At 36.4% G+C, this 50,591-nt stretch carries 45 protein-coding genes; 22 read left to right on the top strand and 23 right to left on the bottom strand.

What is annotated here, in order from left to right; genetic code table 11:
* From RCH56_RS02320 to RCH56_RS02310, 3 genes are all read right to left on the bottom strand, one after another.
* Positions 1-1,359, bottom strand: a 1,359-nt coding sequence (locus RCH56_RS02320) for a sodium:alanine symporter family protein (protein ID WP_306483387.1), incomplete at its 3' end; no start/stop codon positions are given.
* A gap of 118 nt (positions 1,360-1,477) precedes the next feature.
* Entirely contained in the window at positions 1,478-2,569 is a 1,092-nt protein-coding gene (locus RCH56_RS02315) for a glycosyltransferase family 1 protein (RefSeq protein ID WP_306483386.1), read from the bottom strand.
* Positions 2,570-2,579: 10 nt separating this feature from the next.
* Positions 2,580-3,740, bottom strand: coding sequence for a hypothetical protein (locus RCH56_RS02310; RefSeq protein ID WP_306483385.1), 1,161 nt, complete (start codon positions 3,738-3,740; stop codon positions 2,580-2,582).
* A 103-nt stretch (positions 3,741-3,843) separates the two neighbouring features.
* Between RCH56_RS02310 and RCH56_RS02305 the strand changes: the two genes are divergently transcribed.
* The 13 genes from RCH56_RS02305 to RCH56_RS02245 all read left to right on the top strand — a co-directional run bounded on the left by RCH56_RS02305 (position 3,844) and on the right by RCH56_RS02245 (position 16,800).
* On the top strand, positions 3,844-4,167 hold the full coding sequence (locus RCH56_RS02305) for an ATPase V (protein ID WP_306483384.1): 324 nt from the start codon (positions 3,844-3,846) through the stop codon (positions 4,165-4,167).
* Positions 4,154-6,094 (top strand): V-type ATP synthase subunit I, encoded by a 1,941-nt coding sequence (locus tag RCH56_RS02300; RefSeq protein ID WP_306483383.1) that lies wholly within the window; start codon positions 4,154-4,156, stop codon positions 6,092-6,094. The genes RCH56_RS02305 and RCH56_RS02300 overlap by 14 nt, the downstream gene beginning before the upstream one ends.
* Complete coding sequence (locus RCH56_RS02295; protein ID WP_015778606.1) at positions 6,087-6,557, top strand: V-type ATP synthase subunit K; 471 nt, start codon at positions 6,087-6,089, stop codon at positions 6,555-6,557. Before RCH56_RS02300 ends, RCH56_RS02295 begins: the two co-directional genes overlap by 8 nt.
* A gap of 15 nt (positions 6,558-6,572) precedes the next feature.
* On the top strand, positions 6,573-7,124 hold the full coding sequence (locus tag RCH56_RS02290; RefSeq protein ID WP_306483382.1) for a V-type ATP synthase subunit E: 552 nt from the start codon (positions 6,573-6,575) through the stop codon (positions 7,122-7,124).
* A gap of 9 nt (positions 7,125-7,133) precedes the next feature.
* Positions 7,134-8,198: a V-type ATP synthase subunit C gene (locus RCH56_RS02285; RefSeq protein WP_306483381.1), complete on the top strand. Its 1,065-nt coding sequence runs from the start codon at positions 7,134-7,136 to the stop codon at positions 8,196-8,198.
* Positions 8,191-8,502: a V-type ATP synthase subunit F gene (locus RCH56_RS02280; RefSeq protein WP_306483380.1), complete on the top strand. Its 312-nt coding sequence runs from the start codon at positions 8,191-8,193 to the stop codon at positions 8,500-8,502. Before RCH56_RS02285 ends, RCH56_RS02280 begins: the two co-directional genes overlap by 8 nt.
* Positions 8,503-8,513: 11 nt before the next feature.
* A complete protein-coding gene (locus RCH56_RS02275; protein WP_306483379.1) occupies positions 8,514-10,271 on the top strand; it encodes a V-type ATP synthase subunit A in 1,758 nt (585 codons plus the stop codon).
* Positions 10,271-11,638, top strand: coding sequence for a V-type ATP synthase subunit B (locus tag RCH56_RS02270; RefSeq protein ID WP_306483378.1), 1,368 nt, complete (start codon positions 10,271-10,273; stop codon positions 11,636-11,638). Before RCH56_RS02275 ends, RCH56_RS02270 begins: the two co-directional genes overlap by 1 nt.
* A 9-nt stretch (positions 11,639-11,647) precedes the next feature.
* Positions 11,648-12,286 carry a V-type ATP synthase subunit D gene (locus RCH56_RS02265; protein WP_306483377.1) on the top strand — a complete coding sequence of 213 codons (639 nt, stop codon included), beginning with the start codon at positions 11,648-11,650 and terminating at the stop codon, positions 12,284-12,286.
* A 160-nt stretch (positions 12,287-12,446) separates the two neighbouring features.
* Positions 12,447-14,033, top strand: coding sequence for a Na+/H+ antiporter NhaC family protein (locus tag RCH56_RS02260; RefSeq protein WP_306483376.1), 1,587 nt, complete (start codon positions 12,447-12,449; stop codon positions 14,031-14,033).
* 82 nt (positions 14,034-14,115) lie between these two features.
* Positions 14,116-15,447 (top strand): hemolysin family protein, encoded by a 1,332-nt coding sequence (locus tag RCH56_RS02255; protein ID WP_306483375.1) that lies wholly within the window; start codon positions 14,116-14,118, stop codon positions 15,445-15,447.
* 263 nt (positions 15,448-15,710) lie between these two features.
* Complete coding sequence (locus RCH56_RS02250; RefSeq protein ID WP_306483374.1) at positions 15,711-16,136, top strand: MarR family winged helix-turn-helix transcriptional regulator; 426 nt, start codon at positions 15,711-15,713, stop codon at positions 16,134-16,136.
* A 121-nt stretch (positions 16,137-16,257) separates the two neighbouring features.
* Positions 16,258-16,800, top strand: coding sequence for an NADPH-dependent FMN reductase (locus RCH56_RS02245; protein ID WP_306483373.1), 543 nt, complete (start codon positions 16,258-16,260; stop codon positions 16,798-16,800).
* Between the two features lie 227 nt (positions 16,801-17,027).
* Here RCH56_RS02245 and RCH56_RS02240 read toward each other — a convergent pair whose 3' ends face one another.
* The 16 genes from RCH56_RS02240 to yajC form a co-directional block, all read right to left on the bottom strand.
* Positions 17,028-18,692: an FAD-dependent oxidoreductase gene (locus RCH56_RS02240; protein ID WP_306483372.1), complete on the bottom strand. Its 1,665-nt coding sequence runs from the start codon at positions 18,690-18,692 to the stop codon at positions 17,028-17,030.
* A 187-nt stretch (positions 18,693-18,879) separates the two neighbouring features.
* The gene (locus tag RCH56_RS02235) at positions 18,880-19,353 is read right to left on the bottom strand and encodes a PTS sugar transporter subunit IIB (RefSeq protein WP_306483371.1); all 474 of its coding nucleotides are present in this window, start codon (positions 19,351-19,353) and stop codon (positions 18,880-18,882) included.
* A gap of 193 nt (positions 19,354-19,546) precedes the next feature.
* On the bottom strand, positions 19,547-25,456 hold the full coding sequence (locus RCH56_RS02230; RefSeq protein WP_306483370.1) for an endo-alpha-N-acetylgalactosaminidase family protein: 5,910 nt from the start codon (positions 25,454-25,456) through the stop codon (positions 19,547-19,549).
* Positions 25,457-25,696: 240 nt separating this feature from the next.
* A complete protein-coding gene (locus RCH56_RS02225; RefSeq protein WP_306483369.1) occupies positions 25,697-26,614 on the bottom strand; it encodes a sugar phosphate nucleotidyltransferase in 918 nt (305 codons plus the stop codon).
* The gene (gene galE / locus RCH56_RS02220; protein WP_306483368.1) at positions 26,611-27,642 is read right to left on the bottom strand and encodes a UDP-glucose 4-epimerase GalE; all 1,032 of its coding nucleotides are present in this window, start codon (positions 27,640-27,642) and stop codon (positions 26,611-26,613) included. Before galE ends, RCH56_RS02225 begins: the two co-directional genes overlap by 4 nt.
* A gap of 11 nt (positions 27,643-27,653) precedes the next feature.
* Positions 27,654-28,754 (bottom strand): ABC transporter ATP-binding protein, encoded by a 1,101-nt coding sequence (locus tag RCH56_RS02215; protein ID WP_306483367.1) that lies wholly within the window; start codon positions 28,752-28,754, stop codon positions 27,654-27,656.
* 9 nt (positions 28,755-28,763) lie between these two features.
* The gene (locus RCH56_RS02210; RefSeq protein ID WP_015778586.1) at positions 28,764-28,943 is read right to left on the bottom strand and encodes a hypothetical protein; all 180 of its coding nucleotides are present in this window, start codon (positions 28,941-28,943) and stop codon (positions 28,764-28,766) included.
* Positions 28,944-28,945: 2 nt separating this feature from the next.
* Positions 28,946-31,105, bottom strand: coding sequence for a 1,3-beta-galactosyl-N-acetylhexosamine phosphorylase (gene gnpA / locus RCH56_RS02205; RefSeq protein ID WP_306483366.1), 2,160 nt, complete (start codon positions 31,103-31,105; stop codon positions 28,946-28,948).
* Entirely contained in the window at positions 31,102-31,956 is an 855-nt protein-coding gene (locus RCH56_RS02200; protein ID WP_306483365.1) for a carbohydrate ABC transporter permease, read from the bottom strand. Before RCH56_RS02200 ends, gnpA begins: the two co-directional genes overlap by 4 nt.
* A 9-nt stretch (positions 31,957-31,965) precedes the next feature.
* The gene (locus tag RCH56_RS02195) at positions 31,966-32,856 is read right to left on the bottom strand and encodes a carbohydrate ABC transporter permease (RefSeq protein ID WP_306483364.1); all 891 of its coding nucleotides are present in this window, start codon (positions 32,854-32,856) and stop codon (positions 31,966-31,968) included.
* A gap of 50 nt (positions 32,857-32,906) precedes the next feature.
* On the bottom strand, positions 32,907-34,334 hold the full coding sequence (locus RCH56_RS02190) for a carbohydrate ABC transporter substrate-binding protein (protein ID WP_306483363.1): 1,428 nt from the start codon (positions 34,332-34,334) through the stop codon (positions 32,907-32,909).
* Between the two features lie 388 nt (positions 34,335-34,722).
* The gene (locus RCH56_RS02185) at positions 34,723-35,154 is read right to left on the bottom strand and encodes a PTS sugar transporter subunit IIA (protein ID WP_306483362.1); all 432 of its coding nucleotides are present in this window, start codon (positions 35,152-35,154) and stop codon (positions 34,723-34,725) included.
* The gene (locus RCH56_RS02180) at positions 35,154-36,161 is read right to left on the bottom strand and encodes a PTS system mannose/fructose/sorbose family transporter subunit IID (RefSeq protein WP_306483361.1); all 1,008 of its coding nucleotides are present in this window, start codon (positions 36,159-36,161) and stop codon (positions 35,154-35,156) included. The genes RCH56_RS02185 and RCH56_RS02180 overlap by 1 nt, the downstream gene beginning before the upstream one ends.
* Positions 36,151-36,957, bottom strand: coding sequence for a PTS sugar transporter subunit IIC (locus tag RCH56_RS02175; protein WP_306483360.1), 807 nt, complete (start codon positions 36,955-36,957; stop codon positions 36,151-36,153). Before RCH56_RS02175 ends, RCH56_RS02180 begins: the two co-directional genes overlap by 11 nt.
* 49 nt (positions 36,958-37,006) lie before the next feature.
* Positions 37,007-37,483, bottom strand: coding sequence for a PTS N-acetylgalactosamine transporter subunit IIB (gene agaV / locus RCH56_RS02170; RefSeq protein WP_306483359.1), 477 nt, complete (start codon positions 37,481-37,483; stop codon positions 37,007-37,009).
* 14 nt (positions 37,484-37,497) lie between these two features.
* Complete coding sequence (yajC, locus tag RCH56_RS02165) at positions 37,498-37,773, bottom strand: preprotein translocase subunit YajC (protein WP_306483358.1); 276 nt, start codon at positions 37,771-37,773, stop codon at positions 37,498-37,500.
* Between the two features lie 488 nt (positions 37,774-38,261).
* Here yajC and thrS point away from each other — a divergent pair, with 488 nt between their 5' ends.
* The 3 genes from thrS to RCH56_RS02150 all read left to right on the top strand — a co-directional run bounded on the left by thrS (position 38,262) and on the right by RCH56_RS02150 (position 42,805).
* Positions 38,262-40,184, top strand: coding sequence for a threonine--tRNA ligase (gene thrS / locus RCH56_RS02160; protein ID WP_306483357.1), 1,923 nt, complete (start codon positions 38,262-38,264; stop codon positions 40,182-40,184).
* A gap of 1 nt (position 40,185) precedes the next feature.
* The gene (locus tag RCH56_RS02155) at positions 40,186-41,361 is read left to right on the top strand and encodes an ATP-grasp domain-containing protein (protein WP_306483356.1); all 1,176 of its coding nucleotides are present in this window, start codon (positions 40,186-40,188) and stop codon (positions 41,359-41,361) included.
* 82 nt (positions 41,362-41,443) lie between these two features.
* Positions 41,444-42,805, top strand: a complete 1,362-nt coding sequence (locus RCH56_RS02150) for an MATE family efflux transporter (protein WP_306483355.1) — start codon at positions 41,444-41,446, stop codon at positions 42,803-42,805.
* A 35-nt stretch (positions 42,806-42,840) separates the two neighbouring features.
* On the opposite strand, the gene RCH56_RS02145 is transcribed toward RCH56_RS02150, so the two are convergent.
* Positions 42,841-43,695 (bottom strand): hypothetical protein, encoded by an 855-nt coding sequence (locus RCH56_RS02145; protein WP_306483354.1) that lies wholly within the window; start codon positions 43,693-43,695, stop codon positions 42,841-42,843.
* Positions 43,696-43,763: 68 nt separating this feature from the next.
* Here RCH56_RS02145 and RCH56_RS02140 point away from each other — a divergent pair, with 68 nt between their 5' ends.
* Both RCH56_RS02140 and RCH56_RS02135 read left to right on the top strand, forming a co-directional pair.
* Positions 43,764-44,378, top strand: coding sequence for a hypothetical protein (locus RCH56_RS02140; protein ID WP_306483353.1), 615 nt, complete (start codon positions 43,764-43,766; stop codon positions 44,376-44,378).
* Between the two features lie 8 nt (positions 44,379-44,386).
* Positions 44,387-45,292 (top strand): CPBP family intramembrane glutamic endopeptidase, encoded by a 906-nt coding sequence (locus tag RCH56_RS02135; protein ID WP_306483352.1) that lies wholly within the window; start codon positions 44,387-44,389, stop codon positions 45,290-45,292.
* A gap of 48 nt (positions 45,293-45,340) precedes the next feature.
* On the opposite strand, the gene RCH56_RS02130 is transcribed toward RCH56_RS02135, so the two are convergent.
* Positions 45,341-46,621, bottom strand: a complete 1,281-nt coding sequence (locus RCH56_RS02130; protein WP_306483351.1) for a glucose-6-phosphate isomerase — start codon at positions 46,619-46,621, stop codon at positions 45,341-45,343.
* A gap of 317 nt (positions 46,622-46,938) precedes the next feature.
* Here RCH56_RS02130 and rbr point away from each other — a divergent pair, with 317 nt between their 5' ends.
* The 4 genes from rbr (at position 46,939) to RCH56_RS02110 (ending at position 49,382) form a co-directional block, all read left to right on the top strand.
* Positions 46,939-47,529, top strand: a complete 591-nt coding sequence (rbr, locus tag RCH56_RS02125; protein ID WP_306483350.1) for a rubrerythrin — start codon at positions 46,939-46,941, stop codon at positions 47,527-47,529.
* A 118-nt stretch (positions 47,530-47,647) separates the two neighbouring features.
* Entirely contained in the window at positions 47,648-48,370 is a 723-nt protein-coding gene (gene nagB / locus RCH56_RS02120; protein WP_306483349.1) for a glucosamine-6-phosphate deaminase, read from the top strand.
* A 75-nt stretch (positions 48,371-48,445) separates the two neighbouring features.
* On the top strand, positions 48,446-48,691 hold the full coding sequence (locus tag RCH56_RS02115) for a helix-turn-helix transcriptional regulator (RefSeq protein ID WP_306483348.1): 246 nt from the start codon (positions 48,446-48,448) through the stop codon (positions 48,689-48,691).
* Positions 48,684-49,382 carry a DUF3169 family protein gene (locus RCH56_RS02110; RefSeq protein WP_306483347.1) on the top strand — a complete coding sequence of 233 codons (699 nt, stop codon included), beginning with the start codon at positions 48,684-48,686 and terminating at the stop codon, positions 49,380-49,382. The genes RCH56_RS02115 and RCH56_RS02110 overlap by 8 nt, the downstream gene beginning before the upstream one ends.
* A gap of 100 nt (positions 49,383-49,482) precedes the next feature.
* Here the strand turns inward: RCH56_RS02110 and RCH56_RS02105 are convergent, their stop codons facing one another.
* Together RCH56_RS02105 and RCH56_RS02100 are read right to left on the bottom strand one after the other, a co-directional pair.
* Positions 49,483-49,956, bottom strand: coding sequence for a DUF5301 domain-containing protein (locus tag RCH56_RS02105; RefSeq protein WP_306483346.1), 474 nt, complete (start codon positions 49,954-49,956; stop codon positions 49,483-49,485).
* Between the two features lie 142 nt (positions 49,957-50,098).
* Entirely contained in the window at positions 50,099-50,527 is a 429-nt protein-coding gene (locus RCH56_RS02100) for a hypothetical protein (RefSeq protein ID WP_306483345.1), read from the bottom strand.
* Positions 50,528-50,591 lie beyond the last annotated feature (64 nt).

The following is a 50,591-nucleotide window of genomic DNA, read 5'->3' as shown; positions in this document are numbered from 1 at the left end:
GTATTCTTCGCTAGATTTTCTAATTCTTTCTGGATCTTTGAAGAAATCTTTGCTTAATTTTACAAGAACTGGGCTTAGGGCTATGAGAGCTATGAGGTTAGGTAGGGCCATGAGACCATTTAGGATATTTGCTATAGTCCAGGTAAGGCCTAAGTCCATATTTGCTCCCAGAAAGACAAAAATCACATAGACTATCCTATAAGGGATAAAGGCTTTTTTGCCAAATAGAAATCCTATACTTACCTCTCCGTAGTAGGCCCAACCAAGGATAGTAGATAGGGCAAAAAGGGTTAGGCCAATTGTTACAATCATAGGACCTAAGCTTGATCCACTAGCAAAAGCCTGGGAGACTAGGGCACTTGCATCGACATTTGCTCTTGTGTTAACCCCGGTAGTAAGAATTACCAAGGCTGTCATGGTACAAATTATGATGGTATCGACAAAGACTTCCGCTATTCCCCAAAGACCTTGGCGGATAGGGTGGTCGGTCTTGGCAGAAGCGTGAGCTATAGGAGATGATCCAAGGCCTGCTTCATTGGTGAAAACTCCACGAGCGATACCGGCACTTACGACAGACCTAATAGAAAGACCTGCAAATCCTCCTCCAAGAGAATTGGGGCTTATGGCTCCTTGAAATATTTCCTTAAAGGCAGGAAGGATATTAGAATAATTAACGACTAAGACGCTGATACATCCTCCTATATAAAGAATAGACATGAGGGGAACTAGTTTCTCTGTAACCTTGGATATGGAATTAATACCTCCGACGATTACAATTGCCGCAATTATGCTTAGGATTATCCCAGTTATTAGGGGATTGATATTTAAGTTTTCCTTAAGAACTCCAGCTATAGCATTGGACTGGGTAGAGTTTCCTATACCGAAAACAGCAAGGCCAGAAAAGATTGCAAAGGCCTTGGCGAGTTTCTCATTGCCCATACCGTTTTTAATATAATACATGGGTCCGCCCACAAAGCCCTTACCCTTCTTTTCTCTATACAAAACCGCAAGGCTTACCTCGGCAAACTTAGTTGCCATACCGAAAATTGCCGCAAGCCACATCCAAAATATAGCTCCAGGTCCACCCAAGAGAATGGCGATGGAAACACCTACTATATTTCCTGTCCCAACTGTTCCTGCAAGGGCTGTGGCTAGGGCCTGGAAGGGTGATATGTCGCCACTTTTGTGGTCGTGGTCCTTTTCGAAAATATTTCCCAAGGTATGCCTTAGGGCAAAGGGTAATTTCCTAAATTGAATGCCGCCTGTCTTAATACTTATGTATATGCCAGTTCCTAGGATGCCCAAGATTAGGGGCAGTCCCCAGAGGAACTTATCAAAAGCTTTTAATAATTCTATCATAAATCCTCCAAAATTTTATTTTATTATTTTATCCCTAAATTAAAAAAAATACAATAGAATGTAAAAAAATAACATAGAAAAATCCCTAGAAATTTTTACATCTCTAGGGATTATTAACTTATTTTATTAGATTGAGGTAAAATTCTGATAATTTTTCTGCAGTTTCTCTTATATCAAATCCTGCTTTTTTTATCATCTCGCTTGTATCTTCTCTTTGGTAGGGAAGTGCCTTTTGGATTTCTTCAATCCATGGCCTTGTGCCCCCATCAATTGGGATAAATTCGACTAAATCTGTTATCTTAGAGTTTTTGTCTATGGTGTCTGATAATAGACACTTAAGCCCTGCGGCCTGGGCCTCTATGGTAGATACGGCAAGTCCCTCGTATAAAGAAGGAAGGATAAAGATGTCTATAGCTTGGAGGAGCTCATTTACATAGCCGATAGAACCCAAAAAGATTACCTTATCTTCTATTCCTAAGGCCTTCACCTTTTTTTCTATCTCTTCTTTAAGATCTCCGACTCCTGCAAGAACTAGGAGATAATCGTCATCTTCCTTTATTAAGTCGGCAAATATATCGATTAGGAAGGAGTGGTTTTTCTGCTTGTTAAATCTTGCTATATGGCCTAAGACTTTTTTATCGGAAAATCCGAGTTTTTCTCTGATTTTAGCTCTTATGTCTGGATTGTAGGTGAAATTTTCAACTTCGATGCCATTATCTATAACTGTAAAGTCTTTATCTCTACCGAACATCCAATATCCTGCATCGACTGAGCAGGCGAAGCGGTAGTCGGCCTTAGCATCTACGTTTTTATTTAGGACATCCATGACCTTTCCCTTAAAGCCAGGAATGTTTTGGGTGTTGTGGCTGTGGGCTATGGCAATTCTTCCATTTTTCTTTGACTCATCCATTACAAGGGCTACTATAGATTCTTTGTGGCAGTGGATGATCTTGTATTCTGGGTGATCTTTTAGCAGTTTATCCCAGGTCTTCTTGTAGGCGAAGTGGTTGGTGCCTTTGTAGTTTGGAATCCTGTAGACCTTCCCTCCGAGCTTTCTTACTTCTTCCTCATAGGCCCCTTCTTCTTCGTGGTGGACTACGAAGTCAAATTGGATCTTGCTTCTGTCTATATTTCTATAGATATTCATTACTAAAGTCTCGGCTCCTCCACGATTTAAGGTGCCAAAGACATGGAGTATTCTTTCTGTCATGATCTTCCTTTCAATTTTTCTTATCTATGCTTGATATAATGGATTTTGTCATAATACTCGTCTGGTCATTGTCATTTAGAGGTCCTAGGATAAAAAACGTTACAAATTCATCCTTAGTCTCTATTACGACCTTATCTCCCTTAAGGGAAAATGATGGAAGATAAAGCCTCGCCCCGTTTCTTATGTAAGAGAGTTTGTTTATATCGCCCTTCTCGCTTACTCCACTTGTTACGATATTTATTGGATAGATTATATCGCCTGAGTTAAGAGAGGATACTTCTTCTGGACTTCTACCATCTTTCTCGTCTACTTTTATTATAAGCTCTGAAACTACTTCTCCATCGACCTTTGATATATAGGCCTTGATTCCTTTCTTATCTTGGTTTAGGAGAAAGTTTTCTGGGATTTTGAATTTTATATTTCCCATTTCTACCTCTTTTGTGGAAAAGATATTTATCTTGTCTGTATAGTCGGTAAAGTCTTTGTCAATTTCCATAGGATCGTCGCTTTCCTTATACATGGCGATCAAGATATCGCTCATTATGTCTTTGGATTTCAAGCTTAGGTCTTTATCTTCTATTATTGTGAAGTGGATTATGGATGAAGGAGTCTTTACAAAAAAATGCGTAAGTCTTTGCTCACCCTTTTCGCTTACAAAGTAGGCTGAGTCGACATTAGTCATCTTATTTCTGAGAGAATGGCTAATAATACTCTCCCCACTATCAATAGTCTTTTCAGATAATTGACAAGTTTTTAAGATATCCTTTTGGCCCGAAATCTTGGTATTTGTCACTTCTTTAAAGCTTAAGAATATATTATAGGATGATCTATAAGGGAAATCTATAATATATTTATCATCACTCTTACTCTTAAAGACCTTGCATCTTTCAGGGATTCTTATGTGCATGTTGGCAAAGATAATTTCCTTGTTATAGTCGAGATTTGTTAGTTCATTTTTCTCGTAGGCCGAATTTGGATCTGTTTTAATATTTGCATAAAAGGAAGGCGCTGTAGATTTTAAGTAGAGGGTCTTATCTTCCTCAAATCCTGTCATTTTGTCGAAGGGATAGGCCAAGTTTGTTTCATTTTCCATAGTATTATTATCTTTAAAACCGCTATCGCAAGCGATTAAAAACATTGAAATTGTAAGTATTAGTAGTTTCTTAATCATTCTTATCCTCAAAAACTTGTTTAAAAATCTTATTTATCGGTTAATTATATCATATATAGGTATTTTATGATATAATTTTAATAAGGCAAATAGGGGGTGAAAGATGGCTGACGATATTTTATTGAAAGTCAAAGAGGCCGAAGATAAGGCTGATCAGACTATCGATAATGCAAAAGTTAAAGCTCGTGAGATCATCGACCAAGCCAAAATTAAGGCAGATGATGAGTACAAACAAACAATCACGAGAGCGAAAGAAAAGGCAAAAATGATTCTTGAGGATGCAGAAAAAGCTGCAAATAAAGACAAAGAGCCTACTATCGAGGAAGCTGAAGCTTACTCGGAAAAGCTTAAGAATCAAAGTAAAGATACTATAGATGGTATTGTTAAATCTTTAAGTGAAAGGATTATAGAAAATGGCAATAGTTAAAATGAATAAGTTTAACTTGCTAGCTTTTAAATCCGAAAGGGATGACTTACTAAATATCCTTCAAGCTTTTAACTATGTTCACTTTAACGATTTGGAAGAAGATGAGGAAAGAACCTATCTTTCAGAAGTTAGAAACACAGACCAACTTCAAAAAATCGATTCTAGTATAAACAAGGCCGATTATGTAATTAATCTTTTAGAAAATTACATGAAAGATAGAGACATCAAACCAGATACAAGTTTTACTGAACTTAGCTTAGAAGATGTAAAGAAAAAGGGTGCGAATTTCGACTTTGACCTTATATATGGCAAGATAAAAGACCTAGTAGGCCAAAGAGAGACGGCCCTAGGAGAAAGAAATGAGCTTACAAATAAAATAGAAGCTCTTAAGCCATGGAAGGATATAGATGTAGACATCCAAGAATTCTACGATTCTAAGAGAGTCTTTGTAGAGACAGGGACAATTTCTGATCAATTCTATGATTCGCTTGAAAAAGCCATAGTAGAAAGAAATCTAGAAAAGTCTCTAGTATACAAAGTCTCTGAACTTGATAAGACAAACTATATAGTTGCCCTATCAAGTATAGAAGAAAAGGAAGATCTAGTAGAACTTCTAAGAGAGTTCGGCTATAGCAGAGTTAAAATTAATTCAACTAGCAAGATAGGAGAAGAAATCTATGACCTATCTGGCAAACTCGAAGATAAAGAACAATTAATTAAAAATCTCGAAAATGAAATTCTAGATTTCAAAAAATACTTAAAGGACCTATATATTTACAAGGCCTATGTCCTAAACCTAAGAAGAAAGGAAGAATCAAGTGAATTTTTCCTAGAGACAGGGCTTATGAACGTTATTGAAGGCTATGTTCCAGTAGATGCTACTGAGAGATTTAAGAAAGATATTAAAAATGTTTTAGGTGATGCCTACATACTTGATATCGAAGAAGCTGATAAGGAAGATAGCTTGGTTCCAATAATACTTGAGAATAATAAATTGGTCGATCCATATGAGGAGGTCGTAAAGACCTACTCACTTCCAAAATACAACGAAGTAGATCCAAGTGGACTTGTAGCAATATTTTATACAATATTTACAGGTTTTATGATAGGAGACTTAGGCTATGGGGCCCTTGCAACAATAGCAATATTACTTGCCCTTAAGCTAAAGAAGTTCCCACCATCTACTGAGAAGAATTTGAGACTATTCTTAAGGATATCTCTTTCTGCATGTGTATTTGGAGTTATATTTGGATCAGTATTTGGTGGAATAATAGATGTACCATTTGGTTTAATAGATCCAGCAACAGACATCAACGAGCTTATAGTGATGAGCTTGGTAATAGGAGCTGTTTCATTGTTCGTCGCTTTAGCTGTAAAAGCTTATATGTATATCAGAGACGGAAAGCCAATGGATGCTATGTACGATGTAGGATTTATGTATATGGCTGTAGGTGGAGCGGTAGCTTTAGCCTTGACTAAAAACCCTATAGCAAAATGGGTTATGATTATTGGTATTTTAGGAATATTCCTCTTTTCTGGTAGAGAAGCTAAATCTATCGGAGGAAGGATTGGATCAGGTTTCTATGAAGTCTATGGACTTACAAGTTGGATAGGGGATTTCGTATCCTTCTTAAGACTTATGGCCCTAGTATTATCAGGAAGCTTCGTGGCCTATTCTGTAAACTTAATTGTAGACTTGGTCGCAGGCAATGGTTCAATCGGAGGAATCATAGCTGGAATTATAATCTTTGTTATATTCCAACTATTTAACATGTTCCTATCTTATCTATCAGCCTATGTACACGGTCTAAGACTTATATATGTAGAGATGTTTAATAAATTTTATGAAGGTGGCGGAGTTAAATTCCGTGAGATGATTGAAGATACAAAATTTGTCAAAATATTAAGAGGAGGAGACAATGAGTAATTTTTTAGTTGAAAATGGTGGTTTAGTATTTGCAGTTCTAGCAGCAGCAATCGCTACATTCCTATCAGGAATGGGTTCTGCAAAAGGTACAGGTATGACAGGTGAAGCGACAGCAGCACTTACAGTAGAAGAGCCAGAAAAGTTTGGTAAGGCACTTATCTTACAACTTCTACCAGGTACTCAAGGTCTTTACGGATTCGTAATTGGTTTCTTTATCTTCCAACAAATTACAGGTGGAGATATAGATACAGCAAGAGGTCTTTACCTACTAATGGCAGCACTTCCTGTAGGAATAGTAGGATATCACTCAGCAATAGCTCAAGGTAGAGTAGCTGTAGCAGGTGTAAACATCTTAGCTAAAAAAGAAGATGAATTCATCAAGGGTGTAATCTATTCTGTAATGGTTGAGCTATATGCTATCCTTGGATTCGTTATATCACTACTACTTGTACTAAACGCTTAATATTAGGATAAGATTATGGATAATCTTGAATTAATATTACAAAGCATAAGAGAAAAAGCAGAAAAAGAAGAAAATCAAATACTAGAAAAAAGTCAAGAAGAAGCTAAGACTATCCTAGAAGATATGGAAACTAAGGCTAAAAAAGAAGCTGATAAAATCTTAGCTGATGCTAAAAAGGAAGCTGATCTTACCATCTCAAATGAGAAAGTTTCTGCCAAAAGAGAAGCAAGGGATATCATTATCTCCGGCAAGAACTCAGCCATAGAAAGTGTTTTAGATAAGCTTTTAGTAAGTTTAAAATCTATGGACGAAGCATCTTATAAGAATTACGTCCTAAATACTTTGAAAAATTCAAATATAGAAACAGGCGAGATCCTCTTAGAAGATAGGTTTAAGAATCTTTTTAGCCTTGCTGATTTAGGAAATCTTAAAATCTCAGATGAGACAGTTGATGAAGGCTTCATCGTTAGAGATGGCAAGATAGAATATGACAATAGATTTTCTTCATTGATCAAATACAAAAGCGACGATATTAAAAAACAAATATCAGATATTCTATTTAAGTGAGGTGATTAGATGAATAAAGATGACTATATAAGCGCATCTATTTCAACGAGAATGTATGAAAAAAACCTCCTTACAAGGACTGACCTTGAAAGACTCAACGATTATGACTCTCTAAGAGATGTTTTAAATCAACTAAATGAAACAATCTACAGGGGACCTATCAACGATCTCGACAGGCCAGAAGAATATGAGAAAATTCTAAAAGATGAATTAAAAAGAGTCTACAAAGTAATTGAGGATATAGCTCCTGACAAGGAGATAATAGATTATATGAAGGAGAAATATATCTTCCACAATCTCAAAGTTTTGGTTAAGGAATTAATCCAAGATGCGGACTACTCTTCTCTTTACCTAGAGATGGGAGATGTTGACCTAGCATATATCAAGAAAAACCTCATCAAAGAAGATAGGAAAAGCGACTTTTTTGATAAAGTAGCAAGTCTTTCATCCGACAAGGAAGACAATATAGGCAAAGATCCTAGAGACCTATACCTAGACTATGCCCAAAAGGCCCTATCTTACTACGAAGATACGAAAAATCCTCAAGATATAGATATTAGCCTAGATAAGTCTTATTATGAGAAACTCTTACTAGATGCGAAAGCTCTAGACTTAGAGACTCTGACAGACTTCACTAGAGAAACAATTGATTTGATAAATCTTAAGAGCCTTCTTAGAGTTAAAAGTCAGGGCGAAGATATGGAAACTCTTGAAAAAATACTAATAGAAGGTGGCTTTATTGAGCCTATTAAGTTTAAGGAATATTTCTCTTACGAGATTAACCAACTTATAGGAAGTCTTTCTAATGCCAAAATTGGTAGCTACGTAAAAGACAGCCTAAATGATGATCTTAATCTCGATGATAATATCCTAGCTCTAGAAAAGGCCATAGATTCTCATATGACTGATTATACGAGAGATTCTAAGATGATAACTTTTGGTCCAGAGGTCCTAATGAATTATGTAATATCTAAGGAAACTGAGATTAAAAACTTGAGGATTCTACTCGTATCCAAACTCAATAAGTTGGATAAAGAATTTACTTTAGAAAAGTTGAGGAAATCTTATGTATAAGGTAGCAGTAATAGGAGATAAGGACTCAATCCTTGCATTCAAGGCATTGGGTGTTGAAGTATATACAGCAATAGATGGAGAAGATGCAAAAAAGACAATCAAAGATTTGGCTAAGAAAGAATTCGGAGTGATATTTATCACAGAAGATTTAGCCAAAGAGATTCCATCTACAATTGACAAATATAGAGAAGAAATGACTCCAGCCATTATCCTAATCCCATCAAACAAGGGATCAATGGGTATAGGACTTGCTGATATCAACAAGTCTGTTGAGAAGGCTGTAGGAGCAAACATTCTAGATTAAAGGAGCTTAATTTGAATAAAGGTAAAATTACAAAGGTATCTGGACCATTGATAGAAGCTAGCGGCTTATCTGACGCTAGTATCTACGATGTGGTTGAGGTATCAAAAGATAAGCTCATCGGCGAAATAATTGAGATGAGAGGTGATGTTGCCAGTATCCAAGTCTACGAGGAAACAACAGGGATAGGCCCTGGAGACGAAGTAGTCTCTACTGGACATCCTCTTTCAGTAGAACTTGGACCAGGAATGCTTGAGAGGATGTACGATGGGATCCAAAGACCTCTTGAGAAACTTCAAGATTTGGCAGGAGAATTCCTAAAAAGAGGTGTAACAAGCTCAGCCCTTGATAGGGAAAAGACTTGGGAATTTAACCCAATAGCAAGTGTTTCTGACAAGGTTGAAGCAGGTGATATCCTAGGAGAAGTTGAAGAGACTAGTGTTATCACCCACAAGATCATGGTTCCAATAGGCATAGCTGGAACAATCAAAGACATTAAAGCTGGCGAGTTTACAGTCGATGAAACAATAGCAATAATTGAAACAGAAGATGGCGATAAAGAAGTAACAATGCTTCAAAAATGGCCAGTTAGACAGGCTCGTCCTTCAAAAAGGAAAATTGACCCAGACGAACCACTTATTACAGGTCAAAGGGTAATAGATACCTTCTTCCCTGTTGCTAAGGGCGGTACTGCAGCAATTCCTGGACCATTCGGTTCTGGTAAGACTGTAGTCCAACACCAGATAGCAAAGTTTGCCGATGCTGACATAGTAATCTATGTAGGTTGTGGTGAACGTGGAAACGAGATGACTGACGTACTTAACGAATTCCCTGAGCTTATAGATCCAAAGACAGGCGAATCAATCATGAAACGTACAGTTCTTATAGCAAACACTTCAAACATGCCAGTAGCAGCCCGTGAGGCAAGTATCTACACAGGAGTTACCCTTGCAGAATACTTTAGAGATATGGGCTATAACGTAGCTATGATGGCAGATTCCACATCTAGATGGGCAGAAGCCCTCCGTGAGATGAGTGGTCGTCTTGAAGAGATGCCAGGAGATGAGGGATTCCCTGCTTATCTTGCAAGTAGAATCGCAGACTTTTATGAAAGAGCAGGAAAGGTTGAAGTTTTAGGATCAAGGAATGATATAGGTTCCCTATCTGTAATAGGAGCAGTAAGCCCTCCAGGAGGAGACTTATCAGAGCCTGTTACCCAAGCTACCCTTCGTATAGTTAAGGTCTTCTGGGGACTAGATTACGACCTATCCTACCAAAGACACTTCCCAGCTATAAACTGGCTATCATCTTATTCTTTATATCAAGACAAGATGGATAAATATATAGACGGCGAAGTCGACGAAGAATTCTCCAAGAACAGGAAGAGATCTATGAGTCTACTCCAACAAGAATCAGGACTTCAAGAAGTTGTAAGGCTGGTAGGACGTGACGCCCTATCTGATGACGATAAGTTAAAACTTGACGTAACCAAGTCAATCAGAGAGGACTATCTCCAACAAAACGCCTTCCACGATGTAGATACTTATTGTTCGCTAAGAAAACAAGATAAGATGCTTGCTACTATTCTTTACAATTACGATAAGTCACTAGAAGCCTTATCTAATGGAGTGGACCTAGAAGAAATTGAGAAACTTCCAGTTCGTGAGAAGATAACAAGACTAAAACTAATCTCAGAAGATGACTTAGGAAATATCGAAGAGATTAGAAGTGAAATTGATAAGCAAATTGAAGAGCTTATAAGGGAGGCATAATGTTAAAAGAATATAAAACAGTTTCTGAAGTAGTTGGCCCTCTTATGCTCGTTCAAGGAGTAGAGGGTGTAAGCTTTGATGAGCTTGTAGATATAGAAATGCAAACAGGTGAGCGTCGTCGTGGTCGTGTAATAGAGATTGCCGAAGATCGCGCCATGGTCCAACTTTTCGAAGGATCTACAGGGATCAACCTTAAATCAACTTCAGTAAGATTTCTAGGAAGACCTCTTGAGCTTGGCGTATCAGAAGATATGATAGGCCGTGCCTTCAATGGTCTAGGAGAGCCAATCGACGAAGGCCCTGCTATAATTCCTGAAGAAAAACGTGACGTAAATGGTACAGCTATAAACCCTGTATCAAGAGACTATCCATCAGAGTTTATCCAAACAGGAATCTCAACCATAGACGGACTAAATACCCTAGTTCGTGGACAAAAGCTTCCAATATTTTCTGGAAACGGACTTCCACACAACCAAGTAGCAGCCCAAATTGCAAGACAAGCGAGAGTTTTGTCAGATGATGAAGGCTTTGCGGTTGTATTTGCAGCTATCGGTATTACATTTGAAGAAGCACAATTTTTCATGAATGACTTTAGAAAAACTGGAGCCCTAGATAGGTCCGTCCTATTTATGAACCTTGCAGATGACCCAGCTATAGAGCGTCTATCAACACCAAAGATGGCTCTTACAGCAGCAGAATATCTTGCCTTTGAAAAGGACATGCAAGTTCTTGTAATTATGACAGATATGACTAACTACGCAGAAGCCCTTCGTGAGGTTTCAGCTGCTCGTAAGGAAGTACCAGGACGTCGTGGATATCCAGGTTATCTTTATACAGACCTTTCAACAATCTATGAAAGAGCTGGAAAGCTTCGTGGAAAGCCAGGAACAATTACACAAATTCCAATTCTTTCCATGCCAGAAGATGATATCACCCACCCAATCCCAGACCTTACAGGATATATTACAGAAGGCCAAATTATCCTTAACAGAGAGCTTTATAACCAAGGAATTGAGCCACCTGTATCAATCCTACCATCCCTATCAAGACTTAAGGATAAGGGTATAGGAAAGGGCAAAACTAGGGAAGACCATGCTGATACAATGAACCAAATCTATGCAGCCTACGCATCAGGAGTTGACGCAAGAGAGCTTCAAAAGATTTTGGGTGATTCTGCCCTATCAGATGCAGACCTTGCCTTTGCTAAGTTTGCCAAAGAATTCGAAGAAAGATACATCAACCAAGGTTACTACACTAACAGAACCATAGAAGATACCCTAAACCTAGGTTGGGAGCTTCTAAAAATTATACCAAAATCAGAGCTTAAGAGAATTGACGATAAGTTAATTGAAAAATATTTAGATTAGGAGTTAAGTATGGCAAGATTAAAAGTAACGCCAACGAGGATGAATCTAAATACCTTAAAAGAGCGACTTGCTACGAGTAAGCGTGGCTATAAGCTATTAAAGGATAAGCAAGATGAGCTTATGAGACAATTCTTGGAGCTTATTAGGAAAAATAAAAAACTAAGAGAAGAAGTAGAGAAGGAATTAGAGGATTCCTTTTCAGACTTCCTTATAGCAAGTGCTTTTATGAGCCCGGAATTTATGGAGGAAGCAGTAAGCTTTCCTACTCAAAAACTTGGCGTTGATATAAGTATCAAAAATGTCATGAGTGTAAGAATTCCTAAGATGGAATTTAAGGTCGAAGAAAATGAGAACGCCAGCATGTTCCCATATGGCTGTGCAGAAACATCCGCCGGCCTTGATAAGGCCCTAAAGGGACTTAATGAAGTTATGAATAGGCTCTTAGAGCTTGCGGAGCTTGAAAAGACAACACAGCTTATGGCAGATGAGATTGAAAGCACAAGAAGAAGGGTAAATGCCCTAGAATACAGGACTATCCCAGATCTTGAAGAGACAATCAAATATATAAGAAGCAAGCTAGAAGAAAACGAAAGAGCTACTATATCTAGACTAATGAAGGTAAAAGATATTATAGCTGAACAAAAATAAGCGTAGAGGAGAAGGCCAGTAGGTCTTCTTTTTTTACCTTAAATTACAAAAAAGCTTTAATATATAGCAAAAATCAGTATAGTATAAATTGCGCGGAAAATATCTTTTTGACAAAAAGTCAGCTAGATATTTCTTCTATATTAGAAAATTGAGGGGTTTTATGGAAAATAAAAAATCAAAACCGGCCTTAGTCTTTGCTCTATTGGCTATAGGTCTTAGTATATACATTTCAAAAACAGGAGTGGATACCTATTCCAGTATATGGTCCTTATTTCCACCAGTCGTAGCTATTTTTATAGCTCTTTTTACTAAGGAAGTTTTCTCTTCCCTATTTTTAGGAATAACAATAGGAGCAATCCTTGCTTCCAAGGGCTCTATTGCGAGATTTTTAAACAATATCGTAAGCGAAGGCTTTATCGAGTCTATATCACAAACATCAGGGATCTATATTTTCCTAGTAGTTTTGGGAATAATGGTAGTTCTAATAAATTATTCTGGAGGATCTCGTGCCTTTGGTAAATGGGCTCACTCCAAGATTAAGGATAGAAAACAATCACAGATCGCGACATTTTTTCTTTGCATCATGCTTTTTATAGATGATTACTTTAATTGTCTAACAAGTGGATCTGTGATGAAGCCAATTATAGATTCTCACAAGGTATCAAGGGCTAAGCTTGCCTACATAATCGATGCAACAGCAGCTCCAGTTTGCATGATAGCACCTATCTCTTCATGGGCTGCGGCAGTTTCTGGCTATGCAGAATCAGGATCTTATTCAGGAATAGAGCTTTTCGTAAAGGCAATTCCCTTTAACTTCTACTCTCTTTTAACCCTATTCTTTGTAGTTTGTATAATTGGCTTTAACAATGACTATGGTCCAATGAAAGATTACGAAGATAAAGCTCAAACAACTGGAGATATCAGCATAAGAAAGGAAGAGCTAATCGATCATAGCAAGGTAAACAGAGAAGGGGCTGTGATAGACCTAGTCTTTCCAATACTTGTCCTTATAGTATCTTGTGTCCTAAGTTTGATTAATGTGGGAGGATTTTTCGATAGTGGAAGTCCAAACTATCACGATTTTGTAAATGCCTTTGCCAATACAGATTCATCAATCGCCCTTGCCATGGGATCAATTGTGGCTTTAATCATAAGCATAATATTTTTCGTGGTAAGGAAGGTAATGTCATTTGAAAAGTCAATGGAATCTATATCAGAAGGATTTTCATCAATGGTATCTGCCATTCTAATTTTAACTATGGCGACAAGCCTAAAGAATATATCAAACGACCTATTAGGATCTACCAATTTCGTTGGAGGTCTTATGGAAAATGCAGCAATCGGATTAAGCTCATTTTTGCCTGTAGTTATTTTTGTGGTTGCAATATTTTTAGCCTTTGCTACAGGAACAAGTTGGGGGACTTTCGGTATATTAATACCAATAGTTGTGTCCATGTTTGACCCACATGATCCTATATTTTTAATAGCTATATCTGCAACCCTTTCAGGATCAGTTTGTGGAGACCACTTATCTCCAATATCAGATACGACTATAATGTCATCTACTGGAGCAGGATGTGTTCACCTAGACCATGTCAAAAGCCAACTACCTTATGGCCTAACTGTGGCTTTAGTATCTTCGCTTGCCTACATTATAGCTGGCTTTACCCATTCTTTTGTTCTTCCTTTAGCCTTTGGGATTATAGTAATCCTAGGCCTTATGCTTGTCCTAAAAAAGAGGGCTTAGGAAGGATTTTTTCTTTTGACAAGGAAAGCTTTTATGTATATAGTCTATATTAGATAATATAAGAAAGAACGGAGAAAAATAAATGGAAACTGGACCCTACCATGGTTTGATTACAACACTTAGTATAATATTATTGCTTTTTATAAATGGAGTATTTACAGCAATTCACACAGGACTTATCAGCTTAAATACATCAAAACTAGAGGAAGATTCCCTAGATGGAGATGAGAAGGCTAGTTCAATCCTTAAGATTTTATCAAATCAGGATAGACTCAACCAATCCTTCGAGATAGCCAATATTATATTTTCTCTTTTGACCATAGCTTACTTTGCAAAAAGGCTAAGAGAGGTCAGTTCAGATGGCTATTTTTGGGGAGGAATCTTATCAGAAAGATGGGTGACTATAGTTGCTATAATAGTATATACGATTCTTAAGCTGATATTTGTAGACAAAATCCCCCAAAGAATTGGCGTAAGATTCCCAATGGAGATTACTAAAAGAGCGATAGGTCTTACTAAGCTCATCATGATCATTACAAGACCTATTGTGGCCTTTACTACAGCTGTGACCAATCTTTTTATGAATATATTTGGTATAGAAGCTAAGAATATTCAAAAGCAAGTTACAGGTGAGCAGATTAAATCAATTGTCCAGATAGGTGAAGATCAGGGAATCCTAAGACCTATGGAGTCTAAGATGATCCACTCCATAATGGCCTTTGATGACTTACTTGCAGAAGAGATAATGACTGCAAGGACCGATGTCTTTATGATTGATATCAACGATAAGGACAAGGAGTATCTCGAAGAGTTTGTCAAGATAAAGCATGCGAGGATTCCAGTCTATGATGAGGAAGTAGATAATATCTTAGGAATTGTCTATACCAAAGACTTCCTCCTTCAAGCGACAAAAGTAGGGATTAGAAATGTAGAAATCAAACAAATCCTAAGACCTGCCTACTTTGCTCCTGACAAGATAGAAACCGACAAGCTCTTTTCTGATATGCAGAAGAAACATATCCATATGGCGATTTTGATAGACGAGTACGGTGGATTTTCTGGAGTTGTGACTATGGAAGATTTGATAGAGGAAATTGTAGGGGATATAGATGATTCTTACGATTATGATATTCCAGAAATTAAGGAAAATGGTAGGGATGTCTTTGTAGTCAAGGCTTCTGTCGGTATCAAGGATCTAAATGAGAAGATAAATATAGATATAGATGAAGATAACGAAAATTACGATTCCTTGGGCGGATTTATTTTAGATAGATTGGGCTATATACCAGAAGAGGATTCCAAGCTTTCCTTTGATTATAATGGCTACGAGATCAAAATCCTCTATATAGAAGATAACAGAATCAAGGCTGTTAGGATTAGAAAATTAAAAAATAAAGAAGATAAGGAAGACTAGACGATTCTCCTTGTTTTAGGCTCTATGCGGGCTTAAGGCAGGGAGATTTTTTATTGGATTAAATATTTGTATATAAATATTCTAACCTTTATTTTGGGTACATACTTAATAATATCTTATGTTAGCAAGGGATATAATCATCATATAATTGAGCTAGGCCCTAAGTTCAATAGAATTATGAGTCTTTTAGATAAAAGCTTTAAAATTTTGGGCATAATATTTCTAGATAAATATATCTACTTAGATATATTTGAGGAGTAAAAATGGAAAAAGAAAAGCTAAAAATTATCATAGGCCTTCATAAAAATGTCAAGGAGCTCGATAGGAGGACCCTAGATATAGCAAGGAGCTATGGGCTTTCCTTCAGTCAGTTTATGGTTCTAGAAGCCTTGGATTCTAAAGGAAACCTATCTATAGGAGAGGTTAGGGAGGCAATTCTATCAAGTGTCGGGACTATTTCACTTGTAGTTAAAAATCTTGAGAAGATGGGATATGTAAAAAGAAAGACAGATGAAAATGACAAGAGAGTCTCTATCCTATCCCTTACTGGCGAGGGGAGGGCTGTGATAGAGAAGATCATTCCAGAAAATGAGACCATGATATATGATTATATGAAGGACTTAAGTGAAGAGGAAACGTCAACTCTTCTTAGCCTTCTAAAGAAATTAGGAGCAAATATTGATAATTAATAGGATTTTGCCATTAACTAAGCTTATTTAGGATGGTAGGAGACCGTAAAAGATATCAGAAGGCTAGAAGACTTGAGAAGGAAGATTTTAGAGATAATTTAGAATTAATTAAGGAGACAAGATGAAAATAGGACTATTAGTAGGTTCCCTAAGACAGGGATCATTCAACAGAAAAATTGCAGAACTTTCAAAAAAAGTTATAGATGAAGGAAATGAAGCGGAGATTATAGATATATCTTACCTTCCTTTCTATAACCAAGATTATGACGGGGCAAATCCAATAGAGGAATATACAAGGATAAGAGGTGCGCTTAGAAAATATGACGGATACATCTTTTTTACTCCAGAATACAACCGCTCCCTTGCACCAAGTCTTAAGAATGTTATAGATATAGGAAGCCGTGATCCAAGGGGTAACCTATGGGATGGGAAGGTTGCGGCGGTATTTTCTGCCTCCATGGGATCTACTGGAGGAGCTATGGGAAATCATGCCCTAAGGCAGAGCTTCGTCTATGTAAATTTAATTACCATGAATCAACCGGAAGTCTATATACCAGCTATTCACACTCTCTTTGACGAAGAGGGCAAGCTAGTAGATAGCACTAGGACTTTTGTAGAAGATGCTACAAGAGACTTTGTAGATTTCGCAAGAAAACATTCATAAAAAGAAGCCTTAGTGGAGGATGAAGAAATTTCAAATCCATTAAGGCTTTTTTATTGGGAAAATTATTATTTACGGAATTAATAATTGTTCCCCTTATAAGGAACTTAAGATAAATTCTGTAATTCTATGAGTTGATTTGTTTTACTTTTCTAAAAATTTTAAAATAAATTTCAAGTTAAGTTTTAATGGGTTAGATTTCCATAATTATTGTCATTTTCCAAATATTATTACTCAATCATTGAAGAGTTCATCATCTTATCATACTTTTCAAAATAGACGAAAGATCCATCGAGAAGATAGATATTATGAAAACCGTAATGAGCTAGCATTTTGACAGCATTTGAAGACTTTCCTCCATTTGCATCGTAGAAGATAATCTTCTCATCCTTTGGTAGAAAATCATGGTCATTTCTTAAATCCTTGCCGGCAAGAGAGATGGCGCTTTTGATATGGCCCTTTTCGTAAGAGGCCTTATCTCTTAGGTCGTAGATCCTATAATTCTTATACGATTCGATTAATTCATGAATTTTGACATCCTTAAGCCTTCCTTCGAAGATGTTAATAGCCTGGTTTGCTAGGACATTTGTAGCATCTTCTACGGTAGAATATAGGGGCTGGTAGGCAAGCTCTAAGTCGTAGAGATCAAATATACTTGCTTCTTGCTTAATCATACTAGCGATTACATCAATTCTCTTATCTACTACTCCGAAACCTAGGCCCTGGGCTCCGTAGATTCTCCCGTCTTTATCATCGAAGAGTAGCTTAAGATAAATTGGCTTAGAATTTGGCATAATTCCAACAGAGTCCTTGTGAGCGATAAGACAAGTCTTATAAGCTAGACCCAAATCGGATAAACTTTTCTCATTAAGACCAGTCATTGCGATATTTAAGTCGAAACTTCTTAGGGCGAAGGTCCCAATAAATTCTGGAGGAGTCGCCCTTTTTCCTAAGAGATACTTCGCTAAATATTTTGCCTGTCTATGGGCAGGCCAAGCGAGATTAAGCTTGGTCTTTTTCTTTGTTAGGAAGTTTCTTGGATTAATAACATCCCCTATAGCAAAAATAGCCTCATCGCTTGTCCTAAAATTATCATCTACTTTGATAGATCCATCATCCTCAAGGTCAAGGCTAGCTTTCTCTGCAAGATCACTAAGGGGTCTTGCTCCTAGAGCAAGTATTACTAGATCTGCCTTCTTTTTTGAATTATCATCGAATCTTACATAATCTTTCTCGATTTCTACAAGCGACTTGCCCTCGATAATATTTATATCATTATCCCTAATATTTTCTTTGATAAAGCCCTTAAGGTCCATATCTATGATAGATAAAAGGGAGGTGTTTTTTCTTATGAGCATGGAGATATTAAGCTTCTCTAGCTTGTGGAGGGATTCTGCAGCCTCTATTGCTACGAAGCCACCTCCAGCAATGAAGACTTCTTTAACTTCATTTTCTTCCAAGTATTTTCTGATATTTTCTACATCTACTACGTTTTTTACTGAGAAGACATGCTCATGTTCGTAACCTGTGATAGATGATGGTCGATTTTCCTTAGTCCCAGGGGCAAGGATTAGATAATCGTAAGTCTCTTTAAAACTCTTGCCACTTAACTTATCCAAAACATTGACGTATTTTTCCTCCCTATTTATAGAGATTACTTCATGAAATCTTTCTGCCTTAATATTATAAGATCTGGCAAAAGACTCAGGAGTCCTATTTATAAGGGATGAAGAATTTTCTATATCATAGGAAAGATAGTAGGGGATTTCACAATTACCAAAGGATAAATCCCTATCTTTCTCAAACATTACAATCTCCACATCTTCGTTTAGCCTTCGTAGACTTGCAGCAAAGGTAGCTCCGCCGGCAACAGCTCCAACTATAACAACTTTCATAAAATCCTCTCTTTCTATACTTAGTAAGCTTTTACCCAAAAGAGGAAATAAATACCGATTTATAATAAAAATCATCAAATATTTGTAAAAATATTCAAGCAAAAAGCATGTTAGGAAGATGAATGATTAATGGAAGTTATAAATCTATAACTTAAATAATCGTAAATCTTCCAACATGCTTTAATCTCTAGAATAAGACGCTTTCGTCAAGAGCCTTATCTGAGTGTAGGGTTCTGATATCTATACTAATATTTTTATCGTGAAGTTTCTTAAAATACTCTCTGTCTTTATCTCCAACATAGATATTTTCATTTATCTTATCCTTATTAGGAAGCTCTCTCATGTTACCAAGATTTACTGTACCTATATTAAGACCAGCATCAACAAGCTTATAAGCATCTTCTGGACTTTCAACAAGGATAAGAGCCTTAGAGTCTTCGCGTGTTTCTTCGATTTCTTTTATAGTTCTATCGATTGTCCAAAACACAGTCTCAGCGAAAAGAGGTGTTGCTATGTTCATTAGCTTTTGTGCCTGTCTATCCTCAGAAGTTTCATCATTACAAACAACTATAAGATCACAATCTTCAGATTTAACCCATTCTCTGCCGACTTGGCCGTGGAGCAATCTGTCGTCAATTCTAGTAAATACTATCTCTGCCATTATTTCTCCTTATAAATTCTGTTTTTAATTGTTTCTCTATTTTATAGACTATATTATAATTTGAAAATATCTTTTGTCAAATATTATAGGGCTTATTTGAGACTATAGCAAGGATTTTCGAAGCATTATATTTAGGGAGGAGCCCCTAGAGCAGTAAGCTATTAGGGGCATGAAATTTATATTAGAATTCTTATTATTTATAGTCGTCCTTTTTTCTTGTAGTAAATAGGCCTGCTATGGAAGCTACAAGACCTAGAACTACAGATGAGATAGATTCTAAACCTGTTTTAACATTATCTTCAGATTTTTGTGGAATATTGTAATCCTTCTTATTAGCTTCATTTACTTGGTTGATTTTCTCTATGGATATACCCTTATTTATCTGTTCTATTTCTTCTTTGTTAGAAGAATCTGTAATTTTATCATTTTCCTTCTTAGAATTATCAAGCTTATCTTTTTCCTTATCAGGATTTGTTGGTTCAGCTTCTTCTTTTATCTTTGGATCTTTTAGATTATCCAAGGCATTCTTTTTAATTTCGTCAAGTATTGATTCTAAGGAATCATAGTCTATTTCCTTCGGATCTTTTTCCTTATCAGTTTCTTTACCGATTTGATGATCCTTATCATCAGGAAGAGCTGGAGTGTTTTCATCCTCAGGCTTTATCTCTGGACTTTCTCCACTTGCTTTCAACAATTCATCTACAAGACTATTTAGTCCTTCCAGAGTGTTGGCCCTTTTTACCTTATCTATAAACAATGGGGAAGTGATGTTGTTTTTGGCAAGTTTTTCTATAGCATCTTTCTTAGCTTCTTCTAGTTTTTTCTCATATTCTTTCTTGTAAGCATCATTTAGTCTAGAAAGTCTTTCATAAATCTCAGCTTCGCTTTTCTCGTTGATTAAATCATTTGCTTCTAGATAGTCCATATGATCTAATAGTCTTCTAATATATGGATCTTCTCCCTTATAAGCTTCTAGATCTTTCTTAAGTTTTTGATAGTCGGTAGTTTTATTGTATCCTTGAGCTTTTTTATATAAGTTAAATCTTAACTCAGCAGCAGAGACGAAAATATCATTTTCACCTTTAGAGCCACCATGAGAATTATTGACTGTTAGGATAAATTTCTTCATATTTATAGGCTTATCGAAGTCAACTTTTTGCCAAGCTGGTGAGTTTGGCCAGTCTTTGATTTCAAAAGTATGAACTTCTCCTTTATCATCGATAATCTCAAGTTTGGCATTTCTTATCCTACCATTAGAGCCAGATTGTCTAGGAAGTTGGTCTAGACTTATTACTTCTGTAGGATTTTTAAAGTTAACCTCTAGTTTTTCTCCCATTATAGATCTATTCCAAGGGGAGTGGTATATAGAAGATACATTGTTATCAAAAGCAGAAAGAATTGAACTTGCCCCATCCTGGCTTGGAACATCGAATGAGTCAATGTCATCAGCATCAATAGATTTTTTGATATTTTCTAGGTCGTTTTGGGCTTTCTCATAATCCTTGATTAGCTTATTGGCTTCCTCGACTGTTAGTTCTTTACCATCTGCTAATTCTATTTCTTTTAGGGCGTCTTGGTAGTCGTTTACACTTTCTTTTGTATAGTCCTTGTAGTTTTTATTTTCTGATAGATTGGACTTAAAAGAATCTAGGATGAGATTAGCTGTTAATTCAGAAGGGGATATGGTTAGATTATCTAAGATAAAGTCTTGATATCCTCTGAAGTTTGCCGTATTTCCACCGGTTCCTTTGGTATCTGCACCCTTGTTTGTTGAGAGGATTCCTATCCATCTGTTCTTGCCACCTTCTACCAAAAATTTTGCTCTTTTGGCCTTTGAGCTGTTTTCCCAAGTATTGCCTAGGCTATATATCTTGTAGTCGCTAGCTGCTTGGTATTCTCCTTCTCCAATGACAAAGGCGTATGTTCCGTCACTACCTGCTTCGTAGTCGAATTCTACTAGGTAGGTTTTGCCTTCCTCAAAATTATAGTTTTGAGGAATTGTTTGATAGAGAAGTCTATTTCTTCCAACTAGACCGTTTGTTTTAAGTGACCATTTTCCATCTATTACATCGGATATTACTTTTCCATTCCAATCCCTTTGGGTGTAAGGATCGTTCTTTTCTGAAAGGTGAGTTCTATTATCTTCTACTCCTTCAACATCTCCTATTACAAATGGGAAGATACCTTGGGCTGAGTTTTCGAAGTCTTGTTTAAAAACTTTAGAATCATCAGTATCATGACCTTCATCAAACATATTGGAATTGTTTTCTACTAGTCTTAGTCCATCGAAGTAGCTTGCACCTTCACCTTCTTCTCTTGAGATTGTTACTGTTACATTAGATACATCATCTCCAGTTGTAAAGAAGACATACATGTTTTGGAAGTAACTTGTATCATCAACTGTGGCATTATTTGTGAGTGTATTGTGTTCATAGGCCTTGATATAGTTTTGAGCAAGGGATCTGTTGGTAGAGTTTGATACAACTTTTGATCCTGTATCGACACTAATTTGAGCCTTAGCATCAGATCTATTGTCAACACCTACATAAAGAGCATAGCTTGTATTTGGCTTAAGGTTGGTAAGTTTCTGGCTTAAGTTTACTTTTTCCTTATTGTTTTCTATTCTAAGCATTGGGTTATCTGCCTGGCTTCTTGAAATGTCGACAGAGTCATCACTATTTCCTTCTATCTGCCAAGAATCTAGATTACCGCTATTAAAGCCGGTGTCTTTGATATGCATTCCGCTAGACCAATTCATATCCTTAACTTGCTCACCAGATTGGTCCATCTTATTTTTGTAAAGAACATAAGGGGTATCTGTTTCTAAATCTAGGGTGATCTTTCCATCTACTATAGATATTTCCTTTTCTTCAACTCTTCCCAGATCTGTTAGCTTGTATACATAAGCTTTTCCTGTCCAATCATCTGGCATATCAAATGTCTTTGCTCCACCAGCTGGATTATAGAAATACATCTTTTCTTCTTCAGCAGCAAGTTTATCGCCCTTGCTATCGTTATACCAAGGAATGAGATAAGATCCATCTTCATTAAAGATTTTCCTACCATCAAGGGTCATGGTTCTTTGTCTGTAGCCTTCGGAGTTAAAGTCGTTTGATACACGGTTTATTTCTAGCTCATGGTCATCGTTTTTAAGTCTTATAAACATTTCAGGAGTCCACTCGTAAGTAGAACCATCATTTGACATAAGTACTGGCTTGCCGTTTTTCCATTCGACAACCTCAAAGTGTTGGATGAACTTGCTTGGAAGGTTGGTTTTATACAAGGTTTGGATAAAGTTTCTGTAGTTACTTCTTCCTTGCCATCCTTCAAAGTCTTTCATATCATATCCGCCCAAGAGAGGATTTATAGCTGCTCCTCCATAGGATGGGTAGTTACCAACCCAAGAATCTTTTTGGTGGTTTCTGATAAATCTTGTTATATTTGAGTTGATACCCTTTAGAGAATAGCCACCATAGGTAAGATCTGCTGCCCAGTGTTGGAAAGTTGAGTCGTACTCACCAGCATAGCCCCATTCGAAGGCTGCTCTCCATCCATGCTCATTTAATTCCGTAGCTAGGGTGTGGGTAGCCCAGGCTTGGTTATCGCCTGATTGTCCGTTGCCCCATACATCAACATAAATAAAGTCAAGAGCATTTGTGCCTAAAGCTTTTTTAAGGTCGGTCCATCTATCATATCTATCATCTGCGAGATCGTAGCTTGCATCTATATTTATACCTTGGTCTATCCAGTTCCAACCATAAGCATAGGAACCGTCTTTATTTTTCCTTAGTCTTTCTGGATTGAAGTATTTACTTTCAGGATATGTTTCGGATGCATTGACGTGGATTCCTATCCTTGCTCCAAAGTCTTTTCCTTCTTCTAAGAGATACTTCATATCGCTTGCTCCACCGATTCTTTTACCTATATCGGCGTAGTTTAAGTGACCTGAATCGTGACCTTCTGATCCATATCCTTTTAGAAGGATCATTTGTCCGAGACCGTCAGAGTGAAGGTAGACCTTCTTTAGATTATCTAGGGTCATTAGGAAAGGATTTTGTGCTTGGGATCCAAAGTTCATCGCAATTCTTTGAGCAACTAGATCTTTGGTATATTCAGAACCCATAGGATTGTTCATGATTTTTCTATAGGCTATGGCTCCATCTTGCCAATCTATCTTTTTGTCATCATTCAAATCATCTGTAAGGATAACCTTGGAGTGAGGTAGTTCTTTCCAGGTTCTCTCATTATAAATCCAATACTGGCCAGTTTCTTTGCCATTTTCATCACGCATGTTATGGGCTCTTTGATAATAATAAGGACTTGAGGCAAGACCTAGGTAGTTAGTCCTTCCGAAGGTATCTTTGTTTGTCTTAATCCTTGTAAAGGCTTTGCCTCCATTGAGACTTTCGTCGTATTGAGAGTTTGACCAAAGACCTGCTGCAAGATATCTATCAGATACAAAGCCATACATATAGCCTTCATTTTTGTCATTATAATTTTCTAGAGGATTAGTAACATCGATGTGGACATCGCCAGATACCCTCACGTTTGTATTCATTTTGGCTCCGTCAAACTTGGCCTCTTCATGATCTGATGATACAGATACAAGGTTGTTTGAACCGAAATCTATTTTTTCAAGTAGGAGCCTTTTGTCTTTTATTTTCTCTCCACCCTTGATGTCATTGTTATTTTTGATTCTTTCAACCTTAAAGTCTAAGATGTTATCTTCAACGGAAATTACAGCATCAATTTCCGCATCGATTTTATTTTCTTCATCCTTGACCTTCATCTTGTAGCGAGCGGCTGATTCAGATATCATTTCGAATTCTACGTCTGGTTTGACTTTTATGTCATTGATACGGAGAGAGTCTATGAAGTCTTCATTTCCTGGTAGAGTTCTTCCCTTGTAGGTGTATTCCTTAATTCTTGGGAATTTTGAGTCGATTTTGACATCCATATCAGCTGATTTGATATTGGTGTAGGAAGCCTTACTATCGTCAAAATCTTCTCCTTGATCGACTTTACTTTCTTCCTTAGGAATGTTATTTTGATCTTGAGTTTTTACTAAGATAGAAGTTTTTTCATCACCCCATTGACCGAGCTTTAGCTCAAGTCCTGAGTTTTCTTTTAACTTATCCCACACATCTCCTGGAAGAACATATGTATCAAAAGCCTTGTCGTCATTTACAGTAGCATTTAGTTGGCCGTCTTTAGTTATACTAATATTAAGATTTTGTTCTTCATTGATTTTAGGAATAGCCTTCCTAGGGCCTTGATACCGGCTGCCATTTCCATCAATCTTGTATTCCCAGAACCAACCTGCCTGGTCATAGCCTACAAAAATAGCTGAATTGTTATCCTTAGCCCTGTTTAAGAATACTCCAAACCTACTTTCTTTAGGATTTGATATATCCTTAAAGTTGATATTGAAGTTTGTTCCTTCTTTTGAAGATTTCAACCCCTCTTTGGAGTAGTTGGCTGTATTTAAGCCGTTATCATTATTTTTGTTAGATTCTAATTTATTGTATCTAACCCCTTCATCTATGACTTCTTCTACTTCTTCGCCGTTTTTTGAAGTTTTATCCCATTCGATAACTTCTTCTTTCTGGCTGTTTCCAACAGAGCTTTCTTCTATCTCTTGAGAATTATCAGGAGATAGCTCTAGAGAATCGTTTTCTAATTTTTTAGGATCTTTTAATTTTTCTTCCTCTAGATCATTTAGCTCATCTTTTTCTTCGATATCTTCATCAATATCTACTTTTGTATCTTCTTCCTTCTGATCATCTCTTGTGTCTTCTTTATTTTCTAACTCTTCTACTTCTTCTTTTTGAGAATCATCATCTATTAAAGCTTCTTTAGTATCTTTATCATTAGAATCATTTTGATTGTTTGGGGTTTCTTCATCAAAAGGTTCATTTTTTTCAATACTTTCTTGATATTCTGATGGAGGAGTTTCCTCCTTGCTATCGATGTTTGGACTATTAGCATAGGCTAGTCCATAGTTCATTGTAGAAAAAATACTCATTCCGATAACTGCTGCTATTAATTTTGTCGGAATCTTTTTATTTCTTTTTTCTTCTACTTTACTATTTTCCTTTACCATCTGATCCTCCTTAATTTAATCTGATATGGTAACTACCACTTATCTATATGTTAACATTTTCCTAGATGAATTGCAATATATTTTTAAGTTATTTTTGGAAAAATAAGTGAGATTTGAGAAGTTTTTGCTAAAAAATAATAAAAAAGAGATTTATAAAAAAATAAATAATAAAAGTTATAGGTATTATATGTAGTAACCATTAGAAAAGCACTACTCTGTTTGGCAAAGTAGTGCTTAATTTTATTTCCATATATCTTCTGGATAAAGATTTTCTTCAAACATTTTCTTAAATGATTTCTTGGCAGGGGAGAGGTCTTCTTTGTAGGTTATGCCTATCCATTTTTCATCTGTTGGAAGTATTGTTATATCTGCCTTTTCTTCTTCAATTAGCTCTCCTATCATATCAGGGAGTACGTATTCTGCACTGTCTAGTTTATCTTTATTTTCTTCTAAATATTTTATGAAATGTTCTTCGCAAAGTTCTATGAAAGCTGGGTAGGAAGCCCACAAGTTCATTGATACTAGGGATTCTAGATTGAGTAGGTCAGAGTCTAGTCCTTCTTTGCTTGAAAGAGTTCCGTCTTCTTCTAGTTTTATTTCGTGTGTTTCTATTATGTCTGTTAATTTGTTATTACTATCTCCTACAGAGACTCCTCTTGTTACAGTTCCGTTGTCTGATAGGGTGTTTTTTAGCTTGTAGCCTGCCATGGCGATTTGAAGCTTACCATCTTCCTTCTCGTCATGATTTACCAAAAAGTAGTGAAGATCTTTGAAAACTTCCTTTCCATAGTAATCGTCAGCATTTATTATTAGGAAAGGTTCATTTACTAAATCCTTGGTAGCAAGGACTGCATCGACTGTGCCCCAAGGTTTTTTCCTATCCTTAGGACTTTCAAATCCATTAGGTAGGGTCATATCTTGGTAAGCGTATTCTACATCGATTATTTTTTCTATTCTATTTCCGATTATTTCTTTGAAATCTTTTTCTATTTCTTCTCTTATTATAAAGACAACCTTGTTAAAGCCTGCCTTCATTGCATCGTAGATTGAATAGTCTATGATTGTATAGCCATTATCATCCATTTTTGCTAGTTGCTTTATTCCTGCTCCGTATCTTGAGCCTATTCCTGCTGCAAGAACTACGAGTGTTGTATTCATTTTCCATCTCCTTGTTCATATCCGTTTGGGTTTTGTGATTGCCATCTCCATGAGTCTTCGCACATTTCTTCTATTCCGTTTTCTGCGACCCAGCCTAGGACTTCTCTGGCCTTTTTTGCATCTGCAAAGCATTTGGCTATGTCGCCTTCACGTCTAGGTGCTATTTCGTAAGGGACATCTTTCCCGCTAGCCTTCTCGAAGGCCTTTACCACATCGAGGACTGAGTATCCCCTTCCAGTAGCAAGATTTATTATCTCGACCCCGTTAAGCTCATCAATCTTATCTACCGCTAGGACGTGGCCTTTGGCAAGGTCTACCACGTGGATATAGTCTCTTACTCCAGTTCCGTCATGGGTATCGTAGTCATCACCGAAAATTGATAAGTGATCTAGCTTTCCTATAGCCACTTGTGAAATATAAGGAAGGAGGTTGTTTGGGATTCCCTTTGGGTCTTCGCCAATTTTTCCAGACTTGTGGGCTCCGATTGGGTTAAAGTATCTTAAAAGAACTACCTTCCATTCAGGATCTGCTGTGTGAAGGTCTGTCATAATTTGCTCCATCATAGACTTAGACCAGCCGTAAGGGTTGGTACATTCACCCTTTGGGAAGTCTTCTGTGATAGGCACACTTTCAGGATCTCCGTATACAGTTGCTGATGAAGAAAATATTATGTTTTTGCAGTTTACATCTCTCATAACTTCAAGGAGTGTTAGGGTTCCGGTGATGTTGTTGTGATAGTATTCTAGTGGTTTTTTGACTGATTCTCCCACAGCTTTAAGGGCTGCGCAGTGGATTACTACGTTTATTTTATCTTTTACAAAAACTTCCTTTAGGCTTTTCTTATCTAGAATATCAGCTTCGTAGAAATTGGGACTTTTGCCTGTAATTTCTGCGACTCTTTTTACTGCAAGTTTAGAAGAGTTGGATAAGTTATCGTATAGGCTTACCTTGTAGCCCTTATCTAAAAGTTCTACAGCAATGTGAGAGCCAATATATCCAGCCCCTCCCGTTATTAGTACGTTTTTCATGAAATCTCCTCTCATAGAAGAATGTTTTCTTGGGAGTCCTTGTCGAAAAAGTGCATTTTTTCTTCGTCTAGGTATAGTTTAATTTTTTGATTTTTGCTCAAATTATCATCCATGCTTAAAACAGCGTTAATATTCTCGCCAGCTACGTCTAGATAGGCGTATTGTTGGGCACCAAGTAGCTCGATAAATGTAACTAGGCCAACTATAGAAGATTCGGTCTTTCTGAAATCGCTGTATATATGCTCAGGTCTTATTCCTAAAACTAAGTCCTTGTTCAAGTATCCTCTTGATTTTATTTGATCTCCCTTATTCTTTAAAATATGGAATTTGATTTTATCATTTACCATATAGTAATTATTATCTTCTACTATTACTTTACCATTAATTAGATTCATTTGTGGAGATCCTATGAAAGTTGCCACAAACAAGTTTTCAGGTTTGGAGTAAACATTGACTGGACTGTCAACTTGCTTGATTATCCCATCTTCCATAATTACAATTCTATCGGCCATAGTCATAGCCTCTGTCTGATCGTGAGTTACGTAGATGAAGGTCGTGTCTAATTGTTCGTGAAGTTTTGAGATTTCTGCTCTTGTTTGGACTCTCAATTTGGCATCCAAGTTACTTAAGGGCTCATCCATTAGGAAAACTTGTGGGTCTCTTACTATGGCACGACCTAGGGCAACTCTTTGTCTTTGACCACCAGATAAGGCCTGAGGCTTTCTATCTAGGTAGTTTTCAAGACCTAGGACTTCTGCTGCAGCCTTTACCTTCTTATCGATTTCAACTTTTGGAACTTTTGCAATCCTTAAGGCATAGCTCATATTTTCTTTGACTGTCATTTGAGGGTAGAGGGCATAGTTTTGAAATACCATGGCTATATCTCTATCCTTTGGTTCAACATTGTTTACTAGTTTATCTCCGATATAAAGCTCGCCTTTGGATATTTCTTCAAGTCCTGCTACCATTCTTAAAGTTGTGGACTTACCGCAGCCTGATGGGCCTACGAAGACCACAAACTCCTCATCTTTTATCTCTAAGTTAAAATCTTTTACTGCGGTAAATTTGTTATCATATATTTTATAAATATGGTCGAATTTTAATCCTGCCATACAAGCCTCCTAAGCGTGTCTTCTGTTGTATAGGTATAAAACTAAAAGCAAAATGGCAAGGGATAGGAATTGAATAAGAAGTGGTCCATATCCTGCTTTTCTATGTCCTAGAAATTGTAAAACAACACCTACTACAAACAATATTAAAAGTATTAGATTGTCTATTTTTCTCTTTTTATAATAATCCATAATTATTCCTCAAACCAAATCAAGTCGCCGGCTTCGATTTCTACTTCATGACTATTTCCTTTGCCGTCATAAACTATAGATTTGACATCATCGGTTGAGTTGTTTATGACACAATATTTGTTAAGGTCAGGATAGGCCGCTACTTCTAGTCTTAAGTCTTTGGCGAAATATTTTTTTAAGTCATCTTCTTTGTGGGCTACATAGTGGATAGCTCTTTTTAGAAGTCTAGTATTTTCTAGGCTGTAGGCAAGTCCCATAGCATAGAAGCTCCTGCCTTTTCCGTAATCATTTGCAGCCATTTGAACTTCATTGTTAGCATATTTTAGTATTTGAGTTTTTTCTGATATGGCATAGACATTAGGTCTTTCTTCGCCATAGACATAGTCTTTTAGGTCCTTGGTTATGAAGTGATCTTCTATTTCGTTGGTGAAGTATCTATCATATCCTTGAGAAAATCCTTTTTCTACATCAACTCCCATAACATCTGCGAGTTGGAAGAACCTTCCCTGGTGTTGGTAGGCTGTTGGATCTCCAATTCCTATAAAGCCTCCGCCTTCGTAGACGAACTTTCTAAGATTTGTAAGAACTTCAGGATCTAGGAAGCTATCTCCACCAGAAAATGCTGTGTAGGAATCTCCTGCATTGATAATTACATCTATATCCTCATCAATTCCAGCCTTAACATCATCGAAGTTTATGAAAGTAACATCCATATCCATTCCAGAAAGAGCTTCAATCATACCGCTGTAGGAGTAGCCTAGCTTGAACCATTTGCCGTGGGCTACTACATAGGCTCCCCAAGTTCTAATTTTTCCCCAAGAGTTAAGGATTGCGACCTTACATGATTTGTATGCTGTAGCCTTGGTAGAAATATCGTGGATTTCTCTAAATTCATCAGCTACTTTTGTAATGTAGTCTATAAATTTTGGGAACTTGTAGGCGAGGGATAGGTAGCCACCGTATCCAATCCTATCTATGGGAGATCTTAGTAAGGCTCTCCTTGCCTTAACCCAATTGTCCTTAGCCTCTATTGATGGGTCGTTTCCTTCGTAGAATTCATCAGGGAAGAAATAAGGGAGGAATCTTCCTTCTGTCATTGGGACATCTATATCAGAAATTATTCTAAGAGTTGCTCCATCTCCTACAGATCCTACTACTCCGTCAAGTCCTATGTTTTTGAAATACTTACCGTAAGGTTCTGTTCCAATCCAATGGTCACCCAAAAACATAATCGCTTTTTTATTGTATTTGTGGACTAGATCGACTAGTCTTTTGGCCTTAGCAGATACGTATTTTTGTTGGAAGTCGATGTAGTCTAAGTATCTCTTGCTAGGGATTCTGTAATTGCTGTTGTAGAAGCCTTGGTCTATGAAGTCTTCGCTTGTAAGCCTATAACCGTATTCTTTTTCAAACTCTAGTATAGCTTCTGGCGAAACACTATTTGAGTAGCCAAACCAGTCTACATATTTTTCCTTGGCATCTTCATTAAATATAAGAGAGAATTGATAGAAGAAGGTAGTAAATCTTACTACATCTGTCTTAGGGTTCTCTTTTAGCCATTTTTCTAGATTTTCTTCAACAAACTTGCTCGATTTCTCATATCTTACATCGAAAGGAATATGGTGGGCTACCTCATCGCCCCAATCGTTGGTGATGTGGTTATACATCTGCACTGGATCCCAAATACCATAGGCTAAAAAGTTTACTGTATAGACATGGTAAGGAGTGGTCTTTACAGTTACGATATTTTTCTCTTTATTAATCTCCCAATCATCGCGACTTACGACTTCGCCTAGGGTTCTGTCGTAGACTTCCCACCAGTCTTTAGGCTCATAATCGTAGTCTGCTATGATTTGTTCTGGATAGTAGCCTTTTAAGAAAGAAATTTCAGTTGTATCTTCGGTAGCTGTAATAAAATCGCTTATCAAGAAATATCTTGATCTTTCGAAAGGAACAGTCTCTGCAAAGTCATTGTGGCCTCTGCTTGGAAAGAAGTTTGTGTATATATCAACTCCTTCTATGTCTTTGATATCTTCTGGAAGATAAGTTCCATCAGAATCTCTTATGGCATCTGCTCCTAGTTTTTCTAGCATTTCAATAGTTTCATCATAAAAGTTAGCTTCGCTTGGAAGGGTCAATCTTCCTCTTTTTTTATCAATCATCCTTTATCTCCTCCTACCATCATTCCTTCGGTGAGTTGTTTTTGTACTAGTATATAAATAATAAGTGTTGGTATCATAACGATTACAAGTCCTGCATAGAGTCTTCCGTAATTTGCCGCTCCTCTTGCAGCCTGTTGTAGATTGATTAGGCCTACTGGAAGGGTTCTTTTTTCTGGATCTGTCATTAGGGTTAAAGCTAAGATATATTCATTCCAGAAACTTAGGAAGTTGAATAAGATAACTGTAATTACTGCAGGTTTTGCCATAGGAATCATTATATCAATCATTGTCCTAAAGTATCCTGCTCCATCGATGTAGGCTGCTTCTTCATAGGATTTACTGATTGCAGAAAAGAAGTTAGTCAACAAGTAAACTGTAAAAGGAACAGCGGTCGAAGCGTAGATTAAGGCTAGGACGAATCTATTGTTTAACAAGCTTGTTGGAAGTAATTTGGAAGCATTTCTTACCATAAGGAATATAGGGATAACTATATAAGATAGGTTTATGAAAAGTCCTGCTTTTACATAAGAGTTTACAAACTTTTTTCCCTTAAAGTTCATTCTAGCTAGGATATAGGAAAAAGGAAGAGATATTATCAAAAGGATAACTAGGGCTGTGGCTGTAACTACTAAGGAATTTATAAAATAATCGCCCATGTTCGCAGCAGACCAAGCATCCTTGAAGTTATCAAGATAGAATCCAAGAGGGAGAGCCCAAGGGTTGCCATAAAACTCTGGATTAGTCTTAATAGATGCCATAAAAACCCAAGCTACTGGGATAATTATAGACAAGGCGAATATAGCAAGACATAGGTATATAAAAATATTAAAAATATTTACTTTTTTCTTCATTATCTTCTCCTAGTATTGTAAAATATCTCTTTTGCTTAGCTTATGGATAATAGCTGATAAGATAAAAGAGAAAAGGAAAACTACAACACCTATAGCAAGACCATATCCAAAAGATGAATTGGTGTAAGCTTGTTCGTATTGGTAGTTAAGAAGGGTTAGACTTGCCCCGTCAGGACCTCCACCAGTTAGGGCCTTTATGATCTGAAAGGCTATGTTTATATTAGAAATTACATAAAAGGTTAGGGTTGTCCTTATTGTTTCCCAAGTAAGAGGTAGGGTGATATCAAAAAATTGCCTAACTCTTCCGGCTCCGTCAAGGTTCGCAGCTTCATAAAGATGTTCAGGAATCTGACTCATGGTTGACATGTACATTACCATATAGTAACCTATCGCTTGCCAAATCATTGCAAAGGCGATGGAATAAACTACATACATCCTATCTCCAAGGAGGGGAATGTTGGTGTGATTTTCATTAAACAATCTCAAAAATCCATTAACAAGTCCTTGATCCATTCCGTAGATTGCTGCAAAGATAGATGCAATAACAGCTATGGATAAGATGTTAGGTATGTAGAAAATAATCCTAAAGAAGTTCCTACCCTTAAGCTTTTCCCTAGATAAGACTGAGGCGAATATAATTGCAAGAAACATAGTGACAATTGTAACTATAACTATCAAAAATATAGTGTTTTGAAAAGATCTAATAAAATTATTATCATTAATCAGTAACTTAAAGTTATTTAGGCCTACGAAAGTTTTCTTACCAGATAAGCCCCCGGTCTTAAAAAGAGACTCGTAGAAGACACTTATAGCAGGATATACCATAAAGATTGTGTAAAGTATCAAGGATGGCATAAGTCCACTTATAATAAATCTCTTCTTCTCTTTACTGTTTTTCATATTGACTCCTTATAAAAAGAAAGGCGGGAAAGCCCGCCCTTGATTTCTAACTATTTTTGAGCTTTTACAGCTTCTGATATTTTTTCTGCTGCAGAGACAACGTCATTTTGCCAGTCTTCTACAGATTTATCTCCATTTGCAACTGAGTTTACTGAATCGAATAACTCTTTTGTTATATCTACTCCCTCAACTGCAGGAGCTTGTCCCCAACCACCTAAGGCTGCAGTTACATCATCTTCATAGATTGAGTAGAATAATTTTTGATTTTCATCAGTAATCATATCTTTGATACCGTTAATTGGTTGAACAGCTCCGCCGTTTTCTAAGAAGGCCTTGCTTGCTTCGTCAGAGTATAGGTAAGCTATAAATTCCTTAGCAAGTTCAGCTTCTTTAGTAGATTCTGTAATAAAGATTTGTTCAAACCAAGAGTAAGCATATCTTTTGCCTTCATTCATTGAAGGTAAGGCCATTAGACCCCATTCAAAGTTATCAGCTACTCCTTGAGCATCTTTCATTTCTTCAACAATCCATGTACCATTAGGCATGAATAAGCTTTCGTTTTTCATTACTTGAAGTTGGTTTTGTGTGAATGATTCGTTATTTGCTTGGGCAACTGTGTTTGGATTTAGATATTTTAGGATCTTTCCGACAGTTTCAAAGTATGGAGTTGCTTCATTCTTCCAAGCTTCTGGGTCATAGTTTACTAGTTTGTCGAATAATTCAGATCCGCCAATGCTATAGAACATTGCAAATGAGAATGTATCGAAATATCCCGTTGTTGGGTAAGTAAATAAGGAAATGCCGTCTTTCTTAGCTTCTTCACCAAGAGCAATAAATTCATCCATTGTCTTAGGAAGTTCGTATTTTCCGCCACCTTCTTTAAACATTGCCTTGTTGTACCAAAGACCTGTTGGTGAATAGAAGAGTGGAGCAAGATAAGTTTTGCCGTCTCCATAAGGATTTGTTACTGCTGTGTCTGTAAAGCCAGGTAAAATCTTTTCAGAAACTTTCTTATCTTCTCCAGGAACTGTCATATCTAGGACATCTGTGATATCCATCAACATATTTTCTTTGATCATTGTTTCAGTAAGACCTGATTCTTGTCCGATGTTGTTATAGATTACATCAGGTGCGTTTCCTGCTTGGATTTCTGGCCTTATAACTTCATGGATATTTTTTTCGAACTTAGCTTCTACCTTAGCTCCGGTCATTTCTTCGAAGTTTGCGATTACTTTCTTCCAACCTTCAGTTCCATAACCACCGTCAAGACCTGCAAGTGTTAGGGTTTTTCCAGCAAACTTCTTGTCAGAACTATCTTCAGAAGCATCTTTTTCTTCTTTGCTGTCGTCTTTTTGTTCTGTCTGCTCATTAGCTGGAGCAGCTTCGTCCTTGTTTGCTCCGTCGTTTTCCTTAGCGCCACAAGCTGTAAATGCAAAAATTGCGAGTGCTGCTAATAAAGTTGTTTTTAACTTCTTCATATTTTCCTCCTTAAATATGGTAGTTACCTTTATCTAAATTATAAGCAAAGGTTTGCAATTTGTCAAGAGCTTTTTTTCTTTCAGAATAAAACGGGTTATAATCAAGCTGTACTAAGTTATATAAAAAATATTTAATATTTTTATACAATTAAATATTTAAAATATAAAATAATAATAAAACATTTACAAGGTCTTTAATTGATATATGGATACTACCACTTAGTTTTATGCATTATTAGGCATCCGACAGACTTTAGATAAATAAGTAATAAGATATTTTGTTTTAAGAAAAACCACCTTGATTAAGATCATCTCTTTTACCAAGGCGATTTGTTATACAGAAAAAAGAGCTACCGAAAAATTAATCTCTGTAGGCTCTTATTATAAATTATATTCCATCACTGAAATCTTCTTCATCATTATCTTTTTGGTCGTTTTGATAATGAACTATAGAATTGTGTGAGGTTTCAATTACATCTTCAATAAATTCTTTCATGTCATCAATGTCTGAGGAGAGTGCTTCATAGAGCATAGCAAAGTTTACTCCTGCTAGAAATTCTACATTATTCTTTTCAGAAAGGTTCATAACAGATCTATTGAAAGGAGTTCCTCCAGCAAGGTCTGTCAAAACAACTACATCCTCATAAGCTCCTAGTGATTCATAAGCTTTAACTAGGTCTTCATCTAAATTTTCGAAGTTATCTCCTTCGTGAAATTCGCAAATTCTTAAGTTATCAAATTCGCCAGCAATCATCTTTATTGTTGAGTAAAGACCTGTAGCAAGATGACCATGACAAGTTAATATTATCCCCTTAGCCATTAGAATAACCCTATATAAGCGCCAACTACACCTAATACTAGTAAGAACCCTATGCAGTGGATTGGTTTCCATGATTTCTTAGCTAATAGCCAATAGAGTAGTAGTGTTATTGATAATGGTACTAGACTTGGAATTATTCCATCTAGAACTTTTTGGATATTAACCTTTACTGGTTCTTCTTCATAAACGTTGAATTTTAATTCAGATTTACCATTACCTAAATCTTTTATGCTAGCTCCTTCTTGGAGGTCTTGGCTTAGTTTTCCATTTTCATCTTTTACAAAGATAAGATCATTGAATTCAGAAATTTGATCGTTATTTACAACGGTTTGTACTTCTTTTGCTACATTGGTTACACCGTTATCTACTTCAAGAGCAACCTTTGTGTTACCATAAACTGAAATTAAAGCACCAACTACGATTACACCAAGAATTGATGCAGCTCTAGTAAATTCTTTAGCATTGGCTGTAAAGATGTCTATAGCTTCTGTACCCATCTTATAAGACCAATTCATCAACCAAAAACGTATCAAGAATTGGAAGAGGTTAAATACTACCAAGAAAAGGATAGGTCCTGCTATATTTCCTTGAAGGGCCATATTTGATGAAATACCTGCTACAATAGGTACTAGGGTGAACCAAAATAGAGCATCACCTATACCACCGAGTGGTCCCATAGCTGCAACTCTGACAGCTCTTATTGTAGGAATTTCAACCTTGTTTTGTTCTAGTGAAAGAATTATTCCCATTACGAAAGTTATCAAGAATGGGTGAGTGTTGAAGAACTCTAGATTGTGAGTCATTGAGATCTTTAAATCTTCCTTATCAGTGTGAATTTTTTCAAGACCTGGAAGGATGGAGTACAACCAACCTGCAGCTTGCATTCTCTCATAGTTAAATGAAGCTTGTAGGAATAGAGACCTCCAAACCATTCTATTTAGAGTTTTCTTATCTAATTGATTGGCAGGCGTCCTGTCATTATATTCAAATGCTTCTTTATATTCCATCTTCGTAATCTCCTTCTTGACTAACAACAGGCTCTACGTTTTTAATCTTGGTATTAATTTGATAATCCCAGAAAGCAATAGCAAAACCTATTATTGCGATTATTAGTAATGCTGATTGATTTAATGCTTCGTTTGCCATTATGATTACTGCGAAAGCAAAACCTGCAAGGAAGAAACCCCAAAGGTCACGGCTTATCATTAATCTTAATAATACAGCGAAACCTACATATTTCATCATTCCACCAGCAACTCCAAGACCTCTCATTAGTGTCTCTGGTATAGCGTCTGCTACTTGTTTACCAAAAGCAGATCCTGCTATAAAGAATAAAACAACTATTACTCCAAAAATTGTACCGAGCATAAGCATAGCTCCGTAATTTAACTTTTCGATTCCTTTTGTGTCAGCGTGCTCAGCATAGCTATCAGCTTTAGCCATTAGAGGACTCATAACTGTAAATAGGATTGTAACCCCGTATTGTCCTAAAAGAGCAAAAGGTATAGCTGCTGCTACTGCGGCGTTTGCTTCAAGACCGCTTGTTATTGCAAATATAACTGATACGATACCACCGATTACTGCGTTTGGAGGTTGAGCACCACCTACTGGCATGTTACCAATGGTCATAAGTTGGTAAGTAGCTCCAACAACTAATCCAGTTTTTACATCTCCAAGTATAGCACCTACTACAGGTCCCATAACTATAGGTTGATATAAAGATTCGAGAAAACTGAACTGGTCTATAGCTGCTACAAATGTTACTATAAATATTAAAATTATTTGTAACGCATTGAATTCCATAATTATCCCCTTGTAAAATGAATGCTATTTAAGCATCCTACTATTAATTTTATGAAAATAGCTTATCTGTATTTTCTGGTGCTTCGGTTGGTACTTTTCTAATTTCTAACTCTACACCTTTTTCTTTTAGCTTCTTAAAAGCTTCTACATCGTTATCATCTACGGCTACGGTTCCAGCTACTTGTCTTTTACCATTTTCCATGTGCATATTTCCAATATTAACTTTAGTAATTGGAACACCACCTTCAACTAGGGTTAATACATCTTCTGGGCTTTGGCAGATAATAAAAATCTTTTGTCTATCTGCAGCCTTGTGAATAGTATTAATTGTTTTCTCCAATGTCCAATATCTGGTGTCTACACCATTTGGTGCTGCCATATCCATTAGCCCTTGTCTCATCTTGTTTGATGCAACTTCATCATTTGCAACTAATATAAGATTAGCTCCGATGACTTTTGTCCACTGAGTTGCGACTTGGCCATGTAGCAAACGGTTGTCGATTCTTGTTAAAACAATATTTGGCATAACTCCTCCTTGAATCACTTAATTATTTCGCTTATAGCAGAGCGATCGACTTTGATATCTACATTATCGGAAATATTTACAATAGCAGTATCGTTATTTATGCTTACAATCTTGCCGTGGATTCCTCCGAGCAATACTACCTTGCTGCCTTTTTTCAAAGCTTTGTGTAAGTCTTCTAGCCTTTTTCTTTGTTTCTTAAGATTCTTATAATTAAGAATTTGCATAATCACAAGAAATATGGCTATAAAGCCAAGCAAGACTAGGGAAATTTTTCCAATTTCAGCTAACATAAATCCTCCTTACTGGTAGTTACCTATACTAATATTATAAAATAAACGTTTCCTCTTGTCAATAGCTAGGGTATAAAATCCTAAAAGACCCTTACTATAAGTTGATATAGATGTGATCGTCTTTGTTTAATTATTAACATATATCGTATTTTTAAGAAAAAATTAATATCTTTTTCAAATGGTAGTTACCACTTTCCAGAATAAATAATTGAAATTATAATTTTATAAGGTAACATAAAGCTATAATTAATATTTGACAAAGATAGGGAGCTTTAGTTTAGACTTTGCTTACAGAAAGAAACAGTAGTTGAGAAGTTTCAGCAAATTAACTTAAGTACCACCCTAGAGTTTCTCATGTAATGTGAGACGTTTGGGCGCGATAAGCCTTCTAATGAGTTTAAAATTAGGTGGAACCACGAACGAAAGACGTATCGTCCTATAGCCAGCTGGCTGGGGCGTACGTCTATTTTTTATTTTAAGGAGAGATTATGATTAAGATTAAATTACCTGACGGATCAGTTAAGGAATATGAAAGCGGAGTTCTCGTGGCAGATGTTACAAAGGATATCTCCATGGGACTTTTTAGAGCTGCAGTAGGAGCTGTAGTAAATGGAGAAATCAAAGGCTTTGCTGAACCTATAGAAGAAGATAGTGACTTTAGAGTGGTTAAGTTTGAAGATAAGGAAGGAAAAGAAATTTTCTGGCATACTTCATCTCACGTGATGGCTGCTGCTATTAAGGAAATGTATCCAGAAACAAAATTTGCTATAGGACCAGCTATTGATGATGGTTTCTATTATGACATGGATCTTGAGCACAGATTTACTCCAGAAGATCTAGAAAAAATCGAAAAGAAGATGCTAGAGATTGCCAAAAGAGATCTAAAGCTTGAAAGAGTTGAGATTTCTAGGGCTGAAGCTTTGGAGAAGTTTAAGGAAGAAGGCCAAGACTACAAGGTTGAGCTTATAGAAGATCTTCCAGAAGATGAAAAAATCACCCTATACAAGATGGGAGATGCCTTCACAGACCTTTGTAGGGGACCTCACCTTCTATCTACTAAGCCTATCAAGGCAGTTAAGCTTAAGACAATTGCTGGTGCTTATTGGAGAGGAGATTCTGATAGACAAATGCTTCAAAGAATCTACGGAATTTCCTTCGAGAAGGCTAAGCAATTAGAAGAATACGAACAACTCCAAAAAGAAATCGAAAAGAGAGACCACAGAAAGATTGGTCGTGAGATGAATCTTTTTGCCTTCCACGAAGAGGGACCAGGCTTCCCATTCTTCCATCCAAACGGAATGATTCTAATGAACGAGCTATTGGGTTGGTGGACGGATGTCCTAAATGAAAATGGATATGGAGAAATCAAGACTCCACTTATCCTAAATGAAGACCTATGGCATAGATCAGGACACTGGGATCATTACAAGGAAAACATGTACTTTACAAAAATTGACGGCGACGCTTATGCGATAAAGCCAATGAACTGCCCAGGTTCTGTTTTGACTTATGCTTCTAACCAACACTCATATAGGGACCTTCCTATAAGACTTGCTGAGTACGGTCAAGTTCACAGACACGAGCTTTCAGGAACCCTACACGGACTTTTCAGAGTAAGAACATTTACCCAAGACGATGCTCACGTTTATTGCTTACCAAGCCAAATCAAGGAAGAAGTTTATAGGATGATTGACCTAGCAGACCTTCTATATTCTACATTTGGTTTCAAATACACAATCGAGCTATCAACAAGACCTGATGACTTCATGGGAGATATCAAGGATTGGGACTTTGCTGAAGACCAACTTAAGAAAGCCCTAGAAGAACGTGGAATCGACTATGAAATCAACCCAGGAGACGGTGCTTTCTACGGACCAAAGATCGACTTCCACCTCCTAGATGCTGCTAAGAGAGAATGGCAATGTGGTACTATCCAACTTGACTTCCAACTACCACAAAACTTTGACCTAACTTATATAGACGAAAATGGTGAAAAACAAAGACCAGTTATGCTCCACCGTGCCCTACTTGGATCAATCGAAAGATTTATCGGAGTTCTAACAGAGCACTTTGCAGGAAGATTCCCACTATGGATTAACCCACAACAAGTAGAAATCATCCCGGTTTCTGATAAGTTCATCGACTACTGTGAAGATTTAAAAGAAAAAATCAAAGAAGCAGGATTTAGAGTAAATATCGACTACAGAAGTGAGGGAGTAGGATATAAGATCCGTCAAGCTCAACTAATGAGAACAAACTACATGCTTGTAGTAGGAGAGAAGGAAGAAACTTCTGGCAAACTTACTGTAAGAAATAGGGACGGAGAAGAGACATCTGACGTTTCAGTAGATGAATTTATAGAAAAAATCTCTAAAGAAAGAGATTCAAGAAGCATGGAAAATATATTCTAAGATGACCTTCAATGCTATAATCTTAGGAACAGATCACAACAGCTACTCTGTGGCAAGAAGCTTTTACGAGGCCTTTGGCAAAAAGCCTATTGTCATAGGGGCGGCTGTCCTCGTTCCTTTTTATAAATCAAAGATTGCTGATGTCTACACCACCAAGGGATTTTCATCAGACGATGAGCTTTTTTCAAATTTTATCAATGAAGTTATAGGAAAAAGAGAGGAAGAGGACTTTGTATTTTTTGCTCCGACAGAAAGATACATAGATACTCTCCTAAGAAATGAGAAAAACTTTAACTTTTCCTACCACATCCCTTACCCAGACCTTGAGTGGGCAGAAAAGCTCTTGAAGAAATCGGAGTTTTACTCTTATTTAGAAAAAATAGATCTTCCTTATCCTAAGACTTATATTGCCAATAAGGATAATATAGATGGGCTTGATTTTGATGGGGAAATTTTCCTAAAGGCAGACGACTACGACGCCCTTCTTGACTCATCATGTGAAAATATCCAAAAAGGCTACCATGTAAGAAGTAAAGATGAGGCCAAGGATGTCCTAAGAAAGGTCTACGATAGTGACTTTAGGGGAGATTTTATCTGCCAGCAATTTATAAATGGAGGTCAGGGAAGTGAGTATTCCCTAAATGGCTACAGGTCAAGGGATGGGAAAATATCCTTTGTTCTTGCAAGAAACCTCCTATCAGATTTAAGGCCAATGTGGGTAGGAAACCACCTAGTCCAAGTAGATAGTGATGAGGATATCATGTATGATTTGGCAGAAAAAATCGTGACCTCTCTGGACTACCACGGACTCTTTAATCTAGATTTTAAGAAAGATTCAAAAACCGGCGAGATCTTCGTTCTAGAGATGAATATAAGGCAAGGCAGGACCTTCTATTACTCAACCCTAGCTGGGGTGAACCTAATAGAGCTTGCCATAAATGATTTGATTTTTGGTAAAACTGAGGCTAAGAAGACTCAAAGACCTTTCAGGCTTCAGGCAATTTCTGCTAAAAAAGCCTACGAAAATGTGGAAAAAGAACTCAAAGAGGAGTTTAATAAGAAAGGTCGAGAAGAAAACTCGGCAATTCACGTCATAAGCGATTATGATGACAATATGCTTAGAAAATTAAAAGTAAATGAGTCTATAAAAAGACAAGAAAAAGAATTATTTGACTAAGAAGATATCGGCAGGTCCGGTATCTCTTATATTGCCAAAAATTTTATCAAAAAATTTACAGGAAAATAAGAAAGGAGTTTATATGGAAAAAACTGTAAGCAAGAAAGAAAACATCATGGGAACCATGCCAGTCGGAAGTCTTCTTGTGAAGATGAGCATACCTATGGTGATTTCTATGCTTGTTCAATCAATCTATAATGTAGTAGATTCGATATTTGTTGCTAGAATTTCGGAAGAAGCTCTTACGGCAGTGTCTTTGGCATTCCCAGTACAAAACATAATGCTTGCCTTCGCTATAGGAATTTCAGTAGGAGCAAGTGCTCTCTTGAGTAGGTATTTGGGCATGGATGATAAGAAAAGAGTAGGATCTGTCGCCATGCACGGAGTAGTACTCTCTGTTGTTGGGGCTATTGCCTTTGCCTTATTCGGTATATTTTTCACTGATTTTTTTGCAAATTCCCAAGCAGCGACTCCTGAAATTGTATCCTACACTAGGGATTATTTGTGGATCGTTACTATCTTTGGATTTGGTTTATTCTTCCAAGTTCTTTGTGAGAAGCTCCTCCAAGCGACTTCCCTTACCTTCTATACAATGATTGTGCAAATATCAGGAGCCTTGATCAACCTTATCTTAGATCCTATCTTTATCTTTGGCTTATTTGGATTTCCTAGAATGGAAGTAAAGGGAGCGGCCCTTGCCACAGTGATAGGTCAAATTGGAGGATCTATTATAGGCCTTATTATAAATAAAACAAAGAATACAGATATAGAAGTAGATTTCAAACATTTTAGGCTTCATGGAGATATACTAAAACAAATATTTTGGATAGGTCTACCTTCCATAGTAATGAGTGCCATATCTTCTGTGATTATCTTTATCCTAAATGCAATGCTTAGAGGATTTGGTCAATCAGCAATTGCAGCCTATGGGGTAATGTTTAAGCTTCAATCCTTTGCCTTCCTTCCAATAATAGGAATTTCTAATGCTATGGTTTCAATCATTTCCTTTAACTATGGAGCAAGGCATGTAGCAAGGATTCGTAGGTCAATCAAGCTTGCCTTAATATCAGGAATAGTCCTTGTTGGAATCGCTACTGTATCTTTGTGGATTTTGCCAAATCAAATCTTTGACCTCTTCAATGCTACAGAGACCATGAGAGAAATCGGAGTTCCAATGATCAGGATAGTCTCCCTATCATATATAGTAGCTTCAGTTTCTATAATATCTGTAGGAGTCTTCCAAGCCTTGGGCAATTGGCAATCAGCAATCCTTCAATCTTTCCTAAGACAATTCTTTATTCTCCTACCAACCTTCTACCTATTTTCCTTAACAGGAAATATAGACCTAGTATGGTGGTCCTTCCTTATATCTGAAGGCCTTAACACAATTATGTGTGTGTATTTCTTGAAAAGAGATATCAAAAATAAAATAGATGTATTATAAAAAAGACCAGCTCTCTTTCCTAGAGACGCTGGTTTTTATATGCCTACCAATAAAATATTAAGAGGTCTTATATTTAATTTAAAAAGTACTTGACCGATAAAGAGACTTATAAGGGTAGCCAAGAGGCTTGTAACTAGGATATTTTCTCCTAAAACAAGTCTTAGGCCTATAAAGATTGTCGGATACATATAAATATAGACAAAGATCATAAATTTCTCGAAGGATATTTCACTAGCCTCTCCAAAGCCCTTTAGCATGAGATAAATTATTAGGACAAAAGATAAGAAATATCCGTAGCTTAGCTTATATTTAGTACTAAGGAAGATTTCCAAGATTAATATTCCTAGAGAAGTTACATAGAGGAGGGGATTTATCTTATCCGCTCTTCTAATCCTAAGTCCCATTACAAAGACTGCGAAATACAAGAAAATATCCTTGAAATTTGGAAAGCCTATTAGAATTTTGCTATAATCATAGTAATAGAATAAAGCAAGGCTAATGATACCGAGTGTACTTGAAAAAGTACTGCCAAAAATCCTATTAATTAAAAATTCCACTAAGAAAAATATACCCACAAGACTTATAAGGTCATAAAGTCTTCTTAGAATTTGATAGAAGTCGTCCAAGATGGATTTATTTAAACTTAGCTTAAAACCCTTTATGAGAAAGAAATTAATCAAAAGGTGGAAGACTAAAGGAAGGAACAAGAGACCGACCCTCCCTGTATCCATAAAGGAAATCATATAGGCTATGTAGGCTATAAGATAAGTATTTACTATCCTATAGATGATTTCTGTATTTAATTTTATTGAAGGAGCTGCAATTGGGGTAAAAAAACTAATAATGAGTAGGATAAGCCCCAAAAGGCTGGCTAAATTTATTTTTTTCATACTTAAATCATATCACAAATAAGAAAAATTACTAATAAAATGATATAATACTCAATATAGGAGCAGATATGACAAGACAAAGAAGGCCATCCGTGGATGGTAGAGAATCGAGAAATATAAGAAGAGAAGAATTAAGACGAAGAAAACGAATCAAGAAACGTAGAAAGGAAAGAATCCTCCGCATAGGATTTATCCTTGTAATATTACTCGCCCTAATATTTGCTGTAAGAAAGCTTACATCTTCGAATAAGAAAATAGCAGGCGACATAGAAACAGCTATCAAAAGCTATGATGAAGCCTATTTTGAGAAAAACATGGATAGGATGGATGTAATCATGGATGCCCTAAAGAAATCCTACTCCAAGGATGAGAAGGAAGAGAAGGAATTCTATGAGGCAGCCTTTAAGAACTTATCCATAACTTATATAGAAGAAAAGAAGGTAGAAGGCGGGAGAGAATTAAGCCTTGAGATAGAAAATGCCAACTATATAGATGTCTATAATAGCCTGGAAGCAGGATCAAGCCACGAGGATTATATTAAGGCCCTGTCAAGGGAAGATAATCCTAAAAAGAAGGCTAGAGTTAGTATTTTTATAAGAGATAAGATGTTTTCAAAGAAGATTTATGAGTCAAGACCCTTTGTAAATGCCATATTGGGAGGGGCCCTAGATTACGCAAACTAGGAGGATATATGTTTTACGCAAACGGATCAATCAAAGAATGTAAGAGGGTGATGAAGGAGAGAAATTCTCTGGCATTCACAATTCATTTATTTATCCTGATGATTTTAGCTATGTCTTTTTCTCATATCCTAATTAGATTGGTATCTAATCTTATAGGCAAGGGAGATTTTCTTATAAAAAAGTTGGGAGAAAATCACGAGTATGCCATGATTTTTAATCTTTGGTCTACTTTACTGGTAAGCCTTGTTGTGTATATATTTGTTAAATATTACCAAAAGAGAAATCCTAAATCCTTGGGCCTTGTAGATGATAGGAAGGGGAGATCTTACCTTAAGGGTCTTCTTATAGGTAGTGGGATGCTTGCTACATCTTTCCTTTTTGCCTATCTCTTGTCTGGATTTAAAATTCGACTAAATATCCAAAATGTAGACCTTAAGATTTTTATTTTCTTTGTAATGGGCTGGATCTTACAGGGGTTTGAGGAAGAATTTATCACAAGATCTGTTTTAATGAATTATCTAGGAGCTCTTAGAAATCCCAGGGTGGGTATTATTACCAACAGTCTGGTATTTTCTATCCTTCATTTGGGCAATTCTTATTTTAACCTCCTAGCCTTTGTCAATATATTTTTGATGGGACTTGTATTTTCTATGCTTTTTTATATAGGAGATAGTATATATATTTCAGCCGCCGCCCACAGCGTGTGGAATTTCCTTCAAGCTAACTTTTTTGGAATAAATGTAAGCGGAATAATCACAAGCAAGAACACGATTTTTTTAAGTGAATCTGTAGGAAATAAATGGATAAGTGGGGGAGGATTCGGCATAGAAGGGAGCCTAGTAGTTACAATTGTTGAGATACTTGCCTTGTATTTACTATATAAGAAGGCGAGAAAAGCCAGTTTGATAAGATAGAAAAAGCCAGGCTTATAAGTCCTGGCCTTTTAAATTCTATATTTGTTTTTATTTATTTTCGTATCCTGGCTTTCCAAGAAGTTTAAACATTTGAGCCTTGTATTCTTCAACTCCTGGTTGGTTGAATGGATTTACTCCTAGCATGTAGCCTGAAACTCCTACAGCTATTTCGAAGAAGTAGAAGAGCTTGGCGATTTCTTTTTCATTAACTTCATCCATTTCAATTCTGATATTTGGAACATCTCCCTTAACGTGGGCTATTGTTGTTCCTTCCATGGCTTGTTTGTTTACAAAGCTCATTGTCTTACCAGCGAGATAATTTAATCCGTCTAGATTGTCCTCATCTTCCTTGATTGTAAGGTCACTTACAGGATTTTTAACTTCTATTACAGTTTCAAATAAGTTTCTCTTGCCATCTTGGATCATTTGTCCAACTGAGTGGAGGTCTGTTGTGTTGTTTACAGCTACTGGGAAGATTCCCTTACCGTCTTTTCCTTCGCTTTCTGCGAAAAGTTGCTTCCACCATTCAGCTATATATTTAAGTTTTGCCTCGTAGTTTACAAGAACTTCGAGGTCCTTGCCATCTTCGTGGAGCATATTTCTAATAGCTGCGTATTTCATAGCAGGATTGTCGAAGGACTTTTCGGTGTAGAGGTCCCTGCCCTCAGCGAAGCCTTCCATAAACTTATCTATATCTATGCCACATGCAGCAAGTGGTAGGAGACCTACAGCAGATATTACAGAAAATCTTCCGCCTATATCATCAGGAACTACAAATGTCTCATAGTCTTCTGCATCAGCAAGTTCTTTTAGGGCTCCCTTTTTGCTATCGGTTGTCGCGAAAATTCTCTTTCTTGCTTCTTCCTTGCCGTATTTTTCTTCGATTGCTTCTCTTAAGAATCTAAAAGCTATAGCAGGCTCTGTTGTTGTACCTGATTTAGAGATTACGTTTAAAGAGTAATCCTTATCCTTTAAGTAATCTAGAAGTTCGTTTAAGTATTGGCCTGAGATTTGATTTCCTGCATAGATTAGCTTAACTTTTCTATCAGATCCAAAGTAAGAATCACAAGCGACATCTACTGCCTTAATTCCTAAATAAGATCCACCAATTCCTATTGATACCAAGATATCGGAGTTTTCTCTTATTCTTTCAGCAGCCTTCTTGATTCTTTCGAACTCTTCCTTGTCATAATCGACTGGTCTGTCAATCCAGCCCAAGAAGTCATTGCCCTCGCCAGTTTTTCCCATGAGGGTATCGAAGGCAGTCATAGCTTTTTCTTCATAGCTATTAATCTTTTCTAAGTTTACATTATTAAAATCTAATTTCATATTCTCCTCCTGTCTTTCTATGTGTATTATACCCGATAATGCTATTTTCCATTATCAAATAATTATGCATCAAATAAAGAGCTAAATGTGAAAAAGGATCTTAGAAAGGAAAAGGTTTCCCTTATAAATCATTTGTGAGTGGAAAATCCTAAGTTGGCTAAAAGCAGAGATAAAATTAGGATGAATTATGTAGTTGATAATGATTATATATATCATATTTAGAATGAGAAAAACTTTAGAATCATTCTTGACAAGTGCAAAAATAAAGATTATAATATGAATAGAAGTTGAAGAGAAAAAGAAAAAGGAGATTACATATGACATTAAAAGGAACAAAAACAGCATCTAACCTTATCACATCATTTGCAGGTGAAAGCCAAGCAACAATGAGATATAGATATGCAGCTAAAGTAGCTGACAAAGAAGGTTACAAACAAATATCTGCTATATTTGAAGAAACAGCAAGAAACGAAGTAGAGCACGCAGCAAGATTCTACAAATTCCTAAAAGAAGAGTTCAAACTTGATGCTATCGAACTTAACCCAGAATACACAGCATTCCCAGTTGTATTCCACGATACACTTACAAACCTACAAGGTGCAATCGACGGAGAAAACGAAGAAGCTGAACACATGTATCCATCATTTGCAGACGTTGCAGAAGAAGAAGGATTCGACGAAATCGCAAGAGCATTCAGAAACATAGCAAAAGTTGAAGCAGCTCACAGAGATAGATACCAAAAACTACACGACAATGTAGAAAACGGAAAAGTATTCGAAAAAGACGAAAAAGTTATCTGGAAATGTGGTAACTGCGGATTCCTTTACGAAGGAAAAGTAGCACCAAAGATTTGTCCAGCATGTGCACACAAACAAGAATGGTTCGAAATCGCAAGCTTCAACTATTAATAACATATCAAAAACCAGGGGTCAGGCTCCTGGTTTTTTTCTGCTCCAAATAGCGACTTAGACTAAGTAAATGTATAATTGTAGAAAGCAGGAGATATTAGATAGATAAGGAGAAAAAATGAAAGTTATAGTATGCAAAGATTATGATGATATGAGCAAAAAAGCAGCTGACCTTGTTATAAATAACATCAAGTACAAGCCACAAATAAAACTAGGACTTGCGACAGGATCCTCACCAATAGGAGTCTACGAAAACCTAGTTAAGGCAAATGACGAGGGAGAGATTAGCTTTAGATATGCTAAATCAGTAAATCTCGACGAGTATGTTGGAATTGATCCGGATAATGAACAATCCTATAATTATTTCATGAGAAAGAACTTCTTCGACCATGTATCCTTTAATGAAGGGGCAAATATAATTCCAAAGGCAAGTGAAGTAGATGAAAAATACGCCAAAGAATACGATAAAATCTTAGATGAATTCGGCCAAAGAGATATACAAATTTTAGGAATTGGAGAAAATGGCCATATCGCCTTCAATGAACCAGCAGATAAGCTAAATAAGAGGACATCTATAGTAAAACTTACAGATTCTACAATCGAAGCAAACTCTAGATTTTTTGAAAATGAAGCCGATGTTCCAAGATATGCTATCTCAATGGGAATGGCAGATATATTTAATGCCAAGACCATAATCCTTCTTGCAAATGGCAAGAAAAAACACGAGGCTGTTAAAAGACTACTAGAAGATGAGAAGATATCAACAGATCTTCCAGCAGGATTCCTATCTCTTCACCCAAATGTTTATATATATGTAGATGAGGAAGCTTATAGGGGTTAAAAGTAAAGAACCAGGGCTATTGCTCTGGTTTTTTTCTGCAAACTATTGACAAAGATACTTGTCAAAGATACAATAATGACAACAATAGTTGTCAAAAGAAAGGAGGATTTATTGAGATTAGTTAATAACCTTTCTAGTTTGAGGAAGGAAAAAGGTATGAATCAGACAGAACTTGGAGAGAAGGTTGGAGTTTCTAGACAGACCATCTCTCTAATAGAAAGGGGAGACTACAACCCATCTATTGTGGTTGCCCTAAGCCTTGCTAGGGTGTTTGAAGTAAAAGTCGAAGATATATTTAGCTTGGAGGAGATTAATGAATAAGAAAAAATTTGTAATGTTAATTATAGGAGGGCTTCTAGTTGGGGCCTTGTCTGGATGGATATTTGAAAATATTGCACTAAACGATTTGGGAGAGGCTATTAAGTTCTTCTTAATAAAAAATGTATTTAAGATAGTTCTTACAGTAATAATAATAAGTATTTTAACAGCATTTGATTTTTATAGGAAATCTAAGGTAGAAATCGAAAAAGGCCTTCAAGGTGAAGATCCGATTCAAACAAAATACACTAACTATAGCCTCATGGTTAGGGATATAAGTATTTTTCTAATCTTTGGACTTGCTTCTATGTGGGCTATGTCCATGGGAGTGTATTCCAATGAAGCTTGGCTTAATCTAGGAGAGTCTGTGGTTTTGATAGGGGCCTTAGTAGCCTATATAATTCTTATATCAGTGATTTTTCAAAAAAACTACGAGCTTATCAAGAAAGTAGAACCAAATAGAAAAGCGGACACCCTTGATTTTAGGTTCAATAAGAAGTTTATAGAAGAATCTGACGAGATGACTAAAGCCGATTATTACAAGAAAGGCTACAAGGGCTATAGGGCAATAATACTTACAAATTTCATAATGCTAGTAGTCCTATCAGGCTTAGCCTTTTACACAGATGTAGGGATACTAGCACCAATATTTTTAGCTATTTCTTCTATAATAGGAATTATAGCAGCAAAATAAATAAAAAAGAAGGCTTCTGTCAATTGCTAACAGGAGCCTTTTATCTTACTTACAGGGAAAGGATCTTATTATTGAAATTTAAAATACCTAATATATAAACTTAGAAATCATCATCTAAGATATCTTCTAGGTCTTCTGAAATATTTTCCTTATCCTCTTCTTTTACGGTAGATTTTAGGAAGGAAGAAATATCATTATAAGAAAGCTCGTAAATTCCCACATAGGGTTGTTCGAAATAAAGTTTTTTATCTTCTTCATAGATGGTATTTCTTATGTATCCGCCTTCTGACATTTCGATACTTACTAGCATAAACTCGTCTTTATTAGGAAAATCTGATACGCTTTCTTTCTTTGTTAGTTTAGAGTTTTCTAACAATTGTAGAAAATTTTCTATATCATTATTTTCCTTAATTGTCTGTTTTTCAACTCCTCTATCATTTGCAATTTTGATAAGGCTAAGGCTTTTTACATCATCTGCCTTGGGAATACTCGGTCCTTCGTTATTAGGTCTTATCTTTAATAAGACGCCTATGATTATTAGACCTATTAATACAAGGTAGTACTTTTTCTTCATTATTCATCCTTTCATCTTCAAAAATGTTAATTTTATCTTTTTTTACTATATTATGGTCATATTAAAATGTAAAAACTGCGATATAATAGGCAAATCAGTATGTCTTACAAAGATAAGAGGCTAGTAGTCTTAGCTTAAAAATTCAAATCTGAAGGTCGAGTATATAGCCCTTATTTAAGTCGTAATTTATAATAAAGAGGCTCTTATGACCTTTTTTGTCGAAATCTTCCTGATATTTGTAGATAGTACCGGGGTTTTTCTCAAGAATCTCTATTGAATGAAGAATATCGTCATAGTCATCTATTTCTTCCTTACTAGTTTTCATAATTTGCTTAAGACCTTTTGATTTTTTGTAGTAATCGTCATCTATGCTTTTTCCCTCAATTATATTCTTGTTATCAATTATAATTTCATAGATATCAAAATAATCATCGCCAAAGGCTCTCTGAGATTTGTATATTCCTTTTATCTTGTAAGATTTATTTTTCTGGGTATTTTTCTTGGATATTGAAAATACAGCTAAAAACCCAAGGATTATAAGTATCAAGATTTTCAATTTATTATTTTTCATCTTATTATACTTCCTTTTTCAGCAAAATTCTAATTTAAATTACCTGAGATAAATTGTAAACTTT

It is taken from the genome of Anaerococcus sp., assembly GCF_030825785.1.
GTDB lineage: Bacteria > Bacillota > Clostridia > Tissierellales > Peptoniphilaceae > Anaerococcus.
This window is presented reverse-complemented; position numbering and strand designations above follow the sequence as displayed.

Excerpts from the sequence above, each read along its gene's own strand:
- RCH56_RS02315 (WP_306483386.1), bottom strand. The coding sequence starts at position 2,569 with ATGACAGAAAGAATACTCCATGTCTTTGGCACCTTAAATCGTGGAGGA.
- RCH56_RS02310 (WP_306483385.1), bottom strand. The coding sequence starts at position 3,740 with ATGATTAAGAAACTACTAATACTTACAATTTCAATGTTTTTAATCGCT.
- RCH56_RS02305 (WP_306483384.1), top strand. The coding sequence starts at position 3,844 with ATGGCTGACGATATTTTATTGAAAGTCAAAGAGGCCGAAGATAAGGCT.
- RCH56_RS02300 (WP_306483383.1), top strand. The coding sequence starts at position 4,154 with ATGGCAATAGTTAAAATGAATAAGTTTAACTTGCTAGCTTTTAAATCC.
- RCH56_RS02295 (WP_015778606.1), top strand. The coding sequence starts at position 6,087 with ATGAGTAATTTTTTAGTTGAAAATGGTGGTTTAGTATTTGCAGTTCTA.
- RCH56_RS02290 (WP_306483382.1), top strand. The coding sequence starts at position 6,573 with ATGGATAATCTTGAATTAATATTACAAAGCATAAGAGAAAAAGCAGAA.
- RCH56_RS02285 (WP_306483381.1), top strand. The coding sequence starts at position 7,134 with ATGAATAAAGATGACTATATAAGCGCATCTATTTCAACGAGAATGTAT.
- RCH56_RS02280 (WP_306483380.1), top strand. The coding sequence starts at position 8,191 with ATGTATAAGGTAGCAGTAATAGGAGATAAGGACTCAATCCTTGCATTC.
- RCH56_RS02270 (WP_306483378.1), top strand. The coding sequence starts at position 10,271 with ATGTTAAAAGAATATAAAACAGTTTCTGAAGTAGTTGGCCCTCTTATG.
- RCH56_RS02265 (WP_306483377.1), top strand. The coding sequence starts at position 11,648 with ATGGCAAGATTAAAAGTAACGCCAACGAGGATGAATCTAAATACCTTA.
- RCH56_RS02260 (WP_306483376.1), top strand. The coding sequence starts at position 12,447 with ATGGAAAATAAAAAATCAAAACCGGCCTTAGTCTTTGCTCTATTGGCT.
- RCH56_RS02255 (WP_306483375.1), top strand. The coding sequence starts at position 14,116 with ATGGAAACTGGACCCTACCATGGTTTGATTACAACACTTAGTATAATA.
- RCH56_RS02250 (WP_306483374.1), top strand. The coding sequence starts at position 15,711 with ATGGAAAAAGAAAAGCTAAAAATTATCATAGGCCTTCATAAAAATGTC.
- RCH56_RS02245 (WP_306483373.1), top strand. The coding sequence starts at position 16,258 with ATGAAAATAGGACTATTAGTAGGTTCCCTAAGACAGGGATCATTCAAC.
- RCH56_RS02240 (WP_306483372.1), bottom strand. The coding sequence starts at position 18,692 with ATGAAAGTTGTTATAGTTGGAGCTGTTGCCGGCGGAGCTACCTTTGCT.
- RCH56_RS02235 (WP_306483371.1), bottom strand. The coding sequence starts at position 19,353 with ATGGCAGAGATAGTATTTACTAGAATTGACGACAGATTGCTCCACGGC.
- RCH56_RS02230 (WP_306483370.1), bottom strand. The coding sequence starts at position 25,456 with ATGGTAAAGGAAAATAGTAAAGTAGAAGAAAAAAGAAATAAAAAGATT.
- RCH56_RS02225 (WP_306483369.1), bottom strand. The coding sequence starts at position 26,614 with ATGAATACAACACTCGTAGTTCTTGCAGCAGGAATAGGCTCAAGATAC.
- galE (WP_306483368.1), bottom strand. The coding sequence starts at position 27,642 with ATGAAAAACGTACTAATAACGGGAGGGGCTGGATATATTGGCTCTCAC.
- RCH56_RS02215 (WP_306483367.1), bottom strand. The coding sequence starts at position 28,754 with ATGGCAGGATTAAAATTCGACCATATTTATAAAATATATGATAACAAA.
- RCH56_RS02210 (WP_015778586.1), bottom strand. The coding sequence starts at position 28,943 with ATGGATTATTATAAAAAGAGAAAAATAGACAATCTAATACTTTTAATA.
- gnpA (WP_306483366.1), bottom strand. The coding sequence starts at position 31,105 with ATGATTGATAAAAAAAGAGGAAGATTGACCCTTCCAAGCGAAGCTAAC.
- RCH56_RS02200 (WP_306483365.1), bottom strand. The coding sequence starts at position 31,956 with ATGAAGAAAAAAGTAAATATTTTTAATATTTTTATATACCTATGTCTT.
- RCH56_RS02195 (WP_306483364.1), bottom strand. The coding sequence starts at position 32,856 with ATGAAAAACAGTAAAGAGAAGAAGAGATTTATTATAAGTGGACTTATG.
- RCH56_RS02190 (WP_306483363.1), bottom strand. The coding sequence starts at position 34,334 with ATGAAGAAGTTAAAAACAACTTTATTAGCAGCACTCGCAATTTTTGCA.
- RCH56_RS02185 (WP_306483362.1), bottom strand. The coding sequence starts at position 35,154 with ATGGCTAAGGGGATAATATTAACTTGTCATGGTCATCTTGCTACAGGT.
- RCH56_RS02180 (WP_306483361.1), bottom strand. The coding sequence starts at position 36,161 with ATGGAATATAAAGAAGCATTTGAATATAATGACAGGACGCCTGCCAAT.
- RCH56_RS02175 (WP_306483360.1), bottom strand. The coding sequence starts at position 36,957 with ATGGAATTCAATGCGTTACAAATAATTTTAATATTTATAGTAACATTT.
- agaV (WP_306483359.1), bottom strand. The coding sequence starts at position 37,483 with ATGCCAAATATTGTTTTAACAAGAATCGACAACCGTTTGCTACATGGC.
- yajC (WP_306483358.1), bottom strand. The coding sequence starts at position 37,773 with ATGTTAGCTGAAATTGGAAAAATTTCCCTAGTCTTGCTTGGCTTTATA.
- thrS (WP_306483357.1), top strand. The coding sequence starts at position 38,262 with ATGATTAAGATTAAATTACCTGACGGATCAGTTAAGGAATATGAAAGC.
- RCH56_RS02155 (WP_306483356.1), top strand. The coding sequence starts at position 40,186 with ATGACCTTCAATGCTATAATCTTAGGAACAGATCACAACAGCTACTCT.
- RCH56_RS02150 (WP_306483355.1), top strand. The coding sequence starts at position 41,444 with ATGGAAAAAACTGTAAGCAAGAAAGAAAACATCATGGGAACCATGCCA.
- RCH56_RS02145 (WP_306483354.1), bottom strand. The coding sequence starts at position 43,695 with ATGAAAAAAATAAATTTAGCCAGCCTTTTGGGGCTTATCCTACTCATT.
- RCH56_RS02140 (WP_306483353.1), top strand. The coding sequence starts at position 43,764 with ATGACAAGACAAAGAAGGCCATCCGTGGATGGTAGAGAATCGAGAAAT.
- RCH56_RS02135 (WP_306483352.1), top strand. The coding sequence starts at position 44,387 with ATGTTTTACGCAAACGGATCAATCAAAGAATGTAAGAGGGTGATGAAG.
- RCH56_RS02130 (WP_306483351.1), bottom strand. The coding sequence starts at position 46,621 with ATGAAATTAGATTTTAATAATGTAAACTTAGAAAAGATTAATAGCTAT.
- rbr (WP_306483350.1), top strand. The coding sequence starts at position 46,939 with ATGACATTAAAAGGAACAAAAACAGCATCTAACCTTATCACATCATTT.
- nagB (WP_306483349.1), top strand. The coding sequence starts at position 47,648 with ATGAAAGTTATAGTATGCAAAGATTATGATGATATGAGCAAAAAAGCA.
- RCH56_RS02115 (WP_306483348.1), top strand. The coding sequence starts at position 48,446 with ATGACAACAATAGTTGTCAAAAGAAAGGAGGATTTATTGAGATTAGTT.
- RCH56_RS02110 (WP_306483347.1), top strand. The coding sequence starts at position 48,684 with ATGAATAAGAAAAAATTTGTAATGTTAATTATAGGAGGGCTTCTAGTT.
- RCH56_RS02105 (WP_306483346.1), bottom strand. The coding sequence starts at position 49,956 with ATGAAGAAAAAGTACTACCTTGTATTAATAGGTCTAATAATCATAGGC.
- RCH56_RS02100 (WP_306483345.1), bottom strand. The coding sequence starts at position 50,527 with ATGAAAAATAATAAATTGAAAATCTTGATACTTATAATCCTTGGGTTT.